The sequence below is a fragment of the Rhizobium esperanzae genome, assembly GCF_002204185.1.
GTDB lineage: Bacteria > Pseudomonadota > Alphaproteobacteria > Rhizobiales > Rhizobiaceae > Rhizobium > Rhizobium esperanzae.
The window spans coordinates 57,158-113,180 of sequence record NZ_MXPU01000015.1 but is presented as its reverse complement, the minus strand read 5'-3'; the positions used below and the strand labels follow the sequence as shown (position 1 = coordinate 113,180).

Here is a 56,023-nt window from a genome sequence, read left to right as displayed (position 1 = left end):
TCTCCTCCCACGATTTCAACAGCAATCCCCACCCAGGGGCATGAAGAGGGTAGGGCAGGAGGCGGGAAAGACAACCGCAGGGAGGCGCAGTGGAGCCAGGCTTTAGTCTCGGGCGACAAGAGGCGCCTGCCTTCTATTTGGCGGCGAGCACATCCTCGTTGGCGGCGTCGAACTGCAGGCGGGCGAGGCGGGCATAGATGCCGCCGTGGCGGATCAGGCTCTGATGCGTGCCTTCCTCGACGACACGGCCCTGGTCCATGACGAGGATGCGGTCGGCCTTCAGTACGGTTGCCAGCCGATGGGCGATGACGAGCGTCGTACGGCCGTCTACCAGGCCGTCGAGCGCCTTCTGCACCAGCGTCTCGCTTTCGGCGTCGAGCGCGGAGGTCGCCTCGTCGAGCAGCAGCACGGACGCGTTCTTCAGGATGGCGCGAGCAATGGCGATGCGCTGTCGCTGGCCGCCGGAGAGGGTGACGCCGCGTTCGCCGACCTCGGTCTCGTAGCCGCTATCCAGCCGGGCGATGAACTCGTCGGCCTGGGCGGCAAGGGCCGCGGCGCGGACCTCGTCACGCGAGGCGCCGGGGCGGCCGAAAGCGATGTTGTCATGGATCGATGCGGCAAAGATGGTGACGTCCTGCGGCACGATGGCGATGCGCTGGCGCAACTCGTCAGGTGTGGTCAGCCGGGCATCGACACCGTCGATCGTCACGCTGCCCTGCTGCGGATCGTAGAAGCGCAAGAGCAGTGAAAAGACTGTGCTCTTGCCGGCGCCGGAGGGGCCGACAATGGCGACGGTTTCGCCCGGGGCGACGGCGAAGCTCAAGCCATGCAAGGCCGATTTGCCGGGGCGCGAGGGATAGGCGAAATGCACGTCGGAAAACTCGACGCGGCCGCGGCTGGGCGAAGGGAGAGCCTCGGGGTTGGCGGGGGCTGATATCGGCGACACCTCGTCAAGAAGTTCGGTCAACCGGTCGGCGGCGCCGGCCGCCTGCGAAAGTTCGCCCCAGACCTCCGACAGCGCGCCGAGCGACCCCGCGGAGATCACGGCGTAGAGCAGGAACTGACCGAGCGTGCCGGCAGACAGCGTGCCGGCCAGCACGCTGTGGGCGCCGACCCAGAGCACGGCGACCACGCTGCCGAAGATCAGGGTGATAGCGATGCCCGTCAGTAGCGCGCGCGAGCGAATGGCGGCGCGGGCCGCCTCGTAGGCAGATTCGACGGCGCCGGCGTATCGTCTCGCTGCGGCGTCCTCGCCGTTGAAGGCCTGTACTGTGCGGGTTGCGGCGATCGTCTCGTTGGCGAAGGCGGACGCTTCGGCAAGCGTATCCTGGGCGGCGCGGGAACGCCTGCGCACCGAGCGGCCGAAGGCGACGAGCGGGAAGACGATCAGCGGGATCGCCCCGATGACGAGGCTTGAAAGCTTCGGTGAGGTGACGACCATCATGCCCATGGCGCCGAGACAGAGGATGAGGTTCCTGAGCGCTACCGAGGCGGTGGCGCCGACGGCGGACTTGATCTGCGTCGTGTCGGCGGTCAGCCGCGAGACAATTTCGCCGGACTGGTTGACGTCGAAGAAGGAGGGCGACAGCCGCGTCACATGGGCAAAGACGTCGCGGCGAAGATCGGCGACGATGCGCTCGCCGATGGTGATAACGAAATAATATCGCAGCGCGCTGGCGGTCGCGAGCACGACGGCCATGACCATCAGCATGGCGAAGTAGCTGTTGATGAAGCTGCCGTCGGGCTGGGTGAAGCCATGATCGATCATGCGGCGCACGGCAAGCGGCAGGGCCAGCGAGGTGATGGCGGCAAGCGCCAGTGAAATCAGCGCGCCAGCCACCAGTCCGCGATAGCGCATGACATAAGGCGTCAGCCTGCGGAGCGGCCGCAGCGACTGTCTCTTGTTTTCCTCAGCCCGTGCCTGTTCTGCCAAATCGTCTCCGATCGCCTGCAGGACCCGCTAATGCGGCCTGTTGGCTCTTGTTATCCCGGCGTCCTTCATGTATAGGCACCGCATCCTAATGGGAAGCCGTAGCCATCACGACTGCGGCTTCATTTATTCAATCGGTTCGTTGGCCGCAACTGCATGCGGCAAATTGAACTCCGGTATCGCAGGAAGATTGTTATGAAGGCAGGCATCCATCCCGACTATCACACGATCAAGGTAGTCATGACCGATGGCACCGAATACGAAACCCGCTCGACCTGGGGTTCGGAAGGCGCTGTCATGAACCTCGAAATCGATTCCAAGTCGCATCCGGCTTGGACCGGCGGCAACCAGCAGCTCATGGACCGCGGCGGCCGCGTTTCCAAGTTCAACAAGCGTTTCGGCGGCCTCGGTCTCTAATCGCTTTTGATTGACGAAATTTCGCAAGGAGCCCGGTTCTGCCGGGCTTTTCTGCGTTGGCAGAACGGTGCGCAGCGGCAACAAAAAACCGGCCGCGCAACCGCGCAGCCGGTTCAAAAAAGGATTTAGCAGATCTGGTCAGTTGTTGCCGAAGGCCGTCTGCAGCAGAGAAAGCTGCGCCTGGACGCTGTTCTGATTGTCATGAACGATCACGGCTTCAGCCGGACGATAGATTTCGCGATCCAGCAGCGCGATGCGGTTCTGCAGGCGCAGGGAGCGCTCGACGAGGTCACGGAAGGATTCCGGCAGATCGCCCCAGCCGGGTGCCGCGCGGTCGACGTTGAAGCCGTCGAGGCGGACCTTGTTCTTCTCGGCCAGCACCTGGTCGCGCGACATCTCGCCGTTGTTGACGGCGCGCTGCAGCAGCAGCCACGAGGCCATCTGCATCAGGCGGGTGGTCAGCCGCATCGATTCCGCGGCGTAGAGGACGGATGCCATGCGCGGCAGAACCTTGGAGGCTGCGCGGCCTTGGCCGTCGAGATAGGCGGCGGTCTCTTCGACCAGCGACATGCCTTCGGCATAGAGTGCCTTGAACTGTGAGGATGCAGCCGCGCGGCCCGCAAAACTGATCGTGTTCAATCCAACTTCCGACATCGCAATAGTCCCTGTTGCACGCAGCTACTTATGGTCAGGTAACGCCGGGGTTGACGGAAAAGTTTCCGCGCCCGGTCTTTATGACTTTAAGATGGTATCATTAGCGCAAATGCGCAAGCCGTTTCTTAAGAAAGGGTTAATCTCCACAGTTTCATGGAAATGCGCCGGCCGCGGCAAAAAGAAGAGCCGCAAAAGCGGCTCTCAAGGTAAAACAGGGAGAAAGATCAGACCAATTCACCGCGTGGAAAACTGTCTGAGATCCAGAGAAAGCCTGGATGAGTACAGTAATACCTTATAAAGCTTAATATTTTATTAACATTGTGCCGAATGAAGACTTGAGGTTGGCTCATTTTGCCTGCCAATGGTCTTGTCTTCTGAGGCTTTTAGCGGATCACGAGCGGAAGAAGCTTTCGGCGGCCTGCCGCCCGGATGCCTTGCGGGCGGCTTCGGCTTCGAGCCGGGCGATCTCGTCTTTCAGCAATTCCACTCGCGCCTTCAGCTCATCCACCGAAAGCATGGAGAGATCGGCGCCGATCTCGTGGGCGGTTTTCTTCTGCGGTCGGTCGTCATCGATAAAGCTCATCGGTTCTCCTCCATGCTGCCGGCAACATAATGCCGAAAAATGCGGCCGATAGGGAATCGGAATTTAGGCCAATTCGCCCCAAATCCAGCCTCGCCTCCCCATTTTCCTTTTTCGCGAGCCAAGGCGAAAACCGCAGCGCGGCTTTTTGCAGGAGGGCCTAACCGAACTTTACAGCAGGATCGCTGCTTTCGGGAGATTTGCCGCTGCCGCGATCGGCCAGCGACATGCTCTGCGGTGTCAGCATCGGCGACGTTCCGGTCGGGATCGTCGTATAGGCGTCGCGGTCGCTGGCCGGGACGGCGGCGCGGATGCGGCTTCTGATAATCGCATAACCGGTGATCAGCACATGGGCGACGGCGGTGACCAGGAAAAGCGCATGCGGAGTGATTGCCGACATGACGGGGCCGCCGAGCGTTGGGCCGATGACCGTGCCGATGCCGTAGAGGAGCAGCAATCCGCCGGAGACTTTGACGAAATCCTCCGACGCCGCGAAGTCGTTGGCGTGAGCAACCGCGATTGGATAGAGCGTATTGGCCACCGCGCCGTAAAGGACAACGAGCCCGATCAGCAAGGTGGGCGATGTCGGGTGAAGCAGAAAGATCAGCAGGCCGGCGAGGGCCGCAATCGCCGACATGGCGGCGAGCACGTAGCGCCGGTCGATACGATCAGACAGTCGGCCGGCCGGCAACTGCATCATGGCGCCGGCGAAGATGGTGGCGCTCATCATAACGGCGATACTGGTGTCGGAAAGGCCGGCGCCGGCGCCAAAGACAGCGCCGAGCGTGCCGTAGGCGCCGTTGGCGATGCCGACGAGCAGGATGCCGAGGCAGGACACGGGCGAATTGCGATAGAGCGCCGGCAGGTCGAGGCGCACGGCCTTCAGCGGCTGCGGTGAGGCCGCGGTCGATAGCGTCGTCGGCAGCATGGCGATGCAATAAAAGATGCCGCAGATCATGAACAGCACCGGCGTGCGCACATCTTCGAGCGGTATCATCATCTGACCGCCGACGACGCCGAGCAGTGTGATGCCGATATAGAGTGAGAAGATCGCGCCGCGGCTCTCGTTGCTGGCGCGCTCGTTCAGCCAGCTTTCGATGATCATCGACGTGCCGGCAGTGGAGAAGCCGGTCACCGCGCGCAGGATCACCCACCAGAAAGGATCGATGATGATGCCGCTGACCAGCGCGATGATGGCGATGATCGAGATGAAGCCGGAGAAGGCTCTGACATGGCCGACGCGGCGCACCAGTTTCGGCGCCACCAGGCAGCCGATGACGAAGCCGCCCGCCCACGACGTACCGAGCAGGCCGAGCGTCGTCGTGGCGTAGCCTTCGAGATTGCCGCGCACGGGAAGCAGGATGCCCTGCAGGCCGTTGCCCATGAAAAGGAAGAGCGTGCCAAAGAGCAGCGCGGCGACGGACAGCAGATTTCTCTTCATTTCCCCAGACTCGGTCTCAGCGATTGTAAACGGACATAAGGCGAGACCTGCGTCTGGCCAGCCTCAAGATGATTGATTGTGCTCCGGAATCTCTTTACGGCGTGTCTGATCCTGTGTTCGCGCGGAAAAATGTCCGTCCTGTGACATTCCGAAAAATGGAAAAAATAAAGCATGACAAAGCTGATAGCCTTGCTGCTCATCCTTGCCATGGCGATACAGGTGATCAAGCCGCTCGGGTTTCCCGGCCTCCGACGGCGCATTGATTTCTGGAAGATCGCGCTGATCGCCTTCGGCATTTGGGCCGTGGCGCTCTTGTCGCGCGATTTCCTGATGTGAGCTCGCACTCCATCCGCGGCAGTCAGTCCTGCAGGATGATTTCTCCCTGCATGACGGCAACACAGCGTCCCGAGATGACGACATCGGTGACGATGCCGCCGGTTTTGGCGACATCAAGGGCGATGACGCTGCGGCGGCCCATCTCAACGCCCTGTTCGACGGTGACGCGAACGTTCATGTCCGTCTCCGGCGCAAGCTTGACGAGATAAGCGGCCAGCGCTGCCGAGGCGCTGCCGGTTGCAGGGTCTTCGGGCACGTTGTCGAGGGGCGCGAACATGCGCGCGCGAATCTTCCATGGATCGTTGGGTGAGCGGACATACAGGAAGAGCGAGAAATCGTGCCCGCTCGTCGCCTGCTCGCCGGCGGCCGCCTGGAAGCCGGCAAGGTTCGGGCGGGCTGCGGCCAAAGTTTCGAGCCCTTTCAACTCGGCGACGGCGAAGTTGAGGCCGACGGAGGCAAAGACCGGGGCGTGGATGGCCGTGACGACGGCGCCGGGATCGAGAGAAACGCAACGGGCGACGGTTTCTGCGGCGACGGTATCGCCGACCGTCAGCGGCTGCGGCGCGCGGATGGCAGTGGCCGTAACACCTCCGTCGCTGCGCTGCAGGCTGACCTCGACGATGCCAGCCTGTTCCTCGAAACGCAGCCTGTCGCCGACTGACTTGCCGAAGATCTCCGTCCGCTGGCCGAGAACATAGGCGGTGCCGACATTCGGATGGCCGGCGAAGGGGATTTCCATCGTCGGGGTGAAGATGCGCACACGGGCGGAATTCCGGTCGTCTTCGGGCGGCAGGACGAAGGTGACTTCGGAATAATTGAACTCGGTGGCGATCTTCTGCATCGCTGCATCGCTCAAGCCCCGGGCATCGGAAATGACGGCAAGCGGATTGCCCTCGAAGCGGGTGGAGGTGAAGACGTCGACGGTGACGTAGGAGAGGGTGTTCATGGCGGCTCCTATTGTGGCGGGCCGCTATGAGTAAGCATGGTTTTTTGGGGAATGAAGCGGTTTCTTGTCGCCGTGACAATGAGGGCGAGCGTCTTACGCGCCGTATTTATCCACCGGTTCGTTGGTGGAGAAAACGTCTCCCCGAATTTCCTCGCTCCTGTGCTTGTCACAGGAATCCAGCCACGACGCGTCTACGCCGTCAACGAATCAATACATAAGGGAAGAGTCTATCGCGCCCAAGGGACTTGGGCGCACTGGATTCCTGTGACATCCCTTGGGCGAAGCCCTAAGGTGCACAGGAATGAGAGAGAGAGGGAGGGGCAGGAGTGACTACGCTGCGGTTGCCGCCCCCGCCCGAATCCCAAGTCCAAAATCAGGCGGCCTGTTCCAGGTCTTTCTTCCAGCTGCCCTTGGCGGCGAGGCTGTTCATCTCGGCGCGGTGGGTGAATTCGCGCTGGCCGGCGGCGACGTTTTCCGGCTTGCCGTTCCAGGCCTTGAGGGCACTGTCCTGCAGGGCGCGGCCATAGGAGAAAGTGACGAGCCAGGGCAGGTCATGGCCGTTGATGGCGGAAAGGTGGGCAGTCGCTTCTTCCGTCGTCTGGCCGCCGGAAAGGAAGGCGATGCCGGGAACCGCAGACGGGACCGTGCGCTTCAGCACCCGGACGGTCCGCTCGGCAACTTCCTCGACCGAAGCCTTGCGGGCGTTCTTGCCGTCGATGACCATATTGGGCTTCAGGATCATGCCTTCGAGGCTGACGCGAGCTTCGGCCAGTTCCTCGAAAACGATGCGCAGCGTGGATTCAGTCACTTCGGCGCAGCGGTCGATGTTGTGGTCGCCCGGCTTGCCGTCCATCAGGCATTCCGGCTCGACGATCGGCACGATCTTGGCTTCCTGGCAGAGAGCCGCATAGCGAGCGAGTGCCTGAGCGTTGGCGCGGACCGAGCCGCGGGTCGGCAGCGAGGACGAGATGGCGATGACGCCGCGCCACTTGGCGAAACGGGCGCCGGCCTCATAATAGCGGGCAAGGCGCTCTCCGAGACCATCGAGGCCTTCGGTGATGGTTTCGCCGGGAAATTTGACCATCGGCTTGGCGCCGGTATCGACCTTGATGCCGGGAATGGAACCGGCAGCGCGGATGATGTCGACGAACGGCGTGCCGTCGGCAGCCTTCTGGTAGAGCGTCTCTTCGAAGAGAATGACGCCGGAGATATATTTCTTCATCGCCTCGTCGGAGCGGAAGAGCATCTCGCGGTAGTCGCGGCGGCTGGTTTCGGTCGATTCGAGGTTGATCGTGTCGAAACGCTTCTTGATGGTGGAGGTCGATTCATCGGCGGCAAGCAGTCCCCGGCCGCCCGCAACCATCTGCATTGCAATGTCTTCCAGTCGTTCGCTCATTCGATCTCTCCACAGCGTTAAACATCGGCGGTTTAAGAATATAGGACGGCGATAACAGAAGTTTATAGTGAGGAAAATGGAAGGCTAAGCCCTTGAAACGATTGAAATCAATTCAATCGTTTGAAAAAATGGGATTTTTTTCAGCTCTCGGGCAAAAGACCGCGGAAGGCGTCTGGCCACCGCGGTCTATCCACATGTAAAACCTGCCAAATTGCCTTTGCGGCGCCGCACCGCCTATGGCAAGGTGCGACTCCGAATGCGTTTTTCGCGCCGAGGCGCTCGGTCTTATCCGGCGGCGTTGAGGATGGCGACGCCGGGAAGTTCCTTGCCTTCCATCCATTCGAGGAAGGCGCCGCCGGCGGTCGAGACATAGGTGAAATCGTCGGCAACGCCGGCATGGTTGAGCGCCGAGACGGTATCGCCGCCACCGGCAACCGAGGTCAGCTTTCCGGCTGCGGTGCGCTCAGCTGCATATTTCGCGGCAGCGACGGTTGCGGTATCGAAGGGCGCGATTTCGAAGGCGCCGAGCGGACCGTTCCAGACGAGTGTTGCGGCGCGCTCGATCCAGGCATTGATGGCCTGGACGGATTTCGGGCCGACGTCGAGCACCATGGCATCGGCGGGAATGGCGTTGATATCGACCGTCTCATTGGCGGCACCCGCCTTGAACTCGCGCGCAACGACGCCGTCTTCGGGCAGGATGATGGCGCAGCCAGCGGTCGCCGCCTCGATCATGATCTGCTTGGCGGTTTCAGCAAGATCATGCTCGCAGAGCGACTTGCCGACATTGGTGCCACGCGCGGCGATGAAGGTATTGGCCATGCCGCCGCCGATGACCAGTGCATCGACCTTCTTCACAAGATTCATCAAAAGATCGATCTTGGTCGAGACTTTGGCGCCGCCGACGATGGCGACGACGGGGCGGGCGGGATTGCCGAGACCTTTTTCCAGCGCTTCCAGTTCGGCCTGCATGGTGCGCCCGGCATAGGCCGGCAGGTGATGGGCAAGGCCCTCGGTCGAGGCATGGGCGCGGTGAGCGGCAGAGAAGGCGTCGTTGACATAAATATCGCCGTTGGCGGCAAGCGCCTTGGTGAATTCGGGATCGTTCTTTTCCTCGCCCTTGTGGAAGCGGGTGTTTTCCAGCAGCAGGATATCACCGTCATTCATCGCGGCGACGGCCGCGGCGGCGGCCTCGCCGGTGCAGTCGGACGCCGTCGCCACGGCGTGATCGAGCACCTCCTCGACGGAAGGGGCGATCAGCGACAGCGACAGATCCGGCGAAGGGCCGTCCTTCGGTCGGCCGAAATGGGCGAGCAGGATCACCTTGGCGCCCTTCTCGGACAATTCGAGGATCGTCGGCGCCACACGCTCGATGCGGGTCGTATCGGTGACCTTGCTATCCTTGACCGGAACGTTGAGGTCGACGCGGACGAGCACGCGCTTGCCGCTGATGTCGGTGAGATCGTCGAGGGTCTTGAATGCAGGCATGGAGAGGATCCAGTCTTGGTTGGCGGAAGTTGCGCCGACCATAGCAAGGATCATTCGAGACGCAAGGCGTTCAACGGCCGTTTTTGCGTCTGGCTTCGTCGCCTCCGGCCGATGCTTTCGGCATGGTTTCGGAGGCCGCCGCTTCGCGGTTGCGGCGTCCGTTCAACCTGTTGTGGATGCGCTGGATAATGTCCTTGAGATTGATGAAGATCGGCAGGGTGGTGGCCGGTTCGACCGCTTCGAGCGACATGCCGACGGAGGTGACGTGGTCGTGCTCGTCGAGATCACGGACAATGAGGATGATCGAGCCGAGACGGACGCGGTCGGCATAATCGGCCTTGCCGCCGAGGCGCTGCCGCATCAATTCCGCAATCGTCAGGCCTTTCTCGGATTCGTTGAGCAGGCCGGGCCCATAGGCGGCATCGAGATCGGCGGCAGGGCGCGCGGGCGAGAGCGCGAAGGCGCCGAAGAATTCGGCATCATCCTCATCGACAGGCGCACGGCTGGCGAAGAGCCGGTCGAGCAGCCGGGAATAGCTCGGCACGATGAAGAGATAAACCAGATCGTTTTCGCGCAGCCGCCCAGCATATTGATAACGCATTGACTTGCCGTCGCGGATGACAAGCGACGGGGTGGCCCAGCGTGGAATGCGCTCGCCGCGCAGCACCGGACTGTCCTTGATGACTCGGTAGGAGAGCAGTTCATGGTTGGCGGCGCCCGGAAGGTCGACCTCGACCTTGTCGACGGCGCCGATGCGCGGCGGAATGATCAGGCCGAGCTTCTTGGCGATCGGCTTGATCGTCCAGCCCTGGACGAGCAGGGAGACCAAGACGATGATGAAGGCGGTGTTGAAAAAGAGCTGGCCGTTTTCCAGGCCGCCGAGGATGGGCATGATCGCAAGCAGAATGGAGACAGCACCGCGCAGGCCGACCCAGGCGACGAAACCGATCTCCTGCTGCGTATAATCGAACGGAAGCAGCGACAGCCAGATTGCCAGCGGGCGGGCAATGAAGATCAGGAAGAGGGCAAGCAGGATCGCCGGCACGATGATGGCGGGAAATTGTGACGGCGTGGCGAGCAGGCCGAGCACCAGGAACATGATAATCTGCGCCAGCCAGGTCATGCCGTCCTGGAAGCGTTTGATGGTGCCGAGCGCCTGCATTCGCCGGTTTCCGGCGTAGATGCCGGCGACATAGACGGCGAGGAAGCCGCTGCCGCCGACCGCACCGGCGAAGGAGAAGACGAGAAGGGCAAGCGCCAGCACGAAGATCGGCGTCAGGCCGCGATCGGTGTCGAGCCTGCTGACGATCAGCACGATCATCATGCCGCCGAGCAGACCGAGGATGACGCCGAGCCCCATCTGCTGCACGAACATGGCGAGCATGCCGATATTGATGCCGGCATAACGCTCGCCGCTCGCCAGGACCTCGACGAGGGCGATGGTGAGGAAGATCGCCATCGGATCGTTGGTGCCGGATTCGACTTCCAGCGTCGAGCGCACCTTGTCGCGGATGTTGATGCCGCCGATGCGTAGCAGGAAGAAGACGGCGGCGGCATCAGTCGATGCGACGATCGAACCGAGCAGCAGGCCTTCGAGCCAGGTGAAGTTCAACAGCCACATGGCAGCGACGGCAAAGAGCGAGGCGGTGATCAGAACGCCGACCGAGGCGAGCGTCAAAGAAGGCACTGCTGCGAGCCGAAAGGCCTGCATCGGCGTGCCGAAGCCGGAATCGAACAGGATGACGGCGAGCGCAATAGAGCCGAGAATATAGGCGAGATAGTTGTTGCTGAATTCGATACCGAGCCCGTCGACGCCGGCGGCAAGGCCGATCATCAGGAAGAGGAGAAGCAGCGGGGCACCGAAGCGGAAGGCGAGCAGGCTCGAAAAAGCGGCAAGAAGCACGAGCGCCGTCGCGACCAGCACCACGATATAGAACGCTTCCATGCCCACCCCTTTTCATCGAATCCTTTACGGATGCGGCCACCGCCGACCGATCCGTCCGTCTCAACCCTCCGCCACGCGCGTCGATCCATCAGTAAACGGCAAAACGGCAGAGAAGGGTAGGCCTTGCGGCTTAACCTCGTCTCGTGCTGCATCATGCTGCTGAACGGCTGCCGGATGGCCACCGACACGGAAATGCTACGGGAGAAACTCTCTACAAAGAATGTATAGGAAAATCAGGCAAGAGCAGGGCGAAAGGCAGGAAGATCGATTTTTCCTGCGGGTATCCGCAAACCGCAGCAGGATAGACACAATCCTTCATGCGGCCCGTCAGAACACTGCCTGAAGTATGATGACGGCGAGGAACGAAAGACCGATGAACGCGGCAACCCGGATGGCCAGACGATTAGCCTTTGCCAACACGGCGGGTTTGACGTCCCGCTTAGGGTGAAACCGCTGCCGCCGCTTGAGGGTGGTTTGGGACAAGCGTTTTTGCGCCTCTGCCATTTATCGCCTCCACTTGGATCATCTCAGCCATTGTGCAGCGTTATTGCATTTCCTCAGTTTATCACGCTTGGCCAGTGGATTGCCAACCGTGATTCCGTTCTTCGGCCGCGCGAACCCGTCGCTTCGAAATGGCTTTCACGGTCAGTCTTCGGTGTCCTCGCCCTCGTCGGTCAGGTCTTCGACCGGCACCAGGAAAACGACGAACTCATCGTCGATGGTCCTTTCCGGATCGTCATCGAATTCATAGGCGTGTTCGACTTCGCTGGCTTCCTCGGCCGTCGCTTTGCGCAGGCTGAGCGTCGCCTTCCGGTCCCACAGGGGCTTGCCCTCGGATTCGAGAATGGTCAGGTCGTCGCGAAAATCTTCTGCTTCGAAGAAATGCGTCGCTTCCTCATGGTTCTTCGAGCGAAAGCTGGCGACGGCGCGGCCGGCGATTTCAACGGTAAAGTAATCCATCCATCCCTCTTTATCTCCTCCGGATGGCAACACGGCCCCGGGGGTCACCAACGATGCCATGACTGGCTTCATACGCCTATAACAAAAACGGCCCGGTTTCCCGGGCCGTCCATGATTTTCAATGATCCACCGCTCAGATGAGCTTGGCGAAAGCCACGGCCGTGTCCGACATGCGGCTGGAGAAGCCCCACTCGTTGTCGTACCAGGACAGGACGCGCACGAAATTGCCTTCCATGACCTTGGTCTGATCGGTTGCGAAGATCGAGGAGTGGCTGTCGTGGTTGAAATCGCGGGAGACGAGCGGCTCGTCGGTGTAGCCGAGGATGCCCTTCAGCTTGCCGTTGGAGGCAGCCTTGATGGCTTCGTTGATTTCGCCGACTGTGGTGGCCTTCTTGGAAACGAACTTGAAGTCGACGACCGAGACGTTCGGGGTGGGAACGCGGATCGAGGTGCCGTCGAGCTTGCCCTTGAGGTGCGGCAGCACGAGGCCGACGGCCTTGGCGGCGCCCGTCGAGGTCGGGATCATCGAGAGAGCGGCAGCGCGGGCGCGATACAGATCCTTGTGCATCGTGTCGAGCGTCGGCTGGTCGCCGGTGTAGGAGTGGATGGTCGTCATGAAGCCGTGGTCGATGCCGACGGCGTCGTCGAGAACCTTGACGACAGGCACCAGGCAGTTGGTGGTGCAGGAGGCGTTAGAGATGACCGTATGCTCCTTGGTAAGCTGGTCATGGTTGACGCCGTAGACGACGGTGAGATCTGCGCCATCGGCGGGAGCCGAGACGATGACGCGCTTGGCGCCGGCCGTCAGGTGGGCGGCGGCCTTGTCGCGGGCGGTGAAGATGCCGGTGCATTCCATGGCGATGTCAACGCCGAGCTCGCGGTGCGGCAGCGTTGCCGGATCCTTGATCGCGGTGACCTTGATCGGCTTGCCGCCGCCGACGATGATCGTATCGCCTTCGACCTTCACTTCGGCCGGGAACTTGCCGTGGATCGAGTCGTAACGCAGCAGATGGGCATTGGTCTCGACCGGGCCGAGGTCGTTGATGGCGACGACCTCAATGTCGGTGCGGCCGGATTCGACGATAGCGCGGAGGACGTTACGGCCGATGCGGCCGAAACCATTGATGGCAACCTTGACTGTCATGTTCATTCACTCCCGATAGAATAGGGCCCGATAGGCCGGGCGGCCTGGAATTGAGGAGATGGAGAGCGCCTCAAGGCGCCCTCTTTAAAGCTTTGCTTCGGCAGCCGCAACGACGGCGTCGGCGGTGATCCCGAAATGCTTGTAAACGTCCTTGACCGGACCGGACGCGCCGAAGCTCTTCATGCCGATGAAAGTGCCTTCCGGTCCGATGAAGGCGTCCCAGCCCTCGCGGACGGCGGCTTCGACGGCGATCTTGACCGGGGAGTTGCCGAGCACTTGCTTGCGATAGGCTTCCGGCTGTTCGAAGAACAGTTCGGTGCAGGGCACCGAGACGACGCGGACCGAAACACCCTTGGCTTCAAGAGCGGCGCGAGCGGCGACGGCGATTTCGACTTCGGAGCCGGAGGCGAAGATCGTCACCTTGGCGTCGGCATTGCCGGCAAGCGTATAGGCGCCCTGTTCGCAGAGGTTCTTTTCGCTGTATTCGGTGCGGGCGGGGCTGAGGTTCTGACGCGTCAGGGCAAGGCCCGACGGACGGTTGTGGGTCTTGATGGCGATTTGCCAGCATTCCGCCGTTTCCGTGGCGTCGGCCGGACGGAAGACCAGCAGATTGGGGATGGCGCGCAAGCCGGCGAGCTGTTCGACGGGCTGGTGCGTCGGGCCGTCTTCTCCGACGCCAATCGAGTCATGCGTCAGAACGTGGATGACGCGGATGCCCATCAGTGCAGCGAGGCGGATCGGCGGGCGGCAGTAATCCGAGAAAATCAGGAAGCCGCCGCTATAGGGAATGAGGCCGCCATGCAGCGCAATGCCGTTCATGGCTGACGCCATGCCGTGCTCGCGGATGCCCCAGTGCACGTAACGGCCGGCGAAATCCGTCGGCGTGATCGAGTGCATCTGGCTTGTCTTGGTGTTGTTCGACGGCGTCAGGTCGGCGGAACCGCCAAGCGTTTCCGGCACGAAGCCGTTGATAATTTCGAGTGCGTCCTCGGATGCCTTGCGGGTTGCGACCGTCGGCCTGGTCTCGGCCAGCTTCTTCTTATATGCGCTGATCGCGGCATCGAAACCTTCCGGCAGGTCGCCTGCCATACGGCGGGAGAATTCCGCTCTGGCCGGCGATCTGGACAGAGTTTCTTCCCATGCCTTGACGATATTGTCGGAACGGGTGCCGGCTGCGCGCCATGCATCGAGAATGTCCGAGGGAACGACGAATGGCTCGTAATCCCAGTTCAGCGCCTTACGGGTGGCGGCGATCTCGTCGGCGCCGAGCGGGCTGCCGTGAACCTTGTGGCTGCCGGCCTTGTTCGGGGCGCCGAAGCCGATCACCGTCTTGCAGGCGATGAAGGTCGGGCGATCAGACTTGTGGGCGGCTTCGATTGCATCGGCGATGGCGGCCTGATCGTGGCCATCGATCTCGATCGTGTTCCAGTGAACGGCCTTGAAGCGGGCGATCTGATCGGTCGAGTCCGACAGCGAAACGGCGCCGTCGATGGTAATCGAGTTGTTATCCCAGAAGAGGATCAGCTTGTTGAGCTTAAGGTGGCCGGCAAGGGCAATGGCTTCATGGCTGATGCCCTCCATCAGGCAGCCGTCGCCATTGATCACGTAGGTGTAGTGGTCCTGGAGGTCCGCGCCGAATTCCTCGCGCAGCTTGCGTTCGGCGATCGCCATGCCGACGGCATTGGCGATGCCCTGACCGAGGGGGCCGGTGGTGGTCTCGATGCCGGTTGCGTGGCCGTATTCGGGGTGTCCGGCGGTCTTGGAGCCGACCTGGCGGAACTGCTTCAGGTCCTCGATCGTCATGTCGGGATAACCGGTCAGATACAGCAGCGAATAGAGCAGCATCGAGCCATGGCCGGCCGACAGCACGAAGCGGTCGCGGTTCGGCCAATGCGGCTTCTTGGGGTCGAAGCGCAGATATTTGGTGAACAGGACCGTCGCCACGTCAGCCATGCCCATCGGCATACCAGGGTGGCCGGAATTCGCCTTTTCAACGGCGTCCATGGCGAGGAAACGGATCGCGTTCGCCATCCGGTCGTTTTGTTGGAGAGAGGTCATGGCTTTTCTGCAAGCTCCGGGTGTCGGGGGATGGCCTCGAGCCTCCAAGACCATCGGGTGAAAGCGGCTGACACATAGCAGTTGGGGCTGGCGAGTCAATCAATGGCGGGCCAAATCCCAGCGGCCCGCGGCAATTTTTTGACATTTGATCGCGCGACTTTACAAAAGACCAAACCCGGCGCGGCGGGCCTGCCCAACACGTTCATCCACAGATAGGCAGGCTGCCGGGTGACGGGATTTATTGACGGGCCGTTGGCGAGCTGCATATCCTCTTGAAATCACGAGATCGGCAGATGTGGCCGATTCGCAGGTCCTGCACGGGAATCGGAAAGGCATGATGCCCACAGGCAAAACCATGGAAGCAGCGCTCGACGAATTGAGACAAGCGATTTCGAGCCTCGAAAACGCCGTCGACATGCGCATTGAGCGACAGCGAGAGCAGGGTGAGATCGAGGGCGAGGTGCGACGTGTGCATGCCGACCGCTCCCGTTTGGCCCAGGAGCTCGACCAGGCCGAATTTCGCGCCAACCGGCTGGAAGAGGTCAATCGTGAGGTATCGCGGCGGCTGGTGACGGCCATGGAGACGATCCGCGCGGTTCTGGACCGCTGATGAGAGAGAATTTGATATGGCGCAGGTGACGGTAACGATCGACGGCAAGGCCTATCGCATGGCCTGCGAGGAAGGGCAGGAGGATCATTTGACCGATCTCGCCACCCGTTTCGACCGCTATGTCGGCCATCTCAAGGGCCAGTTCGGCGAGATCGGCGATCTCAGGATCACCGTCATGGCCGGCATCATGATCATGGACGAGATTGCCGAGCTGACGCGCCGCATCGCGGGGCTGGAGTCCGAGCTCGAGTCGCTGCGCGGCAACCGCGACACCGTGCTTGCCGCGACCGCCCGCACCGAGGAAACGCTGGCGGCGGCGCTCGGCGAGGTTTCGAGCCGTATTCGCGGCATCACCGACAAGCTGAATGGCCGGGCCGCTCCCGAACTCAATTGATGTCAATTAAATAAAAACGGGCTCTCGTCGCCACTGGCGCGTCGATGCAAACGACCTTATATATCGCGATGCGGTCTGCGCCTCTCGACAGGAACCACAATCCCTGGGGCCATACTCGATCCAAAGGGAGCTGTCCCTGTCCGGGCTCGTGGGCCTGGACACACGGTGCCCACCTACGTTTGTAGGCGCCCAGGATCGTAAACATCCATCGGTCGTCGTGGATCGCACCTTTCCCTTTCGTCATCGACGAAGACGCTGGATCAACGGGCGAACGCGGCTCGCGCGTCCGCCGCTCGTAGCGCGCAGTTACTTTTTCAAGCCGGGAAGCGTCACCTGGAAAACCTGGAACATGGTGTCCACGTCGGCGCCGCCGTCAGCCTTATAGGCGGCCCCCACCTGAAAGCCATCTTGCGTCAGGAAGTCGTTGTCGTTGGCGACGAACAGGAAGTAATCGTCCGGCAGCTTCGGGTCGAGGACACTTGCCAGACCCATGGCTTCCCATTTTTCCGACAGATCGTTCCTGTCGTTCGGCGCACCGTTGTGCAGGCCGAAGCGGCCAAGCTCTGCCTCGTCGTTGAGGTCGATAAACGGCGTCAGCGTCGCCGGCGTCAGCGAGGGGTCGAGGACACCTTTCGGTGCGACCGCCTTGCCGGCGTCGAAATCGCTGCCGGCGATATCGGTCGCGGCGGATAAGTCGACGATGTCGATCTTGCGATACAGAGACTTGTCGCCCTTCACGCCCTGGCCGTTGCCGCTGTCACGGGCAAGCATCAGGAAGGTCTTGTCGGAAAGGGCGACGATCTCGCTCTCGGCGGCGATCGTCGTCTTGCCCTTGGCGTCCTTGAAGACCGGCAGCGGCACGACATATTCGTGCACCAGCTTCAGATGATCGGGATCGGCGGCGTCATAGATCATGGCGCGGGTATTCTGGCGGGTCGAGCCGGAATCGCCGCCGTCCTGGCGGGCCGCCGACTGCAGTACGGCAACGATAAACTTGCCGTCGGGCGTCATTGCCATGCCTTCGAGACCCTGGTTGTTCTGGCGGCCTGTTTCGGGGTCCTTCGGATCGGGAGCGGACCCGCCGGGACCGGGATTGTTTGAGGCGAAGCTCAGCGCGCCCTTGCGCATCGGCAGAAGCGCCTTCGGCGGCTGGGTGGCTGAAAGCAAGTGGCCATCGGCGGAGAAGCGATAGATATAGGGGCCGTATTCGTCGCTGACGAACATAGTGCCGTCGGCCATGCGGATGATCGCCTCATCGTCGAGGGCGATCTTGCCGTTCGCCGCCTGCGGCAGCGGCGGGAAGTTGCCCGCAGCGGCGCGGACGCCGGATTCCGGGTCGAGACCGGTCGTGTTCGCGCCCTTGTCGTCAACAAAGAGCATGGAATCGACGAGTTTCGCCTCGACGCCCGATTGCTCCTTGCCGGCCTCGGGAGCCGCGCCTGGCGCGGTCGGGGTCAGAATGATCGAGAGGGTGTTCAGGCGCGGGTGGTAGTCGACAGTGCCGGCGACATTGTAACCACGGTCGGGCAAAAGGTAGAGCGTGCCCTTATAGCTGGCGCCATCCCGACTCCAGGCGGCGGCGTCGATCGCCATGCCGGAGCCGGAGCCGAAGGTTTCACCGAATTTGTCGCGCTGGTTGGCCGGAATGCGGCCGACGCCGACCAGGCCCTTATTGACGAAACCGGCGGAATTCTCCGCCCTTGCCATGGCGGGAATGGCGGCGGATGTCGCGAGAACTGCGGCGAACAGCCGCGATGCATATGGTCTGACGTTCTTCATGAAATAGCCTCTCGGTCAAAAGCGTTCCTGCAACGGTTCCCGCCCGCAAGCTGGACACCGTTTCGAATGACATTCCTCGGCTTCGGGATCGATTCCTCAGAACGGAACACGCCCGGATTTCGCCCCTTATCCCGGCTAAACGTCTAGGATGGGATCGTGATAACTGGATGACACCGTCAGTGCCTGCAATCAGCTCATTGCCCTAATCGACCGGATAGGGTCCTTCGGCGAACACCTCCTCGTGGTAGCCCTTGGAGCCGACATCGATCGCCAACGGGCTTCGCCATTCGCGGCGCTCGCGCAGGCAATCGACCACGAAGCGGAAATCATAGCGCGGCTGCCAGCCAAGTTCGCGCCTTGCGCGTTCGTTGACGTAGACGCGATCGAGCGTCGGGAACATTTTCCAGCCGCATTCGGCGTAAAGGGTGTTCGCACCTGGAAACAGCCGCTCGACGACAGCAGGCGCGTCACGCCTGAGCTCAGCGGCGTCGCCCGGTAGAAAGGGCGTCGTGGCCGAGATGATATAGCGGCCGAAGCCGATTGCCGGGGCCTTTTCGAGCGCCAGCAAATGAGCGCCGACCACGTCGCTGATATCGACGCGGCGATGAAGCAGCTCGTTGGCCTGCGCATTTTCCGCCGAATAGCTGTTGCGAATCTCGCGATCGTCATCGCTTTCGGGAAAGAAGCGCGACGTCCTGAGGATGACAACAGGCAGGCGGGATTTGCGGGCGAAGAGTTCCGAGATTCCTTCGGCAGCGAGCTTCGTCACGCCATAGATATTCTTCGCGACAGGAAGCACGTCCTCGGTGACCCAAGCCGCGGGTTCGCCGGCGACCGGCGTCAGTGCCGCGCCGAAAGCGCTGGTGGTGCTGGTGAAGACGAAGCTTGCAACGCCCGCGGCGGTCGCCTCTTCAAGCACATTCAGCGTGCCGCCGACATTGGTGTCGAGAAAATCGCGATTGCCATGGGTCGCCACATGCGGCTTGTGGAGCGTGGCGGCATGGATGACGTGGCTGATGCCCGACATCGCCCGCCTGATGAAACCGCGGTCACCGATGGAGCCGACCATATCGGTAAAAGCCGATGGCTTGATGTCGATGCCGCGCGCCCACCGGCTCTGAGCTCTCAAGCTGCGCATCAGCGCCTCGCCGAGGTGGCCGGCGCTTCCCGTCACCAATATCGTCATCGCGTCGTCTCCTGGCCCCATTCGCGGCAGAGGCTACAAAAGACCGGCATTTGCGGACAACGCATAAATTATGCAGGGGGGTGCAGGAAAGCTGCAGGCTTCGCGACGGTCGTGACGAGACGGCCAGCGCTGCCGTCGGAAAGCCTGATCCGCTCCCAGGTGACGCGGCCGGGGGCAATCGGCAGGCGCACATTGCCGTTGGCGCCGGTATCGAAGGTCAACGATAGCAGCCTGCCCTCGTGCCAGCCGCACTCCTCCAGAGACTGTTCGGCGGCAGCGATCTCGGCGGTGGCGTAGGAGAAAAGAGAGCGGCCGAGAAAAGCGTTGAGCGGTGCGCGCCATTCCGCCTGCCGCGGTCGGGAAGCAGACAGCAGCCGATGGGTGCCATCGCAGATCAAATGCACCGGCCGGACGGAATCCTCGACCAGCCGCTTTAAAGCCGCATCCGCCGCAGCATGTTGCGGCGAGGCGAAAATCCGTTCCAGCTTGACGGCTTGGTCGGGCGAGGGAGCAAGCTGGCCGCGCTCCCAGCGCGAAACGGTCGCCTGATTGACGTCGAGGAGTTCCGCGAGGTGCTGCTGCTTCATGCTCCGCAGCAACCGCATGCGGCGTATGCCGGCTCCTGATATCGTCATTTGTCCTGAGCTCCCACGCTTCTTTTGCCAGGATAGGAGTTCGGCGGGCCTGAAGGCAAGCCGACCCTCACGCCGGAGCATTTGTTCCGGCTAATCTAATCTTCGAGATCGCTTCTCAGCCGATCGAGGATCGACAGGGCGTGACCTGCATAGGCGCTGATCCAGCGGTCGTAGATGTGCTTGATCGGCAGGCTGTTCAGGTGGTTCCAGCGTTCGCGGCCCTCCTTTCTGGCGACGATCAGATCCGCTTCCTCAAGCACCTTCAGATGCTGCATCACCGTGCAGCGGTCCATGTCCGGAAACATTTCACAAAGCGTCCCGGTCGTGCGGGGCGCTTCCTTGAGCAGATCGAGAATCTCGCGGCGGCGATGATGTGCCAGTGCCTTGAAAACAGGGTCGTCTTTCGATTCGCTTGACATGTTATGTTTTTATAACATAATGACGTCAGGTACAATGGAGAAGAGGAGAAGTATCATGTCTCTCGGAATCCGCGTTTCCGGCCGGATCGGCCGTCCCGTTGCCGAAGTGTTCGATGCCGTCGTCAACCCGAAGAAGCTCAGCAGCTATTTCACCACGATCGGCGGGGCGAGCGCCCCGCTCGTTCAAGGCACGACGGTAACCTGGTGGAAGGATGCGCCGGTCGAGGTTGTCGAGCTTGTGCCGGAAAGCCGCATCGTGCTTCGCTGGGACGGCGGCACTGCTGAGGACAAGACAAGGTATAAGACCCTGGTGGAGATGAATTTCAAGCCGCTGGAGGATGGCGGCACGCTGGTGACGATTGCTGAGAACGGCTGGCGCGAGGACGAGGCCGGCCGGCGCGGCAGCTATCTCAACTGCGAAGGCTGGACACAGATGCTTTGCAGCATGAAGGCCTTCGTCGAATACGGCATCAATCTGCGCGAGGGCATGTATCTCAGCGAGATGAAGGGCGAGCCGGCCAGCGCCCCGGATATTTGACGAGGCTTGCCCTCGAAGGAGATCGCGGTCGCCAGACTTTGCTTGCCTGTCACACTGCGGGTGCTAATTTCCGGAGTCGATACTTCATCTCGGTTTCCAGGAGATTCATTATGCAGCTTGGTATGGTCGGTTTGGGCCGCATGGGCAATTATATGGTCCAGCGCCTGATGCGGGGCGGTCACGAATGCGTCGTCTACGACACCCGGCCGGAAAGCGTTGCCGATCTCACAGGTCTCGGCGCGACCGGCAGCGCTTCGCTGGAGGAATTCGTCTCGAAGCTCGCGCATCCGCGTGCTATCTGGCTGATGCTGCCGGCGGCGATCGTCGACAAGGTGCTGGCAAGCTTGGTGCCGCTGCTGCAGAACGGCGATATCATCATCGATGGCGGCAATTCCTACTATCATGACGACATCCGCCGCGGCGCTGAGCTCATCACCAAGGGCATCCATTATGTTGACGTCGGTACGAGCGGCGGCGTCTTCGGCCTGGAGCGCGGCTATTGCCTGATGATCGGCGGCGAAAAGGGCATCGTCCAGCACCTTTCGCCGATCTTCGCAACGCTCGCGCCCGGGGCCGGCACGACGGAAGCCTCACCGAACCGCAGCGCTGATGCGGCTGCAGCCAGCACCGCGGAACAGGGCTACCTGCATTGCGGCCCGCATGGCGCCGGCCATTTCGTCAAGATGGTGCATAACGGCATCGAATACGGGCTGATGGCCGCCTATGCCGAAGGCCTCAACATCTTGAAACGCGCCAATATCGGCGCTGCCTCGCATGAGGCCGATGCGGAAACCGCGCCGCTCGCACATCCCGAACATTTCCAATACGACTTCAATCTGCAGGATGTCGCGGAAGTCTGGCGCCGCGGCAGCGTCATCACCTCCTGGCTGCTCGATCTCACCGCCGATGCCCTGCATGTCGACCCCGCACTTTCGAAATATGCCGGCCGCGTCTCGGACAGCGGCGAGGGCCGCTGGACGATCATGGCGGCAATCGACGAAAGCGTGCCGACCCCGGTGCTGAGTGCCGCGCTCTACGGCCGCTTCTCCTCGCGCGACAATGACGAGTTCGCCAACAAGGTGCTGTCGGCAATGCGTGCGGGCTTCGGCGGCCACGTGGAAAAGCCGGCGCCGAAATCCTGAAGGCCAAGTCACTCCCTTCACTGAGCAGAAGGCGACCGTCACCCCGTAAATGGCGGGATGACGGCATGGCTCGGGCAGGCGGCGACGCCGGCTGTTCTTAGCCATCCGTATGGTTTTTCTACCGCTTGCTGGCGGCAACAGTCGCGAGTATCCATTGCAAGATGTCGGCCTTGCTTTGTGTAAGCGCCAACACTTTGTTGGAGGGCGGTCGTGAAGCGTGACAGGGCAGGAGACTTGAAGGCCGCCATATCGGGCATCTTGGCATTCATTGCGCTTTTTTCCGTGGCTTCGCCCGGCTTTGCCCAGACGCAGCCGGCACAAGCGCCGGCCGCGGCCACTCCGCCGGCCCAGGTGCGTGAGATGATGCAACTCATGCAGACGCCCGAGGTCAAGCAATGGATGTCGACCCAGATGGCGGCGACGCCTGCGGGCGATACAGCAGCGGAGAACCAGATGTCCGTTCTGGCGGGTTTGCTGCAGCATGCCCGCCGGCATGTCTCGATGGTTTCCGATGCCGCGATGACGCTGCCCTCGCAGATCAGCAATGCATCCTCGCTGCTTTTCGGCGAAATCGCCGCCACCGGCCGGATGCGCATGATCGCCCAATTCCTGGCGATCTTTCTGCTGGGCGCGATCATCGAGAGCATTGCCCGCTATGCCTTCCGCCGCCGCCGTCGCCGTCTGGCTCAGATGGCAGGCATGCATCTGGCGCCGCGTGTCATCCCGGCGCTGATCTTCGCGGCGGCGACGGTGCTGACGCTGCTCAGCCTCTACTGGCCGCCGGTCAGCCAGAGTATCGCCATCGTCTGCGTCGTTGCGCTGATCGTCCAGCGTTTCACGATCTGCCTCGGCGGTGTGCTGGTCGATCTCATCGCACTGGCGCGAGCCGAGGAAGAGCGGCAGGGCGTCCCCGCGCCGACCATGCCGGGACGCGCCGTCGCACTCTTCTGGTATCGCCGCTCTGCAATCTTCGTCATCTATTTTATTTTTGGCTGGGCGGCCATTCAGTCGATGGAGCCGCTCGGTTTTTCCACGAGTGCCCGGCTGTTCGTGGGTTACATCCTCGGCATTGGATTGCTGCTGATCGCCATCGAGGCGGTCTGGTCGCGGCCCCATAAGGACGAGAAGCGCGGTCACGAGATTTCCTGGGCGCTCACGGTTTATTTCCTTCTGCTTTGGGGCCTCTGGGTCACCGGCTTTAACTGGCTGCTCTGGCTCGGCATCTATGTGCTGATGCTTCCGCGGGTGCTCGCCGTCGCGACGATCGCGGTGAAATCGCTGCGGCAGACCGAGGCGAGTTTCCTTGCCACGCGCCGCATAGCCACCGTGTTGCTCGACCGCGGCGTGCGTGCGCTGATTATCGCAATCGCGGCAATCTGGCTTGGTCGATTGCTTGGCGTCGGCGCCGATATGATGGCGGCTGGCGACAAGATGGTCGACAAGATCGCGCGCGGGGTCATCGGTGGCATCGTCATCCTGCTTGCGGCAGATCTGCTCTGGCACGTCGTCAAAGCCTATATTGACGGCAAGCTGCTCGATTCACCGCTGGACGGTACCGCGACGGACGAGGACAAGGCCAAACGCGCGCGAATGCAGACGCTGTTGCCGATCTTCCGCAATATCCTTGCCGTGGTCATCGCCGTCATCGCGGTTCTGATGGTGCTCTCCGGCCTCGGCATCGAGATCGGGCCGCTGATTGCCGGTGCCGGCGTCGTCGGCGTGGCCGTCGGTTTCGGCGCCCAGACGATCGTCAAGGACGTGATCAGCGGCATGTTCTACCTTTGGGACGATGCTTTCCGTGTCGGCGAATATATCGAAAGCGGCAGCCACAAGGGCGTCGTCGAAGCCTTCAGCCTGCGATCCGTGAAGCTCAGGCACCATCGCGGACCGCTGACGACCGTGCCGTTCGGCGAACTCGGCGCGGTGAAGAATTTGAACCGCGACTGGACGATCGACAAGATCAGCCTCAACGTCAAATATGACACCGATCTCGTCAAGGCGAAAAAGGTGATCAAGCAGATCGGCCAGACATTGCTCGAAAACCCGGAATTCGGCCCGCACATCATCGAGACGCTGAAGATGAAGGGCGTCGAGCAGTTCGGCGAATTCGCGATCGAGATCCGCCTGTCGATGATGACGAAGCCCGGCGAGCAGTTCGTCATCCGTCGAAACGCACTGGCGATGATCCGCAATGCCTTCAAGGAAAACGGCATCGAGTTCGCCGTGCCGACGGTGCAGGTGACGGGCGATCGCGAGGCCGATTTGGAGGCTGCCGTCGCGCGTTACGCTTCCCACATGCGAGCCAACGACGAACCGGCGGCATGAATGCCGTCACCTGAACCTCATTGTCGCGGCAAGGCATTCGTAAGCTTACGAAAATGCAATGTGCCATCACGTATTCCTGCGCAAATTCGCCCCAATTGAGGATGATTGAGGCGCAGGCGGCGGGGTTGGGTAGCGTCGGGCATGGCTTCATAGAGCTTATATGCCTGTCATGTTACGTCTTCGAAAAATGATTCCCGCCGAATTGGAAACTGCGCAGGTAAGAGATGTCGAGTCACGGCAATTTGGAAGAGATCGAAGCGACGGACGGTTTTTCCTTTCGCACGCTTTTCAGACGTTACAGGACGCCGCTCACGGCAGCCGCGACGCTCATCGTCTTCTGTCTCGTCGGTTACGCCATCATGCAGCTCACCAACGAGGTGCGCTATGACGATGTCGTCGCAGCACTGGCGGCGACCAGGCCGAGCGCGATCCTGCTTGCGCTGTTCTTCACCGCTCTCAGCTTCCTCTCGCTGGTCTTCTACGATCTCAACGCGATCGAGTATATCGGCAAGAAGCTGCCCTTTCCGCATGTGGCGCTGACGGCGTTCAGCGCCTATGCGGTCGGCAACACAGCCGGCTTCGGCGCATTGTCGGGCGGGGCGATCCGCTATCGCGCCTATACGCGTCTCGGGCTCTCGCCGGAGGATATTGGCCGCATCATCGCCTTCGTCACGCTCTCCTTCGGCCTCGGGCTCGCGGCCGTCGCATCGATCGCCCTCATCATCATCGCCAGCGAAATCGGGCCGCTGATCGGCGTCAGTCCATTCCTTCTCCGGCTGATCGCCGGCTCGATCATCGCCATTCTCGGGGCTGTGATGATCATCGGCCGCGAGGGCCGCGTGCTCGATTTCGGCGCCGTGGCAATCCGCCTGCCGGACTCGCGCACCTGGTCACGCCAGTTCCTCGTTACCGCCTTTGATATTGCCGCCTCCGCGTCGGTGCTCTACGTGCTCCTGCCGCAGACGGCCATCGGCTGGCCGGTCTTCCTCGCCGTCTATGCGATCGCCGTCGGTCTCGGCGTGCTCAGCCACGTTCCGGCCGGGCTCGGCGTGTTCGAGACCGTGATCATCGCTTCGCTCGGCAGCGCGGTGAATATCGACGCGGTGCTGGGATCGCTGGTGCTCTATCGGCTGGTCTACCATGTATTGCCGTTGTTGATCGCCGTGCTCGCGGTCTCGGCGGCGGAGCTGCGCCGTTTTGTCGACCATCCGGCCGCTTCCAGTGTCCGCCGTATCGGCGGACGGCTGATGCCGCAGCTGTTGTCGACCCTGGCGCTGCTGCTCGGCGTCATGCTGGTATTTTCGAGCGTCACACCGACGCCGGACCAGAACCTGGAATTCCTCTCCAACTATCTGCCGCTGCCGATGGTCGAAGGCGCACACTTCCTTTCCAGCCTGCTCGGGCTTGCGCTGGTGGTCGCGGCGCGCGGCCTCGGTCAGAGGCTCGACGGCGCGTGGTGGGTGGCCGTGCTCTCGGCCGTTGCCGCATTGACCCTGTCGCTTCTGAAGGCGATCGCCCTCGTCGAAGCGGCATTTCTCGCCTTTCTCATCTTCGGGCTCTTCGTCAGCCGACGGCTCTTCACCCGGCATGCGTCGCTGCTCAACCAGGCGATGACGGCGTCCTGGCTGATGGCGATCGCGGTCATCGTCGTCGGCGCCGTCGTCATCCTGCTCTTCGTCTATCGCGATGTCGAATACAGCAACGAACTCTGGTGGCAGTTCGAATTCACCGCCGAGGCGCCGCGGGGACTGCGCGCCCTGCTCGGCATCACCATCATCTCGTCGGCGATCGCCATTTTCAGCCTGCTCCGGCCGGCGACCTTCCGGCCGGAGCCGCCGACGGAGGAGGCGCTGACGCGCGCCGTCGACATCGTCAGGAGGCAGGACAATGCCGACGCCAATCTGGTGCGCATGGGCGACAAGAGCATCATGTTTTCGGAAAAAGGTGACGCCTTCATCATGTACGGCCGGCAGGGCCGTTCATGGATCGCGCTGTTCGACCCGGTTGGCGATCATCGTGCCGTGCAGGAACTCGTCTGGCGCTTCGTCGAAGCGGCGCGTGCCGCCGGGTGCCGCGCCGTCTTCTACCAGATCTCGCCGGCGCTGCTTTCCCATTGCGCCGATGCCGGCCTCCGCGCCTTCAAGCTCGGCGAACTGGCGGTGGCCGACCTCCGAACCTTCGAAATGAAAGGCGGCAAATGGGCGAATCTTCGCCAGACGGCGAGCCGAGCCCAACGCGACGGGCTGGAATTCGCGGTAGTCGAATCCGAGGACGTGCCTGATATCATCGATGATCTCGCTGCCGTTTCCACGGCCTGGCTCGAACATCACAATGCCAAGGAAAAAGGCTTCTCGCTCGGTTCGTTCGATCCCGATTATGTTTCATCGCAACCGGTCGGCATCCTGAAGAAGGATGGCAAGATCGTCGCCTTCGCCAATATCCTCGTCACCGAATCCCGCAAGGAGAGCACGATCGATCTCATGCGCTTCTCGCCGGACGCGCCGAAGGGCTCGATGGACTTTCTCTTCGTGCAGATCATGGAATATCTGCGTAACCAGGGTTTCACCCATTTCAACCTCGGCATGGCGCCTCTCTCCGGCATGTCGAAACGCGAAGCAGCGCCCGTCTGGGACCGTATCGGCAGCACCATCTTCGAACACGGCGAACGCTTCTATAACTTCAAAGGCCTTCGGGCATTCAAATCCAAGTTTCATCCGCACTGGCAACCGCGCTATCTTGCGGTTTCCGGAGGAGGCAATCCGATGATCGCGTTGATGGACGCGACATTTCTGATCGGGGGCGGATTGAAAGGGGTAGTGAGAAAATGATCAGGACAATCCTTCTTGTCACGGCATGCGTCTGCATGCTCGCGGCCGCAGCGGCTAATGCCGCCGAGGAAACAAAGCAGAGCTTCGAAAGTGGTCTCATCCCATCGCCGCACATCTTCCTGCCGGAAGGGGAGGTGAAAGGCACCGTGATGCTGATCTCGGATGCCGCCGGCTGGGGCGATTATGAGAAGGCCGAGGCCGACAGGCTGGTCGCCGAAGGCGCTGTCGTCATCGGCGTCGACTTTCCCTCTTATATCCAGGCGCTCAGCCGCTACGACGTCAGCCTCAACGACGGCTGCATCTACATGGTCTCGGATATCGAATCGCTGAGCCAGCAGGTGCAGCGCGCGACCGGCAACAATGCCTATCATCTGCCGATCGTCGCCGGCATCGGCGAGGGCGGGGCTTTGGCGCTGGCGATCGCGGCTCAGACGCCGGATGCGACGATCGGTCAGACGCTCGCGGTCGATCCGCTGGCCGGCATTCCGCTGACCAAGGAGCTTTGCACGCCAGCTTCCAAGAAGGTGATCGGCCAACGCACGGTCTATGGCCTCAGCGACGGCGCCCTGCCGGATCCGATCATATCAGTCTTCACGCCTAAAGCTGACAAGGACGGCCGGGCGCATGTCGAGGCGCTGCAGAAGGCCCATTCGGCAATCGAGATCCGTGACGCCACCGACGATGCGCAGACGGTATTTGCCGATACGCTCGACGATCTCGTCACTGCCTCCGGCGCCTTCGGCAATCCGCTCGGCCTGCCGCTGGCGGTGCTGGAGGCAACGCCTGCCTTCGATACGATGGCGGTGATCTATTCGGGCGACGGCGGTTGGCGCGACATCGACAAGGAGGTCGGCGGCACGCTGCAGAAGGAAGGCATTCCCGTCGTCGGCGTTGATTCGCTTCATTATTTTTGGTCGGAGCGCAAGCCGGAGGAGACGGCCAGCGATCTTTCGAAGATCATCGATTTCTATCGTAAGCAGTGGAAGGTGAAGCATGTGCTGCTCGTCGGCTACTCCTTCGGCGCCGATGTCGTGCCCGCGACCTATCAGCTGCTCAAACCAGCCGAGAAGTCCTCGGTGGTGCAGTTGTCGCTGCTGTCGCTCTCCCACCAAGTGGATTACGTCATCTCCGTTCTTGGTTGGCTCGGCCAAAAGACTGAAGGGGCGGGGGGCGATCCCGTCGCCGATCTGAAGAACGTCGATCCGAAGCTTGTGCAGTGCGTCTATGGCAAGGACGATGACGACGATGTCGCCTGTCCGGCACTCAAAAATAGCGGCGCCGAAGTGGTCGAACTACCCGGCGACCATCACTTCGACGAAAATTACGACCTTCTCACCAAGACGATCATCGACGCGCTGAAGAGACGTCTGCAGGATTAAGCGCTGCCACCTTGCGGTATGCTTTGACGGTTGGATTGGCGCATAACCCGAAAATCGATTTCGATTTCGGGTTCTGCGTTCAATGCATCAGCTTTTCTTCGCGCCAGCCGAGTTCGGCGAGTTCCTTGCCGCGAAACCGCGCATCGTCGGCGACGATGAATTCGTCGAGCTGCGGCGGGGCAACGCTGGTGCCGGCAAGCATCGCATGGACCTGGCCGCGATGATGGGTCTGATGCTGGAAAAGGTGGGCGAGCACGTCGTCCATCCGCTCCTGCTGAATACGATTGCCACGATGGAGGCTGACGATCGAGATCAGTCTTTCCGGCGTCAGGGCTTCGCAAAGGTCGATCAGGCGCTGATCGACCTTTGCCTGCGCTTGGGTCAGTGACTCGACATCATCGAAGGGTTCGTCAACCTCGAAGGCCTGGAAGCCGAGCGTGCCACCTTCCATGCCGTCGACATAGAACCAGTCGACCGTGATGATATGATTTAGCGTCTCCTTGATCGACGGAAAGAAGCTCGTGCGCGGCGCTTCGAATTCGCCCGGCCTCAATGCCGCGCAGGCGTGAAGCAGCCGGTGGTTGGCAAGGGCGTTGTTATACGCAAGCTTGCGAAAGGTCCTGGTGGGATCGAAGGTCGACATCGGCGGCTTTCCTCTTCCAGCACTCCTGAATGTTTGCGTCAGGCATCGAGATTGCCGTCGCGCCAGACGAGATGACGTGGTGCCCCGGGCAGGTTCTCGATTTCATCAGCGACGAAATAGGGCGGGATGTCGAGCGCGGTCAGGGCCGCGCGTGTTGCCGGCACCCATTTGAATTCGAGATGGTTGTCGCCATCTTCGACGCGATGGATGATTTCATGTGGCTGAAAGGGAAATTCCGGCGGGATTTCCATCAGATAATAGAGGCCGAGTTCATGCCAATCGCGTTGTTCGTAGTGGAAAAAGTTCTCGACGATCCAGAGCAGGCGCAAGACGGTGACGTCGAGGCCAAGCTCCTCCACCATCTCGCGTTTCAGCGTCTCTTCCGACGTCTCGCCGATTTCTTTCCAACCGCCCGGAAAGGTCCAGAAGGGCTCGTGCACGGCGCGATGAACAAGCACGTGCCCATGGCGAAAGCCGAGGCCGGCGATGCGGTAGTTGAAACGCGCAGCACCCTGAGTCAGGCGAATGGGAGTGCGCTTGCTCATGTCATTCTTATCCGAGATCGATTACGACGATTTCCGGCGGCACGCCGAAGCGGACCGGAGCAATGGAGCAGCCGAGCCCTCCGGAAACGATGATATTACGCCCCTTCTCGACAATGTGGCCATAGGCGTAGCGATCGCCGTAGCGGGAGGGGACGATTGGTGAACGGCCGAAGAAGCGGATCTGTCCGCCGTGGGTATGACCCGAGAGCGTCAGCGAGACACGCTCGGGCACGCGAGGAAAGATATCGGGCTCGTGGGCGAGCAGGATGACGGGCGCGTCATCGGTGATCTGAGCCATCGTTCCATCGAGGTCGTCGAGGCCGGTCATGCGCGTGCGACCCCATTTCATGCCGGGCAGCAGCGCCAGCTGATCTTCGAGCCCTGCGAGCCAGAAGCCGCGGCCATCCTTCTCGAGCCGGACGGTGCGATTGCCGTAGACAGGGATGCCCACATCGGCAAGCGCCCGGTGTCCGAAGGTTTCCATCCCGCCGTTGTTCTGGGCGGTCCTGTCCTCCCACCAGTCATGGTTGCCCATGATTGCATGGACGCCAAGCGGGGCTTGCAGGGTTGCGAGCGCCTTCGACCATTGGCTCGAATGCACATATTGCGTCACCATGTTCATGCCGGCGGCGTAATCGCCGAGCAGGACGGTCACGTCGCCTTCGAGTTCATTGGCCCTGTGGCAGATCGAGGTAATGCGGTTTGCCGACATCCAGGGTTCGCAGGCATGGATATCGGCGAGTGCGACAATGCGAAGCTTCAGCCCCGGTGTCCATCCCGGCGGCGTCAGCCGGTAGCGGGCGATGCCGAGCCGCGCCAGCGGTTCATAGGCGAAGGCATAACTGCCGAGCGCCATGACGCCTGCGATACCGCCGCCAAGAACCTTGAAAAATCCGCGGCGGGTGATCACTCAGTCGTCCTCCTGGAACAGCCGGAACTGCGCAGCCTCCATCTCCTTGGGCGGTTGCATTCCCAGATGTTTCCACGCGATTGCGGTAAGAACGCGGCCGCGCGGCGTACGCTGAATGAAACCCTGCTGGATCATGTAGGGCTCGATAATGTCCTCGATCGCGTCGCGCGGCTCGGAAAGGCCGGCGGCGATAGTTTCGATGCCGACCGGGCCGCCGCCGAAATTGACGGCGATCATGTTGAGGTAACGTTTGTCGAGCTGATCGAAGCCGACATTGTCGACCAGCAGGCGGGTCAGCGCTTCGTCGGCGATCTCGCGGGTGACGGCCTCGGCCCTTGCCACTTCGGCGAAATCGCGCACGCGCCGCAGCAGCCGGCCGGCAATGCGCGGCGTACCGCGGGCGCGCCTGGCGATCTCGCGGGCGCCCTCTTCGGTCATCGGCAGGTTCATCAGCCGTGCGCCGCGGCGCACGATCAGCTCCAGTTCCTCGACGGTATAGAAGCTGAGCCGCACCGGAATGCCGAAACGGTCGCGCAGCGGTGTCGTCAGCAGGCCGAGGCGGGTGGTGGCGGCGACCAGCGTGAATTTCGAGAGGTCAATCTTCACCGAGCGGGCGGCAGGGCCCTCGCCGATGATGAGGTCGAGCTGGAAATCCTCCATGGCGGGATAGAGGATTTCCTCGACGGCGGGGTTGAGGCGGTGGATCTCGTCGATGAAGAGCACGTCGCGCTCCTCGAGATTGGTGAGCAGGGCGGCGAGGTCGCCGGCCTTGGCGATCACCGGGCCCGAGGTCGAGCGGAAGTTGACGCCGAGCTCCTTCGCCATGATCTGCGCCAGCGTCGTCTTGCCGAGGCCGGGCGGCCCGACGAAGAGCACGTGGTCCAGGGCCTCGCCGCGGTTCTTCGCCGCCTCGATGAAGATCTTGAGATTGGCGCGCGCCTCCGCCTGGCCGGTGAATTCGTCCAGCGATTGCGGGCGCAGCGTAATGTCGAGATCTTCGCCCCGCTTTTCCGGCGATATCAGGCGGGCGGGTTCGCTCATGCTCTTATTCCGTTTTGAAACCTGTCACAGCAATACACCAAAAAACGGTCGCCTCGATATCCAACCGTCGTTTTTCCGGGCTTCACCGCGCCAACTCCTTCAATCCCAGCCTGATCAACTTAGCGCTGTCTGCGCCGTCGCCGGCCGTCTTCATCGCCGCCGCAACTGCATTGGCCGCCTGGTCTCTGCTGTAGCCGAGGTTGGTCAGCGCGGAGACCGCATCGGCGACCGGCGCGGCCGCGACACCTTCGCCGAGTTCCTGCTTGAGGGCGATATTGATCGCTTCCCCGGCAAAAGCCGGCGCCCGGTTCTTGAGCTCGGTGACGAGGCGCATCGCCACTTTCGGGCCGACGCCCGGCGCGCGGGAAACGGCGGCGCGGTCCTGCAGGGCAATCGCATTGGCGAGTTCGCCCGGCGTCAAGGTCGAGAGCACGGCAAGCGCGACCTTGGCGCCCACGCCTTGAACGCTTTGGAGCAGGTTGAACCACTCCCGCTCCAATGCAGTCATGAAGCCGAAGAGCTTCAACTGATCCTCGCGCACATAGGTTTCGATGAACAGCACGCAGGCCTCGCCGGCCGAGCCGAGCTTGGATAGGGTGCGGGCGGAGCAGTGGGCGACGTAGCAGACGCCGTGCACATCGACGAGCACATAGTCTTCGCCGATCTCGTCTATGGTGCCTTTCAGCTTGCCGATCATAGGGCGCGGTCTCTCAAGGGTGCGTTTCGGGAGAAATGATGTCCAATTCCGGGAAATAGGGGCGGTAGCGCGCGCCATCGCGTGTCAGAAGACGATGCGATCGAACAACCGCGTGCGCACCGATGAAAAAATCCGGCAGGGTGCGCTCGCGCAGGCCGCCGCTCTTCCGATACCGTGCGTGCGCCATGCCGGCCCGGTAAGCGGCGGAAAACGGCAGGGCCTCGCGGATCAGGTTTAACCGCGACAGGAGAAACGCAAGCGTTTCCTCGCGCGGGGTCATGCTTGCCAGCTCCGCCCAGACGACGGGTGTCATGATGAATTGTGAATCCGGACGCAATGCGCTCAAGGCGCGTGCGGACCATTCCCTGAAAGGATTGTCCGGGCCGAAGATATCGATGAAGATGTTCGTGTCAACGAGGACCGAGGTCATCGCGTGGTCCCCTCAGCCATTCCATGAATTCATCGGTCGTCATGCCGTTGGTGTCGAAAGTGCCGCTCATGCTGCCGAGCCAGGATTCAAAATCGTCCTGCGATGGTTCCGTGCGGCTGGACAGAACGACGAGCCGGGCGCCCTTTTCATCAGCAATGAAATCGACCTCGGATCCCGGGCCGATTTTCAAGCGATCCCTGATGTCCTTGGGAATAGTCACCTGGCCTTTTTCGGTCACCCGCATGGTAATACCTCTGCGGTATTACTTATCATGGGAAAAGAACAAGTCAAGAACGGATTATCCGGCCAGCGCTTGGCGCATCCGGTGGCCGCCGCGATTGTGGGCGTGGCAAATGGCGATCGCCAAGGCATCGGCGGCGTCATCGCCCTTGAACTCGGCTTTCGGCATCAGGATCTTCAACATCATGTGAATCTGCTGCTTTTCGCCGTGCCCGACGCCGATGACCGCCTTTTTCACCGCATTCGGCGCATATTCGGAGACCGGCAGTCCGGCGCGCGCGGGCACCAGCATGGCGATGCCGCGGGCTTGGCCGAGTTTCAGTGTGGCTACTGCGTCCTTGTTGACGAAAGTCTGTTCGACGGCGGCCTCATCGGGCTTGTGAGCGTGGACGATATCGGCGAGCCCGTCATGCAACTGGCAGAGGCGGGAGGCGAGGTCCATCTCGCCATCGGAGGTCACCGTTCCCGATGCCACGAATTTCAGGGAATTGCCTAACGTGTCGATGATTCCCCAGCCGGTGCGACGGAGACCGGGATCGATGCCAATGATGCGAATCGTATTTTGCATGGTTCAACCTATAGCGATTGCGAAATAAGTGCCATCGATATGTGAACAAAACGAAAACACACTCGGTTTTAGAGCGCCTCATTTACCGCGAATTAAAAGAGATGCCTGAATTCTAGTTCATCGAATGTGCGAGGGCTTCATTTCACAAGAATAAGCCCCCGATGTTCTGTTGACAGGTCAGCCGGCCGGGGATGCACCGCGTGCCCAGGCTGGCAGGCGCCGTTCAGAAGGGTTCGTTGCATATGGCTCAGAGATTTCAATCCCTGTCCTTCAAGGTCATTGTCACATTTATCCTGATGACCGTGCTATCGATCGCGGTCATCGATGTGCTTGCCTATTTCGCCAGCAGCCGCATATCCGACGAGCAGGCGCTGAAGGCCAAGGAAAGCGTGCTGATCTTCCGCGGCGATATGTTGCAGGATCAGCTGGCGCAGCTCGAGAACCAGGCCAATTCCATCGCGCGCATCGAGGCGCTGCAGATGTCGATCACCAGCTTGAAGAGCGGCTGGAAAACAATCCAGAAGACTTCGGGGGATGCACGCGCCGAGCTGAAGAAGGTTTTTATCACGGGCAATCCCAACCCGGCCGACCAGCGTGAGAAGCTGATGAAGCCGGAAGGGCCGAGCGGGTTCTACTATTCGAACCATGAGCAGACGCAGGGCGAAGTTGCCCGCGACCTCGAAGAAACCGCTTTCAGCGATCTGCTGATCGCCGATCTCGACGGTAGCGTGCTCTATTCCTACAAGAAGGACGATGACTTCGCGGAGAATCTGAAGTCGGACGCCTGGAAGACAACGGGTGCCGGCATCGCATTCGCCAAGGCGATAGAGAATACCGCCAAGGCGACGGATGACGCCGCGCCGACGGGCTTCTCCGGCCTCCGCGTCGATGCGGCAAGCGGCAAGCCCGCAATCTTCTATGCCGTGCCCATCGTCAAGCTCGGAGCGGCCAAGGGTATAATCCTGTTCAAGGTGCGTGAGGACATCATCTCGAGCATCCTTGCCAAGGGCATCGTCCAGGGCAGCACCGCGCGGGCTGCGATCGTCTCCGGCGATGGCTCCGCTATCGCCCTCGATGCCGGCGGCAAGCTTGCGACGCTCGATGCCACCCCCTTCACCTTCATCAAGAACGCGCTTGCCAGTTCCGCGATGACCGTGGCCGATTTCGACCGGGCGGACGGCGCGGCCCGCGCCTATGTCCGTGGCATTGATTATCGCGGCGAGCGCTTCCTGGTGGTCGAGAGTGTGCTGCTCAGCGAGCTCAATGCCGGCTCGATCGAGATCGCCACTTTGCTGACGATGATCGGCATCGGCGTGCTCGTCGTCATGGCCATCGCGACCGGGCTCGTCACCAATTTCCTGTTTTCGCCGCTGGCCCGGCTTGCCGGTGTCACCCGCGACGTCGCCGACGGCAAGCTCGACAGCGAGATCGGCAGCCTGAACCGCAAGGACGAGATCGGCACGATGGCCAACGCGCTTGCCCGCTTCCGCCAATCGCTGATCGAAAGCCGTGAACTCGAAGCCGCCAGCGAAGAGACGCGCCTGCAGGCCGAGCACGACCGTCAGCAGAACCTCGCCGAGCGCGAGGCCGAGGCGAGGACGCTGCAGCAGGTGGTCGAGGCGATTGACGAGGGGCTGCATCATCTGGCGGGCGGCGATCTCTCCTATCAGATCGATACTCGCTTCCCGAACGAACTCGAAAGCCTGCGTGTCAATTTCAACGAGGCGCTCGCCACACTCAGCGAAACCATGACGGCGATCGGCGGCAACTCGATGGCGGTGCGCGCCGGCTCCGAGGAGATGCGCACGGGCGCCGACGAGCTTGCCGGGCGCACCGAACGTCAGGCCGGCTCGATCACCGAGACGGCGAATGCGATCAGCGCCATTACCCAGTCCGTTCGCCGCCAGATCGAGAGGGCAGAACAGGCCGAGCGCATCGCCCGCGACGCCAAGAAGGAGACGACCGGCTCCAGCCAGATCATGCGCGAGACGATTGCGGCGATGGAGGCGATCCAGACCTCCTCGCGCCAGATCAACACGATCATATCGGTCATCGACGACATCGCCTTCCAGACCAACCTGCTGGCGCTCAACGCCGGCGTCGAAGCGGCGCGCGCGGGGGAATCGGGCAAGGGCTTTGCCGTCGTCGCCATGGAAGTCCGGGAGCTCGCCCAGCGCTCATCGAGCGCGGCCAAGGAAATTTCCAGCCTGCTGCAGAAGTCGACGCATGAGGTCGAAAGCGGTGTCGCGCTGGTCGAAAAAGCGGGCGTTGCGTTGACGGGCATCGGCGCCCATGTCGAGGCGATCAACGGGCAGATCAACGAGATCATGGAGTCGACCCGCGAGGAAGCCACTACGCTGCGCGAGATCAACAACGCCGTGGCCGAACTCGATGCGATGACGCAGCAAAACGCCTCAATGGTCGAGGAGACGACGGCGGCGATCCACCGGCTGGCGACGGAGGCTCTGGAAATGGACCGCCAGCTCGGCAATTTCACGCTGCCGCAGGGGCATCAAAGGCCGAGCGCCGAGGTGCATGTGTTGCGTCGTCACCGGTGAGACGTCGCTTCCGATATTCGACGAGGGCCGCCATCGCGCGGCCCTTTTGTTTGCGTGTGCGGTTTGGAATGGGCGGGCGCCAACCTACATAGACGGCATCGTTCAACCGCCGGCAGGTTTCCATGGTTCCTTTCTCCATACTCGACCTTTCTCCCGTTGCCGAAGGCAGCACCGTGCGTCAGTCGCTCGAAAGCTCGGGGCGGATGGCTCAGAAGGCTGAAGAACTCGGCTACAAGCGCTTCTGGCTCGCCGAGCATCACGGCATGCCGGGCATCGCCAGTGCGGCGACCGCCGTGGTCATCGGCCATGTCGGGGCCGCGACAAAACGCATCCGCATCGGTTCCGGCGGCGTCATGCTGCCCAATCATTCGCCGCTCGTGATCGCCGAACAGTTCGGCACGCTGGAGGCGCTTTTTCCCGGCCGCATCGATCTTGGTCTCGGGCGGGCGCCCGGAACGGACATGCGCACGGCACAGGCGCTGCGGCGCAACCTCGAGGCCGGCGCGAACAGTTTCCCGAACGACGTGGTGGAATTGCAGCAGCTTCTCGGCGCTCCGGTCGAGAACCAGGCGATCCTTGCGGTGCCCGGCAATGGTTCGCATATCCCGATCTGGCTGCTCGGCTCCAGCCTCTACAGCGCCCAGCTTGCGGCGATGCTCGGGCTTCCCTATGCCTTCGCCTCGCATTTTGCCCCTGATATGCTGCTCGACGCCATCGCGATCTATCGCGACCGTTTCCAGCCCTCGGCGGCGCTCGACAAGCCCTATGTGATGGTCGGCGTCATGGGCGCGATGGCGGCAACGGACGAGGAGGCGCGCTACCATTTCACTTCCGCCCAGCAGCAATTCGTCAACCTGCGCCGCAATGTGCGCGGTCCTTTCCCGCGCCCTGTCAGCGATATGGAGAGCTTCTGGTCGCCGATGGAGAAGATGAACGTCGAACACACACTGCGCTACGCCGTGGTAGGCTCGCCTGCGACGGCTGAGGCGAAGCTGACGGAGTTTCTCAAGGAAACGCAGGCCGACGAGGTGATCATCTCGATGCCGATCCATGATATCGAGGCGCGGCTGAAGTCGGTGGAACTGTTCGCCGGGCTGGGAAACTTCGCGCGGGCCGCCGCCTAAGGTTTTCCAAGCAGTCGCCAGAGACAGAAAAACCCGGCGCCAAGGCCGGGTTCCGTTTGTTGGCAACGCCTCGACCGTCATGCTCGGCCTTATGCCGAGCATCTAGCCACAGCAATTGCCTGACAGGAAAATACTTATTTTTAGATATTTAATGGGCCGGCGCAGATCCTCGGCACAAGGCCGAGGATGACATCGCGTGTTTGCAGTGCGGCTCAAGCCGAGAGCTTCGCCAGAACCTCTTCCGAGACCTCGAAATTCGAATAGACGTTCTGCACGTCGTCATCGTCTTCGAGCGAGTCGATGAGCTTCATCAGCGACTGGGCCTTTTCCTCGTCCACCGGCACGTTGTTCTGGGCGCGCCAGACCGCCTTGACGGTTTCGGCTTCGCCGAGGCCTGCTTCCAGGGCTTTCGATACTTCGCCCAGGGATTCGAAGGCGCAGGTGATGTAATGGCCCTCCTCGTCGGTCTCGACGTCATCGGCGCCAGCTTCGATCGCGGCTTCCATCACCTTGTCGGCGTCGCCTGCGGAAAGCTTGTAGGTGATTTCGCCGACATGATCGAACGAGAAGGAAACGGAACCGGTTTCGCCGAGGGCGCCACCAGCTTTGGTGAAGATCGAGCGGACGTTGGAGGCGGTGCGGTTGCGGTTGTCGGTCAGGGCTTCGACGATGATCGCCGTGCCGCCTGGGCCGTAGCCCTCGTAGCGGACTTCGTCGTAGTTTTCACCGTCGGCGCCGGCTGCCTTCTTGATGGCGCGGTCGATATTGTCCTTCGGCATGGACTGGGCCTTGGCATTCTGGATCGCCAGGCGAAGACGGGCGTTCATCGTCGGGTCAGGCAGGCCGGCCTTGGCGGCAACGGTGATTTCGCGCGCAAGCTTGGAGAACATTTTCGACCGCACGGCATCCTGACGGCCCTTGCGGTGCATGATGTTTTTAAACTGTGAATGGCCAGCCATGGCACCCCTGTTCACGTCTCATTGTTCGGAATGGGCCGCCTTATAAGAGCGAAACGGCAGCCGTTCAAGGGAAAAGCAGTTCGGAACAAAGGCGAAAGGATGACGTTTCAACCGAACTCCATCCAACGGAAAGGAACGGTCATGGCAAGTCTCAGCGAGGCGCGGGAGCAACCAGCACGTCAGCTTTGGGATCAGGTCAACGGCGTTCATGCCGGCATGCTCGGTATTTCCGGGCTTGATATGCACATGCAGCCGATGGCGCCGCATGCCGACCCTACCACCAACACGATCTGGTTTTACACCAAGACCGACGCCGACATCGTTCGCGCCATCAAGCCCGGCAGCCGCGCGCATTTCTGCGTCATCGGCAAGGATCACGACTATCACGCCTGCCTTTCCGGCGTGATCGAGGTGCATAACGACCCTTCCAAGATCGAGGAATATTGGAGTTCGATGGTGGCGGCCTGGTATGACGGCGGCAAGAAAGATCCGAAACTCACCATGCTTTCGCTGCATGTCGACGATGCCGAGATCTGGGTTTCGACAGGCAGCACGCTTAAATTCGGCTGGGAAATCGCCAAGGCCAATCTCGACGACGACAAGATGCCCGACGTCGGCGTCAAACGCCACCTGCAATTTGCTTGATCAGCAAGGTTTGCAGAGACCCGCCGGGCTTTACTGCACGCCTTTCATTACATAGATCAGCGGCTTCTTGGGAAGCGTGCGCATGGAGACGGTGAGGCTGTCATCAGGCGCATAAGTGATATCGAAGTCCTTTCCGAACATGGAGACGAAGGCGTTGACCGGCGGGCCACGGCGGTGCATCGGCAGGATCAGCGATGAGCGCAGCCGCTTGATGACGCGGCTCATGCTGTCGGCGCCCATGGTCAGGCCGCCGTCGACGGGCACCATGACGACGTCAAGGCGGCCGATTTCGGTATAATGGCTATCCGTCAGCTCGTAATGCAGATGGCCAAGATGGCCGATGCAGAGACCGGCAGTTTCGAAGATGAAAATCGAGTTTCCATCCTCCTGCGGGCCGCCGAGGCCGTAGCTGACGCGGATATCCGTGGTGACGTTGCGGATATAGGCATCGCCGACGACGAGATTGATGCTGGCTTTCTCGCCCGGCACGTCGCTCCAGCCATGGAGCACATGCTTGATGTCGGGCTCAGGCGTCAGGGTGAAGTGGGTCGTGTGAGCCTTGTTCATCGTGACGACATCGGGGGTCGTCGCCGGCCTGTACCAGCCATTATAATCCGTCGCGATGATGATGCCGGCGGGTGTCTCGATTTCGAAGGTGGAATGGCCGAGATAGGTGAATTTAACACTCTCGCCCTCGGACACGGCCGGCATCGGCGCCGCGGCGCCGGAAAAACTGGCGAAGGTCGCCTTGGGCATATTCTCGGCGATTGCCTGGCATTGACTGGCCGGCGGGCGCGGCTCCTGTGCCCTGGCAGGATCTGATGCGGCGAAGGCCGCCAGGCATGTGATAGCGAGGATAAGATAATGCGGCTTCATGCCACCCCCTCCGGCGCTTTCATTTAGCGGCGGAGGATGCGTCATGAGGTCGCAGCGGTCCAGAGCGACGATACTCACAATTGCGTGTTGGGGCGGCTGGATTACCGCCAGAACTCCGGCACCGTTTCGGCCAAACGCGGGCCGAGCCGAAGCGGCGCGATCTTTTCGGCCAGTCCGGTGGCATCGGAAATCTCCACGCCGACGCCGCAGATCGTCGCCGGGCCGCTTGCTGCTTCCATGCGGCCCTTCGGCATCTTGGAGATGAAGCGGTTGAGTGGCTCCTCCTTGTCCATGCCGAGGGAGGAGTCGTAATCGCCGCACATGCCGGCATCCGACATATAGGCGGTGCCGCCGTTCAGGATCTGCGCGTCGGCGGTCGGCACATGGGTGTGGGTGCCGACGACGAAACTGGCGCGGCCGTCGACGAAATGGCCGAAGCATTGCTTCTCGCTGGTCGCTTCCGCGTGGAAATCGAAGATGATCGCATCGGCCTGCTCTTTCAGCGGGCAGGCGTCGAGGATCGCTTCGGCCGACTTGAAGGGATCGTCGAGTTCCGGATGCATGAAGACGCGACCCATGACATTGGCGACGAGAACGCGCGCGCCGTTCCGGGCATAGAAGAGGCCGGAGCCGCGGCCGGGTGTGCCCTGGGGATAATTGGCCGGTCGCAGGAACTGATCATGCCGCCCGGCAAAGGCGACGGCTTCCTTCTGGTCCCAGACGTGATTGCCGGTCGTCACCACATCAGCGCCGGCATTGATCGTCTCCAGAAAGATGTCCTCGGTAATGCCGAAACCGCCGGCGGCATTCTCGCCGTTGACGACGACAAAATCGAGCCGGAGGTCGGAGATCAGGCCGGGGAGGCGGTCCCAGACCGCCGTGCGTCCCGTCTTGCCGACCATGTCACCCAAAAAAAGCAGCCGCATTCCCTATCCAATCCAAGAGGCAAAAAAGCGAAGGCCGCTTTCTGTCAGGATGGCATCCAGGCTTATGTCATGCGGCTCGTCGGGCACATGTGCCACTTCCTGGCAGTCGAATGCAATGCCGATCAGCTTGGGATGCAGGCCTTTCTCTCTGAGCCGGCTGATGGCGCGGTCGTAGTAGCCGGCGCCGTAGCCGATGCGATGACCTCTGACATCGAAGGCCGAAAGCGGCACCAGCATGATCTCGGGGTCGAGCACGGCGGCATGCTCGGCGGGGCCGACCGTGCCGAAACCGGTCGCGACAAGCGGTGCGTCTTCCGCCAGTTCGCGAAAGACGATGGTCTGCTTGTCGAGGATCGCCGGCACGCAGAGCCGCGCACCGCGTGCCGCAAAGCGCGCCATCAGCGGCCTGAGATCGGCCTCCGACCGGATCGGCAGGAAGCCGGAGATGATGGTGCCTGGCTCGAAGGCGACCGCCTCACCGGCGTGATCGGCCATTGCGAGGCTTTTGGAGGTGCGCTCTTCAGGAGCAATGGCGTCGCGGGCGGACAGCCGTTCGTTGCGCAACTGCGCTTTCAGTTCATTTGCGGTCATTCGATCTGCCGGATTGAGAGGTTCGGCCGAGCATAACCGGCCGGAGACCCGATGCAAATGCCGGCTGCGACAGGGCTGCGCCCGTTTCGCGTCGTATCGGTCTACCGTTGCCGATCGTCGGACGAGGATGCCTATCGATCCTGCGCAGATTCGCGTCGCGGCGACACCGGCAGCGCGGCGGCCAGCCGCCGCATCGTTTCCTCGAACAGAGGAGCTCCACCTGGCAGCCAGCCGAGCGCACGGATTTTCGCCGTGTTCATCGGATTGAGCGCAGCCTTATCGGCGGTGGGCGGCAAGGCGTGAGGATAGCTCGTTTCACGGCGGATAGGCGCGAGAATGTCGTGCGTGTCGACTGTTATGTCCGATATGTTGAAGACCTCGCCGGAAACGCGGGTGCTTTCCGTCTCCAGCATCAGCCGCACCGCGCGGCCGAGGTCGCGGCCATGAACCTCCGTCCCGGCGCGAGCAGCAACAGGCCGGCCGGCGAGATAATCGGCGATAAGACCATCCCATTTGTTCGGCGTGAGATCGCCGTAGACACCGGTCGCCCTCAGGCTTACCCCCGCAAAACCCGGTGCCGAGAGATGGGTAAGCGCACCTTCGGCGTCGAATTTAACCTGGCCGTAGAGTGTCTCCGGCTTCGGCGGCATTGTTTCGACAAGCTCGGTTTCCGGTGGGTGGTCGCCGTAGGCAGCGCGGCTGGACAGGAAGACGCAACGGCGCGTACCGGCGCGTTTGGCCGCTTCGAAAAGCCGGACCGTGCCGTCGAGGTTCAATCTGTGGAAGCTCTTGGGATCGTCGCCCTCGCCGCCGCGATATTTGCCGGGAACATGGCTGAAGGCGGCGTGGACGAAGAAATAGGCGTCGTCGAAGACGTCGATCTGATCCTTTTCGGGATCAAGGGAGAGTGCTGCGAACTCGACCGGGCGGGAGAAGAAGCGCGGCAGCGGCGCCCGGCGTCCGCCGACAATCACCTGATAGCCGGCGGCCAGCAGCTCCTCGACGACGTACCGGCCGACGAGACCCGTTCCCCCGGATACCAGTACTTTCATGCCATCCCTTCCGGATTTCTCAGCGCCGTGATCTCCGGCATATCGCCGCTCTCGTGTATACTGTGCCATAGATCGATCAAGGGTTGTAGTTGTTTTGCCTTGGGATGATCCTTTTCCCACGGTTTTTCATACTGGAAGTGCACGATCGAAATGCTCTTCCAGTCCCAAAGCTCCGGCATGGTGAACCATACATATTGCAGCATGTTGAAATAAACCGGCAAGCCGTGCCATTCCGGGAAGAACGTCTCCAGAAAGGTCTGGTCGGTGCGTCGCCAGAAGGCCTCCGGCCTATCGAGGCTTTCCAGCATGCGCCGGAATGTGTCATGCGAGGGCGTGGCGACGAAGACGCCGGAATTCATGCGGCGAAAATCGGCGAGGCTTTCATAGACGTTGGGAGCGGCGGAAAGTTCCGGATAGAGGAAGAGCCTGTCGACGTTCTTCAGCACCAGGGCGTCGGCATCGATGAAGACGCAACGCTCATACTCCACCAGCTGCCAGAGCCTGAGCTTGCAGAAATTGTCGAGCGGCGAATGGAACTCCGGCTTGCGGCCTTTGGTGAATGGGACGGCGGAATGGAGATGGCCGCGGGCGTGGCGCTCGTTGAAGGTATCGGACAGCGGCAGGTGCTCGACTTGGATCAGGCGACAGTCGAGGGCCTCGAGCGGGGCGAGAGCGGCTGCGTCGACGCCGCCGGTGTGGAGGACGACGACGTCGGCGCTGGTGCCGGTGCGACGCAGAGACCGGGCGAGGGCGGTGGCGCCCATCGCGTAGTCGGCGTTGGTAATGAGGGTGACGTAGGCGAAGGCGAGCGAGCGCTTCATCGGGTTCGACTGCATCGATATGTCTTGCTCCGGCGGAGGAGAGACGGCAAGGCGTTGCTGCATGCCTCTTCTCCCCGCTGGGGAGAAGAGGGAGCAAGCCGCGGCCTTTCTAGCCTTCGTCATCGCTCAGCACTCACGAAACCGACTTCAACCGCTTCCCTTCCGGATCGTGATCAATCGTCGCCGCAATGTCTTTGGTCCAGGCGGAGATGGCCGGCACGCGGGAGCGGTCGACGCGGTAGGCGAATTTCTTCGCCACGTCGACGATTTCGCCCAGCAGCCCGGCTTCCAGCGTGGTCGGTTCGAGGCCAAGATCGAGAAACTTTTCGTTCCGGACGATCAGCTCGTTTTCGGCGGCCTCCTTGCGCGGGTTGGGCAGCCAGGCGATCTTGGCGCCGCTCATCCTGGCGATCATCTCGGCGAGGTCGCGCACCCGGTGGGTTTCCGTCATTTGATTGAAGATCTCGACGCGGGCGCCGCGGACGGGCGGGTTCTTCAGCGCCAGCTCGATACAGCGCACCGAATCCTGGATGTGGATGAAGGCGCGGGTCTGGCCGCCGGTGCCATGCACCGTCAGCGGATAACTGATCGCTGCCTGAATGAGGAAGCGGTTCAGCACCGTGCCGTAATCGCCGTCATAATCGAAACGGTTGATCAGCTGCGCGTGGCGGCGCGTCTGCTCGGTATGCGTTCCCCAGACGATGCCCTGATGCAGGTCGGTGATCCTCAGGCCGTCATTCCTGGCGTAGAACTGGAAGAGCAGTTGATCCAGGCACTTGGTCATGTGGTAGATCGAGCCCGGATTGGAGGGGTAGAGGATCTCCTGGCTGACCGTTTCGCCGTCCGCAGTCTCGATCCCGACCGGCAGATAACCTTCGGGGATAGCAGCGCCGACCGTCGAATAGCCATAGACGCCCATGGTGCCGAGATGGATGAGGTGGGCGTCGAGATTGAGCTCGGTCAGCGCGTTCAGGAGGTTATGCGTGGCGCTGACATTGTTGTTCACCGTGTAGTTCTTATGGCGGTCGCTCTTCATCGAATAGGGCGCGGCGCGCTGTTCGGCGAAATGGATGATGGCATCCGGCCGGTGTTCCGAAAGCCATTTCTTCAGAAGCTCGTAATCCCTAGCGAGATCGATGAGGTTGAAGTGGATGCGGCGTCCTGTTTCGGCATGCCAGATCCGCGTGCGCTCCTGGATCGAATCCATCGGGGTGAGCGACTGAACGCCGAGTTCGGTGTCGATCCAGCGGCGCGAGAGATTGTCGAGTATATGGACGTCGTGACCGGCATCGGAAAGGTGGAGCGAGGTGGGCCAACCAATGAAACCGTCTCCGCCCATAACCGCAATCTTCATCGCATCGTCTCCTGATCGGTCGCTTATTATCGGGAATAGTTAAGAATTATGACAATCATTCAATGCCTGACTGCGGCGCATTCAATGCCCGCCGGCCGGGCATTCAATGCTTGCCTGTCGCGAAGCGTTGCGCCAAAGAGGGCACCTCACTTTGGAGAAAATTATGACGGAACGCCCTTTTTCCATTTCGGGAGAGCTGACGGAGGCGGGACACCGCCTCATCCAGCGGGTCTATTATGAAGATACGGATTTCTCCGGCCTGGTTTATCACGCTCGCTACCTGCACTTCCTCGAGCGCGGCCGTACCGACTATCTGCGCTGCCTCGGCGTCGAGCAGCGCGAGCTCGTCAGCGCCGACGAGGAAGGCCTCGTCTTCGTCGTCCACCGGATGGAGATCGACTTCAAGAGCCCCGCGCGCATGGATGACGTGCTGACGATCCTGACGCATACGGAAAGGGCCGGAGGCGCCAAGATGGTGCTCAACCAGCAGATCCGTTCAGGTGAAACCCTGCTGATCGCGGCCAAGGTGATCATTGCCGTCATCAACGCCAAGGGGCGGCCGCGGCGGTTGCCGGAAACGCTGGCGGCAAAATTCCTGGAAGGAAGCCAGCCTCTGTAGTTCCGAATCAGGCCTTGTCAAAACTTGAACTTTATGTGAAGGAATTCCCGCGCCGCAGGATGAGCGCTCTTTCGGCAGCCGGACCATGTTCCGGTCAAGTAATCCATGGAACAAAATCTCCCGAACGCAGGCTTGCTGTCATAGTCCGGCACTAACGATCTATTAACCATAATAGTGTCTTACTGGGAAAGTCGGAGTTTGTGCGGTGCACGCCTTCCTTTGACCAAATTTGACGGCAAGAAGGCGGAAGAAGAGCTTGGAAGCTTGACCAGGGCTTTGGGCGGCGGTCGCCGGACACTTCTTGCGAGATCATTTTGTGCCGCCCGGTCCAGCGCCGGGCGTTTGGATTCGGGGATTTTGGATCAATGGAACAAGTAGGATTGGCAGCAGCCACGACGGACGTCAGCCTCTGGTCGCTTTTCATGCAGGCCGGCATCGTCGTCAAGCTCGTCATGCTCGGGCTCATCGCGGCCTCGGTCTGGACGTGGGCGATCGTCATCGACAAGTATCTGGCCTATGGCCGCGCACGGCGCCAGTTCGACAAGTTCGAACAGGTGTTCTGGTCGGGCCAGTCGCTGGAAGAACTCTACCGCTCGCTGTCGGAGCGCAACAATACCGGGTTGGCGTCGATCTTCGTCGCGGCCATGCGCGAATGGAAGAAATCCTTCGAACGCGGCGCCCGCTCGCCGATCGGCCTGCAGATGCGTATCGACCGCGCCATGGACGTAACGCTCGCCCGTGAAACCGAATATCTCGGCGCCCGTTTGGGATCGCTCGCGACCATCGGTTCGGCCGGTCCGTTCATCGGTCTCTTCGGCACCGTCGTCGGTATCATGACCTCTTTCCAGGCGATCGCCGGCTCGAAGTCGACCAACCTCGCGGTGGTCGCACCCGGTATCGCCGAAGCGCTGCTCGCCACCGCGATCGGCCTCGTCGCCGCTATTCCGGCTGTTATCGCCTACAACAAATTCTCCGCCGATGCCGGCAAGCTCTCTGCCCGCATGGAAGGTTTCGCGGACGAGTTCTCCGCCATACTTTCGCGCCAGATCGACGAGAAGCTGCAGCCGCGCGCTGCTGCTCAGTAACCAACGGAGTATTCTCAGATGGGTATGGCTGTTGGAGGCAATGGCGGCGGGGGCGGCGGACGCCGCCGTCGCGGCGGTCGGAACAGGGCCGTCATTTCCGAAATCAACGTGACGCCGCTCGTCGACGTCATGCTCGTGCTTCTGATCATCTTCATGGTCGCCGCACCGATGATGACTGTCGGCGTGCCGATCGACCTGCCGGAAACGCAGGCCAAGGCGCTGAATTCCGAGACGCAGCCGATTACGATTTCGGTCAAGAACGACGGTGAGGTGTTCCTGCAGGAAACGCCGATCCCGGCAGCGGAGATCGCCGCCAAGCTCGAGGCGATCGCTACCACCGGCTACAATGAACGCATCTTCGTGCGCGGCGACGCAACGGCGCCCTATGGCGTCATCGCCGACGTGATGGCTCGCATCCAGGGAGCCGGTTTCAAGAATATCGGCCTCGTGACGCAGCAGAAGAAGGACCAATAGCGCTCAAAATGAAGGCCAGCGTCGTCACATCTGCTGTTCTGCATTGCCTGGTGCTCACCTGGGCGATGGTGTCTCTGAGCGCGCCGGAATCCTTCAAGGTCGAGGATTTCGAGGCGATGCCGGTCGATCTCGTGCCGGTGGAATCCATCACCCAGATGCAGCAGGGCGACAAGAAGGCTCCGAAGAAGGAGACGTCCGCCCCTGTGCCGACGACCCGGCCGCCGATCGCGCAGCCGGCCGAAAATGCCGGCGACAACAATGTCGACCTGAAGACGCCGCCGGTCCCGAACGCCAAGCCGAGCAATACGGAAGCTGCCGCCGCGAATTCGAGCGAGAAGCCACAGCCGAAGACCGATCCTACTCCCAATGACGTCAAAGAAATCGTCAAGGAAGACACCGAAGTCGAGCAGCCGAAGGAGGTCGCCTCTATTCCGCCGCCGAAGCCCGCCGAAGTGACGCCGCCGAAGCCCGAGGAAAAGCCGCCCGAAGAACAGGCCAAGCCTGAAGAGCCACCAAAGCCGGAAGCCGAGGCGCTGCCTGATAACGTGCCTACCCCTGTCACGAAACCTCAGGTGAAGCCACCGGAACCGCAAAAGCCCGCCGAAAAACCGCCGGAAAAGGCGCAGGATCAGCCGAAGACCGCTGACAAGCCGACCGAGAAGAAGAAGGCGGACCAGAAGCAGGAAACGGCGAAATCGGCTTCGTCGATGAAAAGCGATTTCAATGCGGATGAGATTTCCGCCTTGCTGAACAAAACCGACCCTTCCGCCGGCGGCGCCAAGCGCTCGACGCAGGAGGCATCGCTGGGTGCCAAGAAGAGCAATGGCGGTTCCAAGCTGTCCATGAGCGAGATGGACGCCCTGAAGAGCGCCATCGCCGGCAACTGGACTGTCATTCCCGGCATGGAAGGCATGAGCGACGTTCGCATCAAGGTCCACATGAACCTCGACCAGGATGGCAATATTGTCGGCGAGCCGGAGGTCGAGGCAGTCGGTGGTGATAACGAGTCGACGCGCCGGGCGCTCGCCGGCGGCGCCTACCGCGCCATCATGAAATCGGCACCTTTCTCCTCCCTTCCAAAAGACAAATACGATGCCTGGAGCGAAGTCGTCGTTAACTTCGACCCGAGTGATCTGGGAATTTAAATGCTGAAAGGCTTTTACTCCATGAACAAATGTTCTTTCTTCCGCGCGATCGCCGTCGCTGCCGGTCTCATGACCATTGCTGCGTTCGCGACACCGGCGAATGCGCTGGTCGAGATCAACATCAACAAGGGCAACGTCCAGCCATTGCCGATTGCCGTGACGGACTTCCTACAAGGTGACATGGGCGCGCAGGTCTCGCAGGTTATCGCTGCCGACCTGCAGCGATCCGGTCTCTTTGCACCAATCAACAAGACGGCCTTTATCGAGAAGATCTCCAATCCGGACGCGGCACCGCGATTCGAAGACTGGAAGGTCATCAATGCCCAGGCGCTGGTAACCGGCCGTGTCACCCAGGAAGCCGATGGTCGCCTTCGTGCCGAATTTCGTCTCTGGGATACGTTCGCTGGGCAGCAGATGACTGGTCAGCAGTTTTATACGCAGCCGGAGAACTGGCGGCGTGTCGCCCATATCATCGCCGACGCAATCTACAAGCAGATCACCGGTGAAGAGGGGTATTTCGACACTCGCGTCGTCTTCGTCTCCGAATCCGGCACCAAGCAGCAGCGCAAGCGTCAGCTGGCGATCATGGACCAGGACGGTTTCAACGTGCGGACGCTGACCGATGGCAGCGACCTCGTGTTGACACCGCGCTTCTCGCCGAGCCGGCAGGAAGTCACCTACATGTCTTTCGCCAATCAGCAGCCGCGCGTCTATCTGCTGCAGCTCGAAACCGGCCAGCGCGAGGTCGTCGGCAACTTCCCGGGCATGACTTTCTCGCCGCGCTTTTCACCGGATGGCCAGAAGGTGATCATGAGCCTGCAGCAGGAAGGCAATTCCAACATCTATACGATGGACCTGCGCTCGCGTACGACGACAAGGTTGACCTCGACGGCGGCGATCGACACGTCGCCTTCCTATTCGCCGGATGGCGCGCGCGTCAGCTTCGAAAGCGACCGCGGTGGCAAGCCGCAGATCTATGTGATGAACGCCGACGGCTCGGGCCAAACCCGTATTTCCTTCGGCGACGGCTCCTATTCGACGCCGGTCTGGTCGCCGCGTGGCGATCTCATCGCCTTCACCAAACAGTCCGGCGGCAAGTTCTCGATCGGCGTAATGAAGCCGGATGGCTCGGGCGAGCGCATCCTGACATCCGGCTTCCACAATGAGGGCCCGACCTGGGCGCCGAACGGCCGCGTGCTGATGTTCTTCCGCCAGGCGGCGGGCGCAGGCGGTCCGCAGCTCTACTCGATCGATCTGACCGGTTATAACGAGCAGCTTGTGAAGACGCCGAGCTATGCTTCCGACCCCGCCTGGTCGCCGCTGCTGGAGTAGCGAGTGCATCAATGCCTTCATGTCGCCTCAAAGTCGTGGAAACCGGGCGATACGGGACAAATCAGTAAATTGTTAACCATAATCTTTGAGGGGCGGTTAACCGAGTGCGGTTACTGTCCGGAAACCCTGATGAACTCGCAAGGAGACCGGCCATGAGCCGAATTCATACCCCGGCAATGAGCCGTATGCAGAATTTCGCCCGCAACCCCGTCATGATCGCGCTTCTGGCCGGTCTCGCGCTTGCAAGCTGCGCGAACAAGAAGAACGGCGGCATGCCGAACAGCGCCGGCGACATGGGCCTCGGCGCAGGCGCCGCGACGCCGGGCTCGACCCAGGACTTCACGGTCAATGTCGGCGACCGAATCTTCTTCGATACCGACTCCACGTCGATCCGCGCCGATGCCGCTCAGACGCTCGACCGTCAGGCACAGTGGCTCGGTCGTTACCCGAACTACCAGATCACCGTTGAAGGCCATGCCGACGAACGCGGCACCCGCGAATACAACTTGGCACTCGGGGCGCGTCGCGCTGCTGCTACCAAGGACTACCTCGCTTCGCGCGGCGTTCCGGCGCAGCGCATGAAGACGATCTCCTACGGCAAGGAACGGCCCGTCGCCGTCTGTGACGATATTTCCTGCTGGTCGCAGAACCGCCGCGCGGTCACCGTGCTCGGCGGCGCCGGCATGTAATTCCCAGCTATAATTGGTTTTACGGAGGCGGTCCCATCAGGGGCCGCCTTTCTTTTTGACCACACTTTGGCCAGACTCCGTTGCTTTTTGACAGCAATTGGAAAAATCTCCTGTTCGTGCCTCAAGGCGCGAAGAATCACCTGGGACAGGACGATACATATGAAGAAACTTGTCGTGGCAGGCATGCTGTGCCTGGCGGCTATGACCGGGAGCGAACGAGCGGCGTATTCGGCCTCGTTCTTCGGGCTGCACCTCGGCGGCCGATCGGCGGAAAACCAGGCAGCGCCGCCTGTCGTCAAGGTGCAGAGCGGCGACGCTGAGATTCGTGTGCAGCAGCTCGAAGAGCAGATGCGGCAGCTGAACGGCCGAATCGAGGAGATGAGCTTTCAGCTCCTGCAGATGCAGGAGACGATCCGCAAGCAGCAGGAAGACAATGAATTCCGCTTCCAGCAGCTCGAAAAAACCGGCGCCGGCGGCGGTGGCGCCAAGGCTCCGGTCAAAAAGAGCGAGAGCGATGCCGCTCCGGCAGCGTCGGGAAGCGATGATGTCGCAAGAGTGATCCAAGCACCGCAGGGAGCCGAAACGGCTCCCTCCACCGACGTGCCTGATAATACCGGCCTCGGCCAGCCGCCGAAGCAGCTCGGCTCGATCGAGTTCGATCAGAATGGCAATCCGATCGGCGGAAGCGTCGACGAAAATGCCACCATCGGTTCCGGCCCGATTCCCAGAGCCAACAGCGGCACGCCGCAGCAGACGGCCTCGCTCGGCAGCGAGGCGGATCAGTACAAGGCCGCTTATGGCCACGTGCTGTCAGGCGATTATGGGACGGCCGAGGAGGAATTCAACCAGTACATCGCCCGTTACCCGAGCAGTGCGCGGGCGGCGGACGCCAATTTCTGGCTCGGCGAAGCGCTCTATTCGCAGGGCAAATACAACGAGGCGGCCAAGACTTTCCTCAACGCGCATCAGAAATACGGCAGCTCGGAAAAAGCGCCGGAAATGCTCTTGAAGCTCGGCATGTCGCTTGCGGCCCTCGACAATAAGGAGACGGCCTGCGCGACCCTGCGTGAAGTCTCGAAGCGTTATCCGAAGGCGTCACGCGCCGTCATAAGCAAGGTTGCGAGCGAACAGAAACGCCTCGCCTGCTGAGGGCTGCCGGAATGTCTTCGGAGGCCACATCGCCTCGAGAGGCGATTGTCCAGTTTCTTACGTCGCTTCAAAGCCCCGCGTGCATTCTCGTCGCGATCTCGGGCGGCAGCGATTCTACCGGCCTGCTTCTCCTCCTCGCCGAAGCCATGAAGGCCGCGCCTGATCTTGAAATTTCCCTCTGTGCCGCCACCGTCGATCACGGGCTACGCGCCGGCTCCGCCGACGAAGCGCAAGAGGTCGCAGCTCTCTGTGCATCCCTTGGCATTCCCCATATTATCTCGAAATGGCAGGGCGAAAAGCCGAAAACCGGCATCATGGCCGCTGCCCGCGAGGCCCGTTACAGCCTTCTGGCTGACGCAGCGGAAGCGCTCGGCGCCAACCTGATCGTCACCGGCCATACGCTGGACGACCAGCGCGAAACGCTGCGGATGCGCGGGATGCGAACGGAGCAGCTGTCGAGCGGCATCGCCGACGCCGTGCTCTTCGACCGGCGCCTCTGGATCCTGCGGCCGCTTCTTTTTGCCACCCGGGCGGATATCCGCGCTTTCCTGCGGGCGCGGGGTGTGCGATGGATCGACGATCCGAGCAATGAAGATACCAGGTACGAGCGTGTGCGGACGCGCCGGCAGCTATCTGCGGGTCCTGCGATGCCGACGGATACTCGCGCAGTCTGGGAAGAGCGGCTCACTCTCTCGTCTCGCGCCGGCGAATGGCTGGATCGTCATTTCCAGCTTCACGGCGGCGTGCTTGGGCAGGTGATGCCCGAGGGGTTGCGGCAGGACCGTGCGGTCCTCGATTATACGCTCGGCCGTCTGACGGCGGTGTTCGGCGGGCAGCCGTTCGTGCCGGGTAGGGTGCAGATGGACCGTATTCTCGCATTCGCCTCCGGCAGCGGACTGGGACGGATGACCGCCGGCAGGGTAGTGTTCGATCTCAGGCGCGACGGGCTTTATCTGGCACGGGAGAACCGGGGGATAATGCCGCTGGTATTGCGGCCGGGGGAGGCTGGAGTTTGGGATGGGAGGTTCCGCGTTGAAAACCTGTTAGGAACGACCATCAGTGTGGAAGCTCAGACCACGCGCTCCTCCCTCATTCCTGTGCCCGTCACAGGAATCCAGCCACCGCGCGTCGGCGCGGTGAATGACTCATCGATGCGTAACGAGTCTTGTGCGCCCAAGAACTTGGGCGCACTGAATTCCTGTGACAAGCACAGGAATGAGGGAGGGTGGGGCAAGCATCTGCCCAAGGCGGCATGGAAACGCGCCATCGCCTCGGCGCCCGCCTTATCCTCAGATGGAGCCTATTTATCTCCAAAATCCGCTTCGATGGCTGAACTGACGCCCTATTTCGCCCCCTTCGACCGCTTTTTGACACGATTTGATTTCATCTTTGCCGATAGGCTTTCGGCGGTTTTCGCGATGGCGCCCTATGCGGGGCTGCCTTTAAGAAGTATTGACGGAAAAACCATCTGACTTGGGGGATTGCCTTGGCAATAGCGTGGCGGAACCCTATGTTAGAACCTAATAAGACGGTCGCCATGAGGCGGCTGTTGCAGTGCTGGGGAGTTCAATGAACCCTAACTTACGTAATTTCGCATTGTGGGCGATCATCGCGCTTCTGCTGATCGCCCTTTTCAGCATGTTTCAGACGGCGCCGGCGCAGACGGGCTCCCGCGATATCCCTTATTCGCAGTTTCTGCGTGAGGTTGATGCGGGCCGTGTGAAGGAAGTCGTGGTCACGGGCAATCGTGTCTCCGGAAGCTATGTTGAAAATGGCTCCACCTTCCAGACCTATTCGCCTGTCATCGACGACAGCCTGCTCGATCGCCTGCAGCAGAAGAATGTGCTGGTTTCCGCCCGTCCCGAAACGGATGGTTCTTCGGGTTTTTTGAGCTATCTCGGCACGCTGTTGCCGATGCTTCTCATTCTCGGCGTCTGGCTGTTTTTCATGCGGCAGATGCAGGGCGGCTCCCGCGGCGCGATGGGTTTCGGCAAGTCCAAAGCCAAGCTGCTGACGGAAGCGCATGGTCGCGTGACCTTTGAAGACGTCGCCGGCGTCGACGAGGCCAAGCAGGACCTCGAGGAAATCGTCGAATTCCTGCGTGACCCGCAGAAGTTCCAGCGTCTCGGCGGCAAGATCCCGCGCGGTGTGCTGCTGGTTGGCCCTCCGGGCACCGGTAAGACGCTGCTCGCCCGTTCGGTCGCCGGCGAAGCCAACGTGCCCTTCTTCACCATTTCCGGTTCCGACTTCGTCGAGATGTTCGTCGGCGTGGGTGCAAGCCGTGTGCGCGACATGTTCGAGCAGGCGAAGAAGAATGCGCCCTGCATCATCTTCATCGACGAAATCGATGCCGTCGGCCGCCATCGCGGCGCTGGTCTCGGCGGCGGCAATGACGAACGCGAGCAGACGCTGAACCAGCTGCTGGTCGAAATGGACGGCTTCGAGGCGAATGAAGGCGTGATCCTGATCGCCGCCACCAACCGCCCTGACGTTCTCGATCCGGCACTGCTGCGTCCCGGCCGTTTTGACCGCCAGGTCGTGGTGCCGAACCCGGATATCGTCGGCCGTGAGCGCATCCTCAAAGTGCATGCCCGCAACGTTCCGCTGGCGCCGAATGTCGACCTCAAGGTTCTCGCTCGCGGCACGCCCGGTTTCTCCGGCGCCGATCTGATGAACCTCGTCAACGAAGCCGCTCTCATGGCTGCCCGCCGCAACAAGCGCGTCGTCACCATGCAGGAGTTCGAGGACGCCAAGGACAAGATCATGATGGGCGCCGAGCGCCGTTCCTCGGCAATGACCGAAGCGGAGAAGAAGCTCACCGCCTATCACGAGGCCGGCCACGCCATCACCGCACTCAACGTCGCCGTTGCCGATCCGCTGCACAAGGCGACGATCATTCCGCGCGGCCGTGCGCTCGGCATGGTCATGCAGCTTCCCGAGGGCGACCGCTACTCGATGAGCTACAAGTGGATGGTTTCACGCCTCTGCATCATGATGGGCGGCCGTGTCGCCGAAGAACTCACCTTCGGCAAGGAGAACATCACTTCGGGCGCCTCTTCCGATATCGAGCAGGCCACCAAGCTTGCCCGCGCCATGGTCACGCAATGGGGCTTTTCCGATCAGCTCGGTCAGGTCGCCTATGGCGAGAACCAGCAGGAAGTCTTCCTCGGTCACTCGGTTTCGCAATCGAAGAATGTTTCGGAGGCAACCGCGCAGAAGATCGACAATGAAGTGCGCCGCCTGATCGACGAAGCCTACACGCAGGCCCGAACGATCCTGACGGAAAAGCACGACGAGTTCGTCGCCCTTGCCGAAGGTCTGCTCGAATACGAGACCTTGACCGGTGATGAGATCAAGGCGCTGATCCGCGGCGAGAAGCCCTCCCGCGATCTCGGCGACGATTCGCCGCCGAGCCGTGGATCGGCCGTTCCGAAGGCCGGCGTGCGGCCTGCCACCAAGGGCGATGAGCCCGAAGCCGGTCTCGAACCGCAGCCGCATTGAGCTGCGAGACGACCTCGAAAACAGGCCGGATTTCCGCTATGGGAGATCCGGCCTTTTTCATTGGTAACGGGATATAATCATTTTTCTCGCTAATTTACGTGCCGATTGCCGCAATTTGTGGCATTCCGCTGAAGAGAAGCAAGCATGAATCACGCTCCTGGACTGACGACAATCCACTGGAGCCGGATTTGCTTGGAACGATGCGCTGCCTTGAATGGCGCGCCAAAGCGCAGGAGTGCAGATGAAAAGACGCTATTTCGGTACGGACGGTATTCGCGGTCAATCCAACGTCTTTCCGATGACGCCGGATCTTGCCATGCGGGTCGGCATCGCCGCCGGCACGATCTTCCGCCGGGGCAACCACCGTCATCGCGTCGTGATTGGCAAGGATACCCGTCTTTCCGGCTATATGCTTGAGAACGCCATGGTGGCAGGCTTCACGGCTGCGGGTCTCGACGCCTTCATTCTCGGCCCGATACCGACGCCTGCCGTCGCCATGCTGACGCGTTCGCTGCGCTGCGATATCGGCGTGATGATCTCCGCTTCGCACAATCCTTATGAAGATAACGGCATCAAGCTTTTCGGTCCCGACGGCTACAAACTGTCGGACGACATCGAGGCCGAGATCGAGGACCTGCTCGAAAAGGACCTGAACGCGCAGCTTGCCAAGTCCGACGATATCGGCCGTGCCAAGCGCGTTGACGGCGTGCATGACCGTTATATCGAACATGCCAAGCGTACGCTGCCGCGCGACGTGACGCTGCAGGGGCTGAGGGTCGCGATCGATTGCGCCAATGGTGCTGCCTACAAGGTGGCGCCCGCCGTGCTCTGGGAGCTCGGCGCCGATGTCGTTACCATCGGCAACGAACCGAACGGCACCAATATCAATCTCAATTGCGGTTCCACCAGCCCCGTCGCATTGCAGAAGAAAGTCGACGAGGTTCGCGCCGATATCGGCATCGCGCTCGACGGCGACGCGGACCGCGTCATCATTATCGACGAGAACGGTTCGATCGTCGACGGCGACCAGCTGATGGCCGTCATCGCCGAGAGCTGGGCCGAGAGCCAGCAGTTGCGCGGCAACGGCATCGTCGCCACGGTCATGTCCAATCTCGGGCTCGAGCGTTTCCTCGACGAACGCGGCATGGCGCTTGCCCGCACAAAGGTCGGCGACCGCTATGTTGTCGAGCATATGCGCCAGCACAATTACAATGTCGGCGGCGAGCAATCGGGCCACATCGTGCTTTCGGATTACGGGACGACGGGCGACGGTCTGGTCGCGGCGCTGCAGATCCTCGCCGCGGTCAAGCGCACCGGCCGCACCGTGAGCGAAGTCTGCCGCCGCTTCGAGCCGGTGCCGCAGCTCCTGCGCAATGTCCGCATCAGCGGCGGCAAGCCGCTGGAGGATATTCAGGTACAGAAGGCGATCGCCGATGCCGAAGCCGAGCTCGCCAGAAACGGCCGCCTCGTCATCCGGCCTTCCGGCACCGAGCCGTTGATCCGCGTCATGGCCGAGGGC

53 protein-coding genes and 1 other RNA gene (1 of these 54 only partly in view) are annotated in these 56,023 nt (G+C 61.6%); 23 read left to right on the top strand and 31 right to left on the bottom strand.

Translation table 11 applies throughout. From position 1 onward, the window contains the following. Window positions 1-133: 133 nt before the first annotated feature. Window positions 134-1,933: an ABC transporter transmembrane domain-containing protein gene (locus tag B5E41_RS21630; protein ID WP_088395984.1), complete on the bottom strand. Its 1,800-nt coding sequence runs from the start codon at window positions 1,931-1,933 to the stop codon at window positions 134-136. A 192-nt stretch (window positions 1,934-2,125) separates the two neighbouring features. Between B5E41_RS21630 and rpmE the strand changes: the two genes are divergently transcribed. Next, on the top strand, window positions 2,126-2,347 hold the full coding sequence (gene rpmE / locus B5E41_RS21625; protein WP_009990270.1) for a 50S ribosomal protein L31: 222 nt from the start codon (window positions 2,126-2,128) through the stop codon (window positions 2,345-2,347). Between the two features lie 138 nt (window positions 2,348-2,485). Here rpmE and rcdA read toward each other — a convergent pair whose 3' ends face one another. The 3 genes from rcdA to B5E41_RS21610 form a co-directional block, all read right to left on the bottom strand. Further along, entirely contained in the window at window positions 2,486-3,001 is a 516-nt protein-coding gene (gene rcdA, locus B5E41_RS21620) for a protease adaptor protein RcdA (protein WP_004679442.1), read from the bottom strand. Between the two features lie 391 nt (window positions 3,002-3,392). Beyond that, complete coding sequence (locus B5E41_RS21615; protein ID WP_088395983.1) at window positions 3,393-3,584, bottom strand: DUF1192 domain-containing protein; 192 nt, start codon at window positions 3,582-3,584, stop codon at window positions 3,393-3,395. Window positions 3,585-3,741: 157 nt separating this feature from the next. After that, window positions 3,742-5,022 (bottom strand): MFS transporter, encoded by a 1,281-nt coding sequence (locus B5E41_RS21610; protein WP_088395982.1) that lies wholly within the window; start codon window positions 5,020-5,022, stop codon window positions 3,742-3,744. 171 nt (window positions 5,023-5,193) lie between these two features. Between B5E41_RS21610 and B5E41_RS31840 the strand changes: the two genes are divergently transcribed. Further along, on the top strand, window positions 5,194-5,358 hold the full coding sequence (locus tag B5E41_RS31840) for a hypothetical protein (RefSeq protein WP_088395981.1): 165 nt from the start codon (window positions 5,194-5,196) through the stop codon (window positions 5,356-5,358). Window positions 5,359-5,380: 22 nt separating this feature from the next. Here B5E41_RS31840 and B5E41_RS21600 read toward each other — a convergent pair whose 3' ends face one another. From B5E41_RS21600 to tkt, 8 genes are all read right to left on the bottom strand, one after another. Further along, window positions 5,381-6,304 (bottom strand): PhzF family phenazine biosynthesis protein, encoded by a 924-nt coding sequence (locus B5E41_RS21600; protein WP_088395980.1) that lies wholly within the window; start codon window positions 6,302-6,304, stop codon window positions 5,381-5,383. A gap of 373 nt (window positions 6,305-6,677) precedes the next feature. After that, entirely contained in the window at window positions 6,678-7,700 is a 1,023-nt protein-coding gene (locus tag B5E41_RS21595; RefSeq protein WP_088395979.1) for a class I fructose-bisphosphate aldolase, read from the bottom strand. 285 nt (window positions 7,701-7,985) lie between these two features. After that, the gene (locus tag B5E41_RS21590; protein ID WP_176439456.1) at window positions 7,986-9,188 is read right to left on the bottom strand and encodes a phosphoglycerate kinase; all 1,203 of its coding nucleotides are present in this window, start codon (window positions 9,186-9,188) and stop codon (window positions 7,986-7,988) included. A gap of 70 nt (window positions 9,189-9,258) precedes the next feature. Further along, entirely contained in the window at window positions 9,259-11,133 is a 1,875-nt protein-coding gene (locus B5E41_RS21585) for a potassium/proton antiporter (protein WP_088395977.1), read from the bottom strand. A gap of 327 nt (window positions 11,134-11,460) precedes the next feature. Further along, entirely contained in the window at window positions 11,461-11,637 is a 177-nt protein-coding gene (locus B5E41_RS31835; protein WP_176439455.1) for a hypothetical protein, read from the bottom strand. A 141-nt stretch (window positions 11,638-11,778) separates the two neighbouring features. Further along, window positions 11,779-12,093, bottom strand: a complete 315-nt coding sequence (locus B5E41_RS21580; RefSeq protein WP_064712150.1) for a hypothetical protein — start codon at window positions 12,091-12,093, stop codon at window positions 11,779-11,781. A gap of 133 nt (window positions 12,094-12,226) precedes the next feature. Then, entirely contained in the window at window positions 12,227-13,237 is a 1,011-nt protein-coding gene (gene gap / locus B5E41_RS21575; RefSeq protein ID WP_088396029.1) for a type I glyceraldehyde-3-phosphate dehydrogenase, read from the bottom strand. Between the two features lie 84 nt (window positions 13,238-13,321). Beyond that, entirely contained in the window at window positions 13,322-15,295 is a 1,974-nt protein-coding gene (gene tkt / locus B5E41_RS21570) for a transketolase (protein WP_088395976.1), read from the bottom strand. Between the two features lie 334 nt (window positions 15,296-15,629). Here tkt and B5E41_RS21565 point away from each other — a divergent pair, with 334 nt between their 5' ends. From B5E41_RS21565 to ssrS, 3 genes are all read left to right on the top strand, one after another. After that, window positions 15,630-15,905, top strand: a complete 276-nt coding sequence (locus tag B5E41_RS21565; protein WP_011426717.1) for a DUF4164 domain-containing protein — start codon at window positions 15,630-15,632, stop codon at window positions 15,903-15,905. A gap of 16 nt (window positions 15,906-15,921) precedes the next feature. After that, the gene (locus B5E41_RS21560; protein WP_011426716.1) at window positions 15,922-16,299 is read left to right on the top strand and encodes a cell division protein ZapA; all 378 of its coding nucleotides are present in this window, start codon (window positions 15,922-15,924) and stop codon (window positions 16,297-16,299) included. Between the two features lie 69 nt (window positions 16,300-16,368). After that, window positions 16,369-16,527: non-coding RNA, 6S RNA (ssrS, locus tag B5E41_RS21555), on the top strand. A gap of 78 nt (window positions 16,528-16,605) precedes the next feature. Here ssrS and B5E41_RS21550 read toward each other — a convergent pair. The 4 genes from B5E41_RS21550 to B5E41_RS21535 all read right to left on the bottom strand — a co-directional run bounded on the left by B5E41_RS21550 (window position 16,606) and on the right by B5E41_RS21535 (window position 20,318). Further along, window positions 16,606-18,078: an esterase-like activity of phytase family protein gene (locus B5E41_RS21550; RefSeq protein ID WP_088395975.1), complete on the bottom strand. Its 1,473-nt coding sequence runs from the start codon at window positions 18,076-18,078 to the stop codon at window positions 16,606-16,608. A 202-nt stretch (window positions 18,079-18,280) separates the two neighbouring features. Next, on the bottom strand, window positions 18,281-19,264 hold the full coding sequence (locus B5E41_RS21545; RefSeq protein ID WP_088395974.1) for an NAD-dependent epimerase/dehydratase family protein: 984 nt from the start codon (window positions 19,262-19,264) through the stop codon (window positions 18,281-18,283). Between the two features lie 68 nt (window positions 19,265-19,332). Then, complete coding sequence (locus B5E41_RS21540) at window positions 19,333-19,899, bottom strand: helix-turn-helix domain-containing protein (protein WP_088395973.1); 567 nt, start codon at window positions 19,897-19,899, stop codon at window positions 19,333-19,335. Between the two features lie 95 nt (window positions 19,900-19,994). Continuing rightward, the gene (locus B5E41_RS21535) at window positions 19,995-20,318 is read right to left on the bottom strand and encodes an ArsR/SmtB family transcription factor (protein ID WP_088395972.1); all 324 of its coding nucleotides are present in this window, start codon (window positions 20,316-20,318) and stop codon (window positions 19,995-19,997) included. A gap of 55 nt (window positions 20,319-20,373) precedes the next feature. On the opposite strand from B5E41_RS21535, the gene B5E41_RS21530 reads away from it, so the two are divergent. The 5 genes from B5E41_RS21530 (at window position 20,374) to B5E41_RS21510 (ending at window position 28,530) form a co-directional block, all read left to right on the top strand. After that, complete coding sequence (locus B5E41_RS21530) at window positions 20,374-20,856, top strand: SRPBCC domain-containing protein (protein WP_064804814.1); 483 nt, start codon at window positions 20,374-20,376, stop codon at window positions 20,854-20,856. Between the two features lie 110 nt (window positions 20,857-20,966). Further along, a complete protein-coding gene (gnd, locus tag B5E41_RS21525) occupies window positions 20,967-21,998 on the top strand; it encodes a phosphogluconate dehydrogenase (NAD(+)-dependent, decarboxylating) (RefSeq protein WP_088395971.1) in 1,032 nt (343 codons plus the stop codon). 210 nt (window positions 21,999-22,208) lie between these two features. Continuing rightward, on the top strand, window positions 22,209-24,323 hold the full coding sequence (locus B5E41_RS21520; protein ID WP_088395970.1) for a mechanosensitive ion channel family protein: 2,115 nt from the start codon (window positions 22,209-22,211) through the stop codon (window positions 24,321-24,323). A gap of 224 nt (window positions 24,324-24,547) precedes the next feature. Beyond that, window positions 24,548-27,151 (top strand): bifunctional lysylphosphatidylglycerol flippase/synthetase MprF, encoded by a 2,604-nt coding sequence (mprF, locus tag B5E41_RS21515; RefSeq protein ID WP_088395969.1) that lies wholly within the window; start codon window positions 24,548-24,550, stop codon window positions 27,149-27,151. Then, complete coding sequence (locus tag B5E41_RS21510; RefSeq protein WP_088395968.1) at window positions 27,148-28,530, top strand: virulence factor family protein; 1,383 nt, start codon at window positions 27,148-27,150, stop codon at window positions 28,528-28,530. The genes mprF and B5E41_RS21510 overlap by 4 nt, the downstream gene beginning before the upstream one ends. Before the next feature lie 79 nt (window positions 28,531-28,609). Here the strand turns inward: B5E41_RS21510 and B5E41_RS21505 are convergent, their stop codons facing one another. The 8 genes from B5E41_RS21505 to ruvC form a co-directional block, all read right to left on the bottom strand. Continuing rightward, window positions 28,610-29,173, bottom strand: coding sequence for a DinB family protein (locus B5E41_RS21505; protein ID WP_088395967.1), 564 nt, complete (start codon window positions 29,171-29,173; stop codon window positions 28,610-28,612). Between the two features lie 38 nt (window positions 29,174-29,211). Continuing rightward, window positions 29,212-29,718 carry an NUDIX hydrolase gene (locus B5E41_RS21500; protein WP_088395966.1) on the bottom strand — a complete coding sequence of 169 codons (507 nt, stop codon included), beginning with the start codon at window positions 29,716-29,718 and terminating at the stop codon, window positions 29,212-29,214. A 7-nt stretch (window positions 29,719-29,725) separates the two neighbouring features. Beyond that, window positions 29,726-30,628 carry a metallophosphoesterase gene (locus B5E41_RS21495; RefSeq protein ID WP_088395965.1) on the bottom strand — a complete coding sequence of 301 codons (903 nt, stop codon included), beginning with the start codon at window positions 30,626-30,628 and terminating at the stop codon, window positions 29,726-29,728. Continuing rightward, complete coding sequence (ruvB, locus tag B5E41_RS21490; protein ID WP_088395964.1) at window positions 30,629-31,669, bottom strand: Holliday junction branch migration DNA helicase RuvB; 1,041 nt, start codon at window positions 31,667-31,669, stop codon at window positions 30,629-30,631. 82 nt (window positions 31,670-31,751) lie between these two features. Then, complete coding sequence (gene ruvA / locus B5E41_RS21485) at window positions 31,752-32,366, bottom strand: Holliday junction branch migration protein RuvA (RefSeq protein WP_004669783.1); 615 nt, start codon at window positions 32,364-32,366, stop codon at window positions 31,752-31,754. A 13-nt stretch (window positions 32,367-32,379) separates the two neighbouring features. Then, window positions 32,380-32,796: a type II toxin-antitoxin system VapC family toxin gene (locus tag B5E41_RS21480; protein ID WP_088395963.1), complete on the bottom strand. Its 417-nt coding sequence runs from the start codon at window positions 32,794-32,796 to the stop codon at window positions 32,380-32,382. Further along, window positions 32,777-33,040, bottom strand: coding sequence for an AbrB/MazE/SpoVT family DNA-binding domain-containing protein (locus tag B5E41_RS21475; protein WP_088395962.1), 264 nt, complete (start codon window positions 33,038-33,040; stop codon window positions 32,777-32,779). Before B5E41_RS21475 ends, B5E41_RS21480 begins: the two co-directional genes overlap by 20 nt. 54 nt (window positions 33,041-33,094) lie before the next feature. Then, window positions 33,095-33,604 carry a crossover junction endodeoxyribonuclease RuvC gene (gene ruvC / locus B5E41_RS21470; RefSeq protein ID WP_011426701.1) on the bottom strand — a complete coding sequence of 170 codons (510 nt, stop codon included), beginning with the start codon at window positions 33,602-33,604 and terminating at the stop codon, window positions 33,095-33,097. Between the two features lie 242 nt (window positions 33,605-33,846). Here ruvC and B5E41_RS21465 point away from each other — a divergent pair, with 242 nt between their 5' ends. Both B5E41_RS21465 and B5E41_RS21460 read left to right on the top strand, forming a co-directional pair. Continuing rightward, window positions 33,847-36,162, top strand: a complete 2,316-nt coding sequence (locus B5E41_RS21465) for a methyl-accepting chemotaxis protein (protein WP_088395961.1) — start codon at window positions 33,847-33,849, stop codon at window positions 36,160-36,162. Window positions 36,163-36,284: 122 nt separating this feature from the next. Continuing rightward, entirely contained in the window at window positions 36,285-37,286 is a 1,002-nt protein-coding gene (locus B5E41_RS21460) for an LLM class flavin-dependent oxidoreductase (RefSeq protein ID WP_088395960.1), read from the top strand. A 212-nt stretch (window positions 37,287-37,498) separates the two neighbouring features. Here the strand turns inward: B5E41_RS21460 and B5E41_RS21455 are convergent, their stop codons facing one another. Further along, a complete protein-coding gene (locus tag B5E41_RS21455; RefSeq protein WP_088395959.1) occupies window positions 37,499-38,245 on the bottom strand; it encodes a YebC/PmpR family DNA-binding transcriptional regulator in 747 nt (248 codons plus the stop codon). A gap of 141 nt (window positions 38,246-38,386) precedes the next feature. Between B5E41_RS21455 and B5E41_RS21450 the strand changes: the two genes are divergently transcribed. Beyond that, entirely contained in the window at window positions 38,387-38,890 is a 504-nt protein-coding gene (locus B5E41_RS21450; protein WP_088395958.1) for a pyridoxamine 5'-phosphate oxidase family protein, read from the top strand. A 30-nt stretch (window positions 38,891-38,920) separates the two neighbouring features. On the opposite strand, the gene B5E41_RS21445 is transcribed toward B5E41_RS21450, so the two are convergent. The 6 genes from B5E41_RS21445 to B5E41_RS21420 form a co-directional block, all read right to left on the bottom strand. Continuing rightward, window positions 38,921-39,766 (bottom strand): MBL fold metallo-hydrolase, encoded by an 846-nt coding sequence (locus tag B5E41_RS21445; RefSeq protein WP_088395957.1) that lies wholly within the window; start codon window positions 39,764-39,766, stop codon window positions 38,921-38,923. A gap of 101 nt (window positions 39,767-39,867) precedes the next feature. Then, entirely contained in the window at window positions 39,868-40,692 is an 825-nt protein-coding gene (locus B5E41_RS21440; protein WP_064804791.1) for a TIGR00282 family metallophosphoesterase, read from the bottom strand. Between the two features lie 3 nt (window positions 40,693-40,695). Continuing rightward, window positions 40,696-41,283: a 5-formyltetrahydrofolate cyclo-ligase gene (locus B5E41_RS21435; protein ID WP_088395956.1), complete on the bottom strand. Its 588-nt coding sequence runs from the start codon at window positions 41,281-41,283 to the stop codon at window positions 40,696-40,698. Window positions 41,284-41,414: 131 nt separating this feature from the next. Further along, window positions 41,415-42,335: an NAD-dependent epimerase/dehydratase family protein gene (locus tag B5E41_RS21430; protein ID WP_088395955.1), complete on the bottom strand. Its 921-nt coding sequence runs from the start codon at window positions 42,333-42,335 to the stop codon at window positions 41,415-41,417. Then, window positions 42,332-43,156 (bottom strand): glycosyltransferase, encoded by an 825-nt coding sequence (locus tag B5E41_RS21425; RefSeq protein WP_088396028.1) that lies wholly within the window; start codon window positions 43,154-43,156, stop codon window positions 42,332-42,334. Before B5E41_RS21425 ends, B5E41_RS21430 begins: the two co-directional genes overlap by 4 nt. Before the next feature lie 133 nt (window positions 43,157-43,289). Then, window positions 43,290-44,510 carry an NAD-dependent epimerase/dehydratase family protein gene (locus tag B5E41_RS21420; protein WP_088395954.1) on the bottom strand — a complete coding sequence of 407 codons (1,221 nt, stop codon included), beginning with the start codon at window positions 44,508-44,510 and terminating at the stop codon, window positions 43,290-43,292. A 163-nt stretch (window positions 44,511-44,673) separates the two neighbouring features. Between B5E41_RS21420 and ybgC the strand changes: the two genes are divergently transcribed. The 10 genes from ybgC to glmM form a co-directional block, all read left to right on the top strand. Beyond that, on the top strand, window positions 44,674-45,129 hold the full coding sequence (ybgC, locus tag B5E41_RS21415) for a tol-pal system-associated acyl-CoA thioesterase (protein WP_064811271.1): 456 nt from the start codon (window positions 44,674-44,676) through the stop codon (window positions 45,127-45,129). Between the two features lie 365 nt (window positions 45,130-45,494). Next, a complete protein-coding gene (gene tolQ / locus B5E41_RS21410) occupies window positions 45,495-46,214 on the top strand; it encodes a protein TolQ (RefSeq protein WP_004671617.1) in 720 nt (239 codons plus the stop codon). Between the two features lie 18 nt (window positions 46,215-46,232). After that, window positions 46,233-46,688 carry a protein TolR gene (gene tolR / locus B5E41_RS21405; protein ID WP_003542730.1) on the top strand — a complete coding sequence of 152 codons (456 nt, stop codon included), beginning with the start codon at window positions 46,233-46,235 and terminating at the stop codon, window positions 46,686-46,688. Between the two features lie 8 nt (window positions 46,689-46,696). Beyond that, complete coding sequence (locus B5E41_RS21400) at window positions 46,697-47,833, top strand: hypothetical protein (RefSeq protein ID WP_064811270.1); 1,137 nt, start codon at window positions 46,697-46,699, stop codon at window positions 47,831-47,833. Between the two features lie 21 nt (window positions 47,834-47,854). Continuing rightward, entirely contained in the window at window positions 47,855-49,165 is a 1,311-nt protein-coding gene (gene tolB, locus B5E41_RS21395; protein WP_064811753.1) for a Tol-Pal system beta propeller repeat protein TolB, read from the top strand. Between the two features lie 152 nt (window positions 49,166-49,317). Then, window positions 49,318-49,854 (top strand): peptidoglycan-associated lipoprotein Pal, encoded by a 537-nt coding sequence (gene pal, locus B5E41_RS21390; RefSeq protein WP_011426686.1) that lies wholly within the window; start codon window positions 49,318-49,320, stop codon window positions 49,852-49,854. A gap of 159 nt (window positions 49,855-50,013) precedes the next feature. Next, window positions 50,014-51,003, top strand: coding sequence for a tol-pal system protein YbgF (ybgF, locus tag B5E41_RS21385; RefSeq protein WP_088395953.1), 990 nt, complete (start codon window positions 50,014-50,016; stop codon window positions 51,001-51,003). Between the two features lie 11 nt (window positions 51,004-51,014). Further along, on the top strand, window positions 51,015-52,475 hold the full coding sequence (tilS, locus tag B5E41_RS21380) for a tRNA lysidine(34) synthetase TilS (RefSeq protein WP_088395952.1): 1,461 nt from the start codon (window positions 51,015-51,017) through the stop codon (window positions 52,473-52,475). A 97-nt stretch (window positions 52,476-52,572) separates the two neighbouring features. Further along, window positions 52,573-54,504 carry an ATP-dependent zinc metalloprotease FtsH gene (gene ftsH, locus B5E41_RS21375; RefSeq protein WP_064804766.1) on the top strand — a complete coding sequence of 644 codons (1,932 nt, stop codon included), beginning with the start codon at window positions 52,573-52,575 and terminating at the stop codon, window positions 54,502-54,504. Window positions 54,505-54,745: 241 nt separating this feature from the next. After that, window positions 54,746-56,023 carry the 5' portion of a phosphoglucosamine mutase gene (gene glmM / locus B5E41_RS21370; RefSeq protein ID WP_011426682.1) on the top strand. The gene runs 75 nt beyond the window's last position, so the window shows 1,278 of its 1,353 coding nt (coding positions 1-1,278); it begins with the start codon at window positions 54,746-54,748; the stop codon falls past the right edge of the window.

Excerpts from the sequence above, each read along its gene's own strand:
- rpmE (WP_009990270.1), top strand. The coding sequence starts at position 2,126 with ATGAAGGCAGGCATCCATCCCGACTATCACACGATCAAGGTAGTCATG.
- rcdA (WP_004679442.1), bottom strand. The coding sequence starts at position 3,001 with ATGTCGGAAGTTGGATTGAACACGATCAGTTTTGCGGGCCGCGCGGCT.
- B5E41_RS21615 (WP_088395983.1), bottom strand. The coding sequence starts at position 3,584 with ATGAGCTTTATCGATGACGACCGACCGCAGAAGAAAACCGCCCACGAG.
- B5E41_RS21610 (WP_088395982.1), bottom strand. The coding sequence starts at position 5,022 with ATGAAGAGAAATCTGCTGTCCGTCGCCGCGCTGCTCTTTGGCACGCTC.
- B5E41_RS31840 (WP_088395981.1), top strand. The coding sequence starts at position 5,194 with ATGACAAAGCTGATAGCCTTGCTGCTCATCCTTGCCATGGCGATACAG.
- B5E41_RS21600 (WP_088395980.1), bottom strand. The coding sequence starts at position 6,304 with ATGAACACCCTCTCCTACGTCACCGTCGACGTCTTCACCTCCACCCGC.
- B5E41_RS21595 (WP_088395979.1), bottom strand. The coding sequence starts at position 7,700 with ATGAGCGAACGACTGGAAGACATTGCAATGCAGATGGTTGCGGGCGGC.
- B5E41_RS21590 (WP_176439456.1), bottom strand. The coding sequence starts at position 9,188 with ATGCCTGCATTCAAGACCCTCGACGATCTCACCGACATCAGCGGCAAG.
- B5E41_RS21585 (WP_088395977.1), bottom strand. The coding sequence starts at position 11,133 with ATGGAAGCGTTCTATATCGTGGTGCTGGTCGCGACGGCGCTCGTGCTT.
- B5E41_RS31835 (WP_176439455.1), bottom strand. The coding sequence starts at position 11,637 with ATGGCAGAGGCGCAAAAACGCTTGTCCCAAACCACCCTCAAGCGGCGG.
- B5E41_RS21580 (WP_064712150.1), bottom strand. The coding sequence starts at position 12,093 with ATGGATTACTTTACCGTTGAAATCGCCGGCCGCGCCGTCGCCAGCTTT.
- gap (WP_088396029.1), bottom strand. The coding sequence starts at position 13,237 with ATGACAGTCAAGGTTGCCATCAATGGTTTCGGCCGCATCGGCCGTAAC.
- tkt (WP_088395976.1), bottom strand. The coding sequence starts at position 15,295 with ATGACCTCTCTCCAACAAAACGACCGGATGGCGAACGCGATCCGTTTC.
- B5E41_RS21565 (WP_011426717.1), top strand. The coding sequence starts at position 15,630 with ATGATGCCCACAGGCAAAACCATGGAAGCAGCGCTCGACGAATTGAGA.
- B5E41_RS21560 (WP_011426716.1), top strand. The coding sequence starts at position 15,922 with ATGGCGCAGGTGACGGTAACGATCGACGGCAAGGCCTATCGCATGGCC.
- B5E41_RS21550 (WP_088395975.1), bottom strand. The coding sequence starts at position 18,078 with ATGAAGAACGTCAGACCATATGCATCGCGGCTGTTCGCCGCAGTTCTC.
- B5E41_RS21545 (WP_088395974.1), bottom strand. The coding sequence starts at position 19,264 with ATGACGATATTGGTGACGGGAAGCGCCGGCCACCTCGGCGAGGCGCTG.
- B5E41_RS21540 (WP_088395973.1), bottom strand. The coding sequence starts at position 19,899 with ATGACGATATCAGGAGCCGGCATACGCCGCATGCGGTTGCTGCGGAGC.
- B5E41_RS21535 (WP_088395972.1), bottom strand. The coding sequence starts at position 20,318 with ATGTCAAGCGAATCGAAAGACGACCCTGTTTTCAAGGCACTGGCACAT.
- B5E41_RS21530 (WP_064804814.1), top strand. The coding sequence starts at position 20,374 with ATGTCTCTCGGAATCCGCGTTTCCGGCCGGATCGGCCGTCCCGTTGCC.
- gnd (WP_088395971.1), top strand. The coding sequence starts at position 20,967 with ATGCAGCTTGGTATGGTCGGTTTGGGCCGCATGGGCAATTATATGGTC.
- mprF (WP_088395969.1), top strand. The coding sequence starts at position 24,548 with ATGTCGAGTCACGGCAATTTGGAAGAGATCGAAGCGACGGACGGTTTT.
- B5E41_RS21510 (WP_088395968.1), top strand. The coding sequence starts at position 27,148 with ATGATCAGGACAATCCTTCTTGTCACGGCATGCGTCTGCATGCTCGCG.
- B5E41_RS21505 (WP_088395967.1), bottom strand. The coding sequence starts at position 29,173 with ATGTCGACCTTCGATCCCACCAGGACCTTTCGCAAGCTTGCGTATAAC.
- B5E41_RS21500 (WP_088395966.1), bottom strand. The coding sequence starts at position 29,718 with ATGAGCAAGCGCACTCCCATTCGCCTGACTCAGGGTGCTGCGCGTTTC.
- ruvB (WP_088395964.1), bottom strand. The coding sequence starts at position 31,669 with ATGAGCGAACCCGCCCGCCTGATATCGCCGGAAAAGCGGGGCGAAGAT.
- ruvA (WP_004669783.1), bottom strand. The coding sequence starts at position 32,366 with ATGATCGGCAAGCTGAAAGGCACCATAGACGAGATCGGCGAAGACTAT.
- B5E41_RS21480 (WP_088395963.1), bottom strand. The coding sequence starts at position 32,796 with ATGACCTCGGTCCTCGTTGACACGAACATCTTCATCGATATCTTCGGC.
- B5E41_RS21475 (WP_088395962.1), bottom strand. The coding sequence starts at position 33,040 with ATGCGGGTGACCGAAAAAGGCCAGGTGACTATTCCCAAGGACATCAGG.
- ruvC (WP_011426701.1), bottom strand. The coding sequence starts at position 33,604 with ATGCAAAATACGATTCGCATCATTGGCATCGATCCCGGTCTCCGTCGC.
- B5E41_RS21465 (WP_088395961.1), top strand. The coding sequence starts at position 33,847 with ATGGCTCAGAGATTTCAATCCCTGTCCTTCAAGGTCATTGTCACATTT.
- B5E41_RS21460 (WP_088395960.1), top strand. The coding sequence starts at position 36,285 with ATGGTTCCTTTCTCCATACTCGACCTTTCTCCCGTTGCCGAAGGCAGC.
- B5E41_RS21455 (WP_088395959.1), bottom strand. The coding sequence starts at position 38,245 with ATGGCTGGCCATTCACAGTTTAAAAACATCATGCACCGCAAGGGCCGT.
- B5E41_RS21450 (WP_088395958.1), top strand. The coding sequence starts at position 38,387 with ATGGCAAGTCTCAGCGAGGCGCGGGAGCAACCAGCACGTCAGCTTTGG.
- B5E41_RS21445 (WP_088395957.1), bottom strand. The coding sequence starts at position 39,766 with ATGAAGCCGCATTATCTTATCCTCGCTATCACATGCCTGGCGGCCTTC.
- B5E41_RS21440 (WP_064804791.1), bottom strand. The coding sequence starts at position 40,692 with ATGCGGCTGCTTTTTTTGGGTGACATGGTCGGCAAGACGGGACGCACG.
- B5E41_RS21435 (WP_088395956.1), bottom strand. The coding sequence starts at position 41,283 with ATGACCGCAAATGAACTGAAAGCGCAGTTGCGCAACGAACGGCTGTCC.
- B5E41_RS21430 (WP_088395955.1), bottom strand. The coding sequence starts at position 42,335 with ATGAAAGTACTGGTATCCGGGGGAACGGGTCTCGTCGGCCGGTACGTC.
- B5E41_RS21425 (WP_088396028.1), bottom strand. The coding sequence starts at position 43,156 with ATGAAGCGCTCGCTCGCCTTCGCCTACGTCACCCTCATTACCAACGCC.
- B5E41_RS21420 (WP_088395954.1), bottom strand. The coding sequence starts at position 44,510 with ATGAAGATTGCGGTTATGGGCGGAGACGGTTTCATTGGTTGGCCCACC.
- ybgC (WP_064811271.1), top strand. The coding sequence starts at position 44,674 with ATGACGGAACGCCCTTTTTCCATTTCGGGAGAGCTGACGGAGGCGGGA.
- tolQ (WP_004671617.1), top strand. The coding sequence starts at position 45,495 with ATGGAACAAGTAGGATTGGCAGCAGCCACGACGGACGTCAGCCTCTGG.
- tolR (WP_003542730.1), top strand. The coding sequence starts at position 46,233 with ATGGGTATGGCTGTTGGAGGCAATGGCGGCGGGGGCGGCGGACGCCGC.
- B5E41_RS21400 (WP_064811270.1), top strand. The coding sequence starts at position 46,697 with ATGAAGGCCAGCGTCGTCACATCTGCTGTTCTGCATTGCCTGGTGCTC.
- tolB (WP_064811753.1), top strand. The coding sequence starts at position 47,855 with ATGAACAAATGTTCTTTCTTCCGCGCGATCGCCGTCGCTGCCGGTCTC.
- pal (WP_011426686.1), top strand. The coding sequence starts at position 49,318 with ATGAGCCGAATTCATACCCCGGCAATGAGCCGTATGCAGAATTTCGCC.
- ybgF (WP_088395953.1), top strand. The coding sequence starts at position 50,014 with ATGAAGAAACTTGTCGTGGCAGGCATGCTGTGCCTGGCGGCTATGACC.
- tilS (WP_088395952.1), top strand. The coding sequence starts at position 51,015 with ATGTCTTCGGAGGCCACATCGCCTCGAGAGGCGATTGTCCAGTTTCTT.
- ftsH (WP_064804766.1), top strand. The coding sequence starts at position 52,573 with ATGAACCCTAACTTACGTAATTTCGCATTGTGGGCGATCATCGCGCTT.